This is a genomic window from Natrinema salaciae (assembly GCF_900110865.1).
Classification (GTDB): domain Archaea; phylum Halobacteriota; class Halobacteria; order Halobacteriales; family Natrialbaceae; genus Natrinema; species Natrinema salaciae.
Map to the genome: position 1 here is coordinate 55,017 of NZ_FOFD01000008.1, position 55,404 is coordinate 110,420.

54 protein-coding genes and 1 tRNA gene are annotated in these 55,404 nt (G+C 65.9%); 30 read left to right on the forward strand and 25 right to left on the reverse strand.

The window, feature by feature from the left end:
• Positions 1-52: 52 nt before the first annotated feature.
• Entirely contained in the window at positions 53-754 is a 702-nt protein-coding gene (locus BMX07_RS21650; RefSeq protein WP_090622353.1) for a phosphoglycerol geranylgeranyltransferase, read from the forward strand.
• A gap of 112 nt (positions 755-866) precedes the next feature.
• Positions 867-1,520 (forward strand): helix-turn-helix domain-containing protein, encoded by a 654-nt coding sequence (locus BMX07_RS21655; protein WP_090622357.1) that lies wholly within the window; start codon positions 867-869, stop codon positions 1,518-1,520.
• Positions 1,521-1,558: 38 nt separating this feature from the next.
• Here the strand turns inward: BMX07_RS21655 and BMX07_RS21660 are convergent, their stop codons facing one another.
• Positions 1,559-2,359, reverse strand: coding sequence for an SIR2 family NAD-dependent protein deacylase (locus BMX07_RS21660; protein WP_090622360.1), 801 nt, complete (start codon positions 2,357-2,359; stop codon positions 1,559-1,561).
• A gap of 86 nt (positions 2,360-2,445) precedes the next feature.
• Here BMX07_RS21660 and aspS point away from each other — a divergent pair, with 86 nt between their 5' ends.
• Positions 2,446-3,750, forward strand: coding sequence for an aspartate--tRNA(Asn) ligase (gene aspS / locus BMX07_RS21665; protein WP_090622366.1), 1,305 nt, complete (start codon positions 2,446-2,448; stop codon positions 3,748-3,750).
• 259 nt (positions 3,751-4,009) lie between these two features.
• Here aspS and BMX07_RS21670 read toward each other — a convergent pair whose 3' ends face one another.
• Entirely contained in the window at positions 4,010-4,849 is an 840-nt protein-coding gene (locus BMX07_RS21670) for an esterase/lipase family protein (RefSeq protein WP_175480242.1), read from the reverse strand.
• A 213-nt stretch (positions 4,850-5,062) separates the two neighbouring features.
• On the opposite strand from BMX07_RS21670, the gene BMX07_RS21675 reads away from it, so the two are divergent.
• The 3 genes from BMX07_RS21675 (at position 5,063) to BMX07_RS21690 (ending at position 10,444) form a co-directional block, all read left to right on the forward strand.
• Entirely contained in the window at positions 5,063-5,890 is an 828-nt protein-coding gene (locus tag BMX07_RS21675) for a pantoate kinase (protein WP_090622374.1), read from the forward strand.
• A 677-nt stretch (positions 5,891-6,567) separates the two neighbouring features.
• Positions 6,568-9,471 carry a DUF1508 domain-containing protein gene (locus tag BMX07_RS21685; protein WP_090622382.1) on the forward strand — a complete coding sequence of 968 codons (2,904 nt, stop codon included), beginning with the start codon at positions 6,568-6,570 and terminating at the stop codon, positions 9,469-9,471.
• 325 nt (positions 9,472-9,796) lie between these two features.
• Positions 9,797-10,444, forward strand: coding sequence for a helix-turn-helix domain-containing protein (locus BMX07_RS21690; protein WP_090622385.1), 648 nt, complete (start codon positions 9,797-9,799; stop codon positions 10,442-10,444).
• A gap of 10 nt (positions 10,445-10,454) precedes the next feature.
• Here BMX07_RS21690 and BMX07_RS21695 read toward each other — a convergent pair whose 3' ends face one another.
• Positions 10,455-11,159 (reverse strand): class I SAM-dependent methyltransferase, encoded by a 705-nt coding sequence (locus BMX07_RS21695; RefSeq protein ID WP_090622389.1) that lies wholly within the window; start codon positions 11,157-11,159, stop codon positions 10,455-10,457.
• Positions 11,160-11,365: 206 nt separating this feature from the next.
• On the opposite strand from BMX07_RS21695, the gene BMX07_RS21700 reads away from it, so the two are divergent.
• Positions 11,366-12,151 (forward strand): 4-phosphopantoate--beta-alanine ligase, encoded by a 786-nt coding sequence (locus tag BMX07_RS21700; RefSeq protein WP_090622393.1) that lies wholly within the window; start codon positions 11,366-11,368, stop codon positions 12,149-12,151.
• Between the two features lie 115 nt (positions 12,152-12,266).
• Here the strand turns inward: BMX07_RS21700 and BMX07_RS24775 are convergent, their stop codons facing one another.
• Together BMX07_RS24775 and BMX07_RS21705 are read right to left on the reverse strand one after the other, a co-directional pair.
• Complete coding sequence (locus BMX07_RS24775; protein WP_175480243.1) at positions 12,267-12,422, reverse strand: hypothetical protein; 156 nt, start codon at positions 12,420-12,422, stop codon at positions 12,267-12,269.
• Entirely contained in the window at positions 12,419-12,658 is a 240-nt protein-coding gene (locus tag BMX07_RS21705; RefSeq protein WP_090622876.1) for a hypothetical protein, read from the reverse strand. Before BMX07_RS21705 ends, BMX07_RS24775 begins: the two co-directional genes overlap by 4 nt.
• Before the next feature lie 795 nt (positions 12,659-13,453).
• On the opposite strand from BMX07_RS21705, the gene BMX07_RS21715 reads away from it, so the two are divergent.
• Both BMX07_RS21715 and BMX07_RS21720 read left to right on the forward strand, forming a co-directional pair.
• On the forward strand, positions 13,454-13,651 hold the full coding sequence (locus BMX07_RS21715) for a hypothetical protein (RefSeq protein WP_090622400.1): 198 nt from the start codon (positions 13,454-13,456) through the stop codon (positions 13,649-13,651).
• Between the two features lie 80 nt (positions 13,652-13,731).
• The gene (locus BMX07_RS21720) at positions 13,732-14,712 is read left to right on the forward strand and encodes a tyrosine--tRNA ligase (RefSeq protein ID WP_090622404.1); all 981 of its coding nucleotides are present in this window, start codon (positions 13,732-13,734) and stop codon (positions 14,710-14,712) included.
• A gap of 33 nt (positions 14,713-14,745) precedes the next feature.
• On the opposite strand, the gene BMX07_RS21725 is transcribed toward BMX07_RS21720, so the two are convergent.
• Positions 14,746-15,453, reverse strand: a complete 708-nt coding sequence (locus BMX07_RS21725; protein WP_245742190.1) for a helix-turn-helix domain-containing protein — start codon at positions 15,451-15,453, stop codon at positions 14,746-14,748.
• Between the two features lie 187 nt (positions 15,454-15,640).
• Here BMX07_RS21725 and BMX07_RS21730 point away from each other — a divergent pair, with 187 nt between their 5' ends.
• Together BMX07_RS21730 and BMX07_RS21735 are read left to right on the forward strand one after the other, a co-directional pair.
• Complete coding sequence (locus BMX07_RS21730) at positions 15,641-16,042, forward strand: acyl-CoA dehydrogenase family protein (RefSeq protein WP_245742191.1); 402 nt, start codon at positions 15,641-15,643, stop codon at positions 16,040-16,042.
• 96 nt (positions 16,043-16,138) lie between these two features.
• The gene (locus BMX07_RS21735; RefSeq protein WP_090622410.1) at positions 16,139-17,077 is read left to right on the forward strand and encodes a biotin--[acetyl-CoA-carboxylase] ligase; all 939 of its coding nucleotides are present in this window, start codon (positions 16,139-16,141) and stop codon (positions 17,075-17,077) included.
• A gap of 83 nt (positions 17,078-17,160) precedes the next feature.
• Here the strand turns inward: BMX07_RS21735 and BMX07_RS21740 are convergent, their stop codons facing one another.
• A complete protein-coding gene (locus tag BMX07_RS21740) occupies positions 17,161-17,637 on the reverse strand; it encodes a universal stress protein (protein WP_090622414.1) in 477 nt (158 codons plus the stop codon).
• 184 nt (positions 17,638-17,821) lie between these two features.
• On the opposite strand from BMX07_RS21740, the gene BMX07_RS21745 reads away from it, so the two are divergent.
• A complete protein-coding gene (locus BMX07_RS21745) occupies positions 17,822-18,286 on the forward strand; it encodes a DUF5799 family protein (protein ID WP_090622417.1) in 465 nt (154 codons plus the stop codon).
• A gap of 32 nt (positions 18,287-18,318) precedes the next feature.
• On the opposite strand, the gene BMX07_RS24780 is transcribed toward BMX07_RS21745, so the two are convergent.
• On the reverse strand, positions 18,319-18,462 hold the full coding sequence (locus BMX07_RS24780) for a DUF7557 family protein (protein WP_175480244.1): 144 nt from the start codon (positions 18,460-18,462) through the stop codon (positions 18,319-18,321).
• A gap of 123 nt (positions 18,463-18,585) precedes the next feature.
• Here BMX07_RS24780 and BMX07_RS21750 point away from each other — a divergent pair, with 123 nt between their 5' ends.
• Positions 18,586-18,876: a DUF7545 family protein gene (locus tag BMX07_RS21750; RefSeq protein ID WP_090622421.1), complete on the forward strand. Its 291-nt coding sequence runs from the start codon at positions 18,586-18,588 to the stop codon at positions 18,874-18,876.
• A 59-nt stretch (positions 18,877-18,935) separates the two neighbouring features.
• On the opposite strand, the gene BMX07_RS21755 is transcribed toward BMX07_RS21750, so the two are convergent.
• Positions 18,936-23,957 carry a DUF7282 domain-containing protein gene (locus BMX07_RS21755; RefSeq protein ID WP_090622424.1) on the reverse strand — a complete coding sequence of 1,674 codons (5,022 nt, stop codon included), beginning with the start codon at positions 23,955-23,957 and terminating at the stop codon, positions 18,936-18,938.
• 519 nt (positions 23,958-24,476) lie between these two features.
• Between BMX07_RS21755 and BMX07_RS21760 the strand changes: the two genes are divergently transcribed.
• Genes BMX07_RS21760 through BMX07_RS21770 form a run of 3 tightly spaced genes read left to right on the forward strand, consistent with a single transcriptional unit; the run spans position 24,477 to position 26,536 of the window.
• Positions 24,477-25,064, forward strand: coding sequence for a biotin transporter BioY (locus BMX07_RS21760; RefSeq protein WP_090622428.1), 588 nt, complete (start codon positions 24,477-24,479; stop codon positions 25,062-25,064).
• A 13-nt stretch (positions 25,065-25,077) separates the two neighbouring features.
• Positions 25,078-25,782: an energy-coupling factor ABC transporter ATP-binding protein gene (locus tag BMX07_RS21765; protein WP_090622432.1), complete on the forward strand. Its 705-nt coding sequence runs from the start codon at positions 25,078-25,080 to the stop codon at positions 25,780-25,782.
• A gap of 49 nt (positions 25,783-25,831) precedes the next feature.
• Entirely contained in the window at positions 25,832-26,536 is a 705-nt protein-coding gene (locus tag BMX07_RS21770) for an energy-coupling factor transporter transmembrane component T family protein (protein ID WP_090622435.1), read from the forward strand.
• A gap of 89 nt (positions 26,537-26,625) precedes the next feature.
• On the opposite strand, the gene BMX07_RS21775 is transcribed toward BMX07_RS21770, so the two are convergent.
• On the reverse strand, positions 26,626-27,627 hold the full coding sequence (locus BMX07_RS21775) for an arsenic resistance protein (RefSeq protein WP_090622439.1): 1,002 nt from the start codon (positions 27,625-27,627) through the stop codon (positions 26,626-26,628).
• A 145-nt stretch (positions 27,628-27,772) separates the two neighbouring features.
• Between BMX07_RS21775 and BMX07_RS21780 the strand changes: the two genes are divergently transcribed.
• From BMX07_RS21780 to BMX07_RS21790, 3 genes are all read left to right on the forward strand, one after another.
• Positions 27,773-28,582: a DUF7847 domain-containing protein gene (locus tag BMX07_RS21780; protein WP_090622443.1), complete on the forward strand. Its 810-nt coding sequence runs from the start codon at positions 27,773-27,775 to the stop codon at positions 28,580-28,582.
• A gap of 89 nt (positions 28,583-28,671) precedes the next feature.
• Positions 28,672-29,124 (forward strand): ArsR/SmtB family transcription factor, encoded by a 453-nt coding sequence (locus BMX07_RS21785; protein WP_090622447.1) that lies wholly within the window; start codon positions 28,672-28,674, stop codon positions 29,122-29,124.
• Positions 29,125-29,186: 62 nt separating this feature from the next.
• Entirely contained in the window at positions 29,187-30,041 is an 855-nt protein-coding gene (locus tag BMX07_RS21790) for a DUF7847 domain-containing protein (protein ID WP_245742192.1), read from the forward strand.
• 905 nt (positions 30,042-30,946) lie between these two features.
• Here the strand turns inward: BMX07_RS21790 and BMX07_RS21800 are convergent.
• Together BMX07_RS21800 and BMX07_RS21805 are read right to left on the reverse strand one after the other, a co-directional pair.
• A tRNA-Thr gene (locus BMX07_RS21800) sits at positions 30,947-31,020 on the reverse strand.
• Positions 31,021-31,119: 99 nt separating this feature from the next.
• Complete coding sequence (locus BMX07_RS21805) at positions 31,120-32,112, reverse strand: class I SAM-dependent methyltransferase (RefSeq protein WP_090622456.1); 993 nt, start codon at positions 32,110-32,112, stop codon at positions 31,120-31,122.
• Between the two features lie 733 nt (positions 32,113-32,845).
• Here BMX07_RS21805 and BMX07_RS21810 point away from each other — a divergent pair.
• Positions 32,846-33,433: an AsnC family transcriptional regulator gene (locus BMX07_RS21810; protein WP_090622459.1), complete on the forward strand. Its 588-nt coding sequence runs from the start codon at positions 32,846-32,848 to the stop codon at positions 33,431-33,433.
• An 82-nt stretch (positions 33,434-33,515) separates the two neighbouring features.
• On the opposite strand, the gene BMX07_RS21815 is transcribed toward BMX07_RS21810, so the two are convergent.
• From BMX07_RS21815 to BMX07_RS21825, 3 genes are all read right to left on the reverse strand, one after another.
• Positions 33,516-34,937 (reverse strand): MATE family efflux transporter, encoded by a 1,422-nt coding sequence (locus BMX07_RS21815; protein WP_090622463.1) that lies wholly within the window; start codon positions 34,935-34,937, stop codon positions 33,516-33,518.
• Positions 34,938-34,941: 4 nt separating this feature from the next.
• Positions 34,942-35,769 carry an MBL fold metallo-hydrolase gene (locus tag BMX07_RS21820; RefSeq protein ID WP_090622467.1) on the reverse strand — a complete coding sequence of 276 codons (828 nt, stop codon included), beginning with the start codon at positions 35,767-35,769 and terminating at the stop codon, positions 34,942-34,944.
• Positions 35,770-36,703: 934 nt separating this feature from the next.
• Entirely contained in the window at positions 36,704-37,087 is a 384-nt protein-coding gene (locus BMX07_RS21825) for a DUF5518 domain-containing protein (protein ID WP_090622471.1), read from the reverse strand.
• 268 nt (positions 37,088-37,355) lie between these two features.
• Here BMX07_RS21825 and BMX07_RS21830 point away from each other — a divergent pair, with 268 nt between their 5' ends.
• From BMX07_RS21830 to BMX07_RS21860, 7 genes are all read left to right on the forward strand, one after another.
• On the forward strand, positions 37,356-37,559 hold the full coding sequence (locus tag BMX07_RS21830) for a heavy-metal-associated domain-containing protein (RefSeq protein WP_090622475.1): 204 nt from the start codon (positions 37,356-37,358) through the stop codon (positions 37,557-37,559).
• Between the two features lie 109 nt (positions 37,560-37,668).
• Complete coding sequence (locus tag BMX07_RS21835) at positions 37,669-38,514, forward strand: DUF2182 domain-containing protein (protein ID WP_090622477.1); 846 nt, start codon at positions 37,669-37,671, stop codon at positions 38,512-38,514.
• 103 nt (positions 38,515-38,617) lie between these two features.
• The gene (locus BMX07_RS21840; RefSeq protein ID WP_090622481.1) at positions 38,618-39,124 is read left to right on the forward strand and encodes a Rieske (2Fe-2S) protein; all 507 of its coding nucleotides are present in this window, start codon (positions 38,618-38,620) and stop codon (positions 39,122-39,124) included.
• An 81-nt stretch (positions 39,125-39,205) separates the two neighbouring features.
• A complete protein-coding gene (locus BMX07_RS21845; protein WP_090622486.1) occupies positions 39,206-39,601 on the forward strand; it encodes a RidA family protein in 396 nt (131 codons plus the stop codon).
• Positions 39,602-39,711: 110 nt separating this feature from the next.
• Entirely contained in the window at positions 39,712-40,134 is a 423-nt protein-coding gene (locus tag BMX07_RS21850) for an ester cyclase (RefSeq protein WP_090622490.1), read from the forward strand.
• Between the two features lie 130 nt (positions 40,135-40,264).
• Entirely contained in the window at positions 40,265-41,038 is a 774-nt protein-coding gene (dph5, locus tag BMX07_RS21855) for a diphthine synthase (RefSeq protein WP_090622493.1), read from the forward strand.
• A gap of 106 nt (positions 41,039-41,144) precedes the next feature.
• Complete coding sequence (locus BMX07_RS21860; RefSeq protein WP_090622497.1) at positions 41,145-41,966, forward strand: hypothetical protein; 822 nt, start codon at positions 41,145-41,147, stop codon at positions 41,964-41,966.
• 47 nt (positions 41,967-42,013) lie between these two features.
• Here BMX07_RS21860 and BMX07_RS21865 read toward each other — a convergent pair whose 3' ends face one another.
• The 4 genes from BMX07_RS21865 to BMX07_RS21880 form a co-directional block, all read right to left on the reverse strand.
• On the reverse strand, positions 42,014-43,099 hold the full coding sequence (locus BMX07_RS21865; RefSeq protein WP_090622501.1) for an alpha/beta fold hydrolase: 1,086 nt from the start codon (positions 43,097-43,099) through the stop codon (positions 42,014-42,016).
• 83 nt (positions 43,100-43,182) lie between these two features.
• Positions 43,183-44,442, reverse strand: coding sequence for an MFS transporter (locus BMX07_RS21870; RefSeq protein ID WP_090622504.1), 1,260 nt, complete (start codon positions 44,440-44,442; stop codon positions 43,183-43,185).
• A gap of 103 nt (positions 44,443-44,545) precedes the next feature.
• Positions 44,546-45,526 (reverse strand): 3-isopropylmalate dehydrogenase, encoded by a 981-nt coding sequence (gene leuB / locus BMX07_RS21875; protein ID WP_090622509.1) that lies wholly within the window; start codon positions 45,524-45,526, stop codon positions 44,546-44,548.
• Positions 45,527-45,649: 123 nt separating this feature from the next.
• Positions 45,650-46,564, reverse strand: a complete 915-nt coding sequence (locus BMX07_RS21880) for a DMT family transporter (RefSeq protein ID WP_090622512.1) — start codon at positions 46,562-46,564, stop codon at positions 45,650-45,652.
• Between the two features lie 202 nt (positions 46,565-46,766).
• On the opposite strand from BMX07_RS21880, the gene BMX07_RS21885 reads away from it, so the two are divergent.
• Positions 46,767-47,156, forward strand: coding sequence for a hypothetical protein (locus BMX07_RS21885; RefSeq protein ID WP_090622516.1), 390 nt, complete (start codon positions 46,767-46,769; stop codon positions 47,154-47,156).
• The gene (locus BMX07_RS21890) at positions 47,149-49,557 is read left to right on the forward strand and encodes an NACHT domain-containing protein (protein WP_090622519.1); all 2,409 of its coding nucleotides are present in this window, start codon (positions 47,149-47,151) and stop codon (positions 49,555-49,557) included. Before BMX07_RS21885 ends, BMX07_RS21890 begins: the two co-directional genes overlap by 8 nt.
• A 341-nt stretch (positions 49,558-49,898) precedes the next feature.
• On the opposite strand, the gene BMX07_RS21895 is transcribed toward BMX07_RS21890, so the two are convergent.
• On the reverse strand, positions 49,899-50,117 hold the full coding sequence (locus tag BMX07_RS21895; protein ID WP_090622521.1) for a HalOD1 output domain-containing protein: 219 nt from the start codon (positions 50,115-50,117) through the stop codon (positions 49,899-49,901).
• 477 nt (positions 50,118-50,594) lie between these two features.
• Positions 50,595-51,341, reverse strand: coding sequence for a DUF8170 family protein (locus tag BMX07_RS21910; RefSeq protein WP_090622531.1), 747 nt, complete (start codon positions 51,339-51,341; stop codon positions 50,595-50,597).
• A 100-nt stretch (positions 51,342-51,441) separates the two neighbouring features.
• Between BMX07_RS21910 and BMX07_RS21915 the strand changes: the two genes are divergently transcribed.
• Positions 51,442-51,915, forward strand: a complete 474-nt coding sequence (locus tag BMX07_RS21915; protein WP_090622534.1) for a hypothetical protein — start codon at positions 51,442-51,444, stop codon at positions 51,913-51,915.
• A 74-nt stretch (positions 51,916-51,989) separates the two neighbouring features.
• Here the strand turns inward: BMX07_RS21915 and BMX07_RS21920 are convergent, their stop codons facing one another.
• The 4 genes from BMX07_RS21920 to BMX07_RS21940 all read right to left on the reverse strand — a co-directional run bounded on the left by BMX07_RS21920 (position 51,990) and on the right by BMX07_RS21940 (position 55,197).
• Positions 51,990-52,208: a HalOD1 output domain-containing protein gene (locus BMX07_RS21920; protein ID WP_090622538.1), complete on the reverse strand. Its 219-nt coding sequence runs from the start codon at positions 52,206-52,208 to the stop codon at positions 51,990-51,992.
• A 566-nt stretch (positions 52,209-52,774) separates the two neighbouring features.
• On the reverse strand, positions 52,775-53,866 hold the full coding sequence (locus BMX07_RS21930; protein ID WP_090622546.1) for a molybdopterin-dependent oxidoreductase: 1,092 nt from the start codon (positions 53,864-53,866) through the stop codon (positions 52,775-52,777).
• A gap of 218 nt (positions 53,867-54,084) precedes the next feature.
• Entirely contained in the window at positions 54,085-54,426 is a 342-nt protein-coding gene (locus tag BMX07_RS21935) for a 2Fe-2S iron-sulfur cluster-binding protein (RefSeq protein WP_090622549.1), read from the reverse strand.
• Positions 54,427-54,795: 369 nt separating this feature from the next.
• Positions 54,796-55,197, reverse strand: a complete 402-nt coding sequence (locus BMX07_RS21940; RefSeq protein WP_090622552.1) for a carboxymuconolactone decarboxylase family protein — start codon at positions 55,195-55,197, stop codon at positions 54,796-54,798.
• Positions 55,198-55,404 lie beyond the last annotated feature (207 nt).

The window sequence follows — 55,404 nt, forward strand, 5'->3', positions numbered from 1 at the left end:
GAGACGGGGCCGTTCCGTAGCGCTTTTGCTGGTTGTCGGGAAACGACGCGGTATGCCTACCCCCTGGGAGGACTGGAACCATATTCTCAAGATCGACCCGGACAAGGAGTTACCCGAGGGAGTGACCTACGGCGATCTCTGTGCGACCGGTACCGACGCGATCGAAGTCGGCGGCACCATGGGAATCACGGCGGAGAACATGAGCGCCGTCATCGACGCCTGCGCCGAACACGACGTCTCGCTCTATCAGGAGCCGTCCAACCCCGAGGTCGTCCTCGAGGACGACGCGCTCGACGGCTACCTCATTCCGACGGTGTTCAACGCCGGCTCGCCGTTCTGGATCACCGAAGCACACAAGGAGTGGGTCCGACTCGAGGGCGATCTCGACTGGGAGCGGACGACGACCGAGGCCTACATCGTCATGAACCCCGAGGCCGACGTGGCGATGCTGACGGAGGCCGACTGCGATCTCGGTGCCGACGACGTCGCGGCCTACGCGACGGTCGCCGAGCACATGTTCGGACAGGAGATCGTCTACGTCGAGTACTCCGGGACCCTCGGCGACGAGTCCGTCGTCGAAGCCGCCGCCGAGGCCACCGACGAGTCGACGCTGTTCTACGGCGGCGGCATTCACGACTACGACTCCGCGTACTCGATGGCCCGGCACGCCGACGTCGTCGTCGTCGGCGACCTCGCACACGACGAAGGGATCGAGGCGGTTCGGGAGACCGTCGAAGCGGCCAACGACGCCTGACGCGAGACGCGCGATTCGCTCCCGGTCGGACGCCGTAATTTCGACCCGCTTCCGATCGGATATTGTGACACTGGCCTTAACTGTTTTGTCGCTCCGTATTGCACGACGGGGCATGAGCCTCCTCGCCGCCTTCGAGGCGTCCTCGCCGGCGCTGGTCCTCGGGCCGACCCTCGAGGCCCTGCCGTCGGTCGACATCGAACTCGAGCGTCAGTACGCACTGGACCCCGACCACCCGGTCGCGTTCTGTCTGATCGGGTGTCGCGACCGCGAGCAACTCGATCGGGCGTTGACCGACGACGCGACGGTCGCGTCGTTCGACCGAATCGGCGGTAGTGACGAACGGGAACTGTACCGGATCCGCAGAAGCGACACGGACGTCGTGGACGCCTACCGCCGATGGGTCGCCGCTGGCGGCGAGTTGCTCGACTGCCGCGGATCGGACGGCCGCTGGGCGGTCGAGATGCGCTTTCCCGACCGTGAGTCGTTCGGCCGGTACCACGACTTCCTCGCGAGCGAGGGCGTCACGCTCGAGTTGCGGCGACTCGCAACGGACGACCGTCGGCGTCGCGATCTCGAACAGGAGCCCGCAGTGACCGACGCCCAGCGGACGGCGCTCGCGTTGGCCTACGAGCACGGCTTCTTCGACGTCCCCCGGCGGGCGGGCCTGTCCGAGATCGCCGATCGGCTCGACATCTCGACGCAGGCAGTCAGCGAACGGCTACGGCGGGGACAGGCACAGCTGATCGAAGCGCAACTGGTCGAGTGATCGGGGCCAGCGGGGAGCCGACCGTCACCCGTCACCTGTCACTCGACGACGAGGTCCCGCAGCCGCGGCAGGGCGTCCGTCACGTCCTCGCGGGAGACGATGTCGGCGACGTCGTCGCACGGCGTCGATTCGAGATTCACGATTCCGACGGTCCCGCCGGTCGAGGCGGCGAGTCGCGGGAGCGAGGCCGCGGGTTCGACGACCAGCGAGGTGCCGATCGCGAGGAAGACGTCGCTCTCGCGGGCGAGCGACCGGGCGCGCTGGATGACGGCACCGGGAAGCCGCTCGCCGAAGAGGACGACGTCGGGCTTGAACACGCCGCCGCAGTCGCAGGTCGGCGGCAGTTCGCCCGCGGCCGCCCGCTCGACGATCGGATCGCCGTCCCGGCGCGTTCCGCAGTCGGTACAGCGAACCCGCTGGGAGTTGCCGTGGAGTTCGAGGACGGTCGTCTCGGGAACGGTGCCGCCGTCCGCGTTGCCCTCGGCCGCCCCGTCGCCGACCGCCGCCGCGGCCTCGCCGTGTAATCCGTCCGTGTTCTGTGTGAGTATCGCCTCGAGGTCGCCGTCCCGTCCCATCGCGGCCAGCGCCTCGTGGGCCGCGTTCGGGTCGTACTCCTCGTCGAACAGCAGCCGCTGGAGCTCGACGCGGTCCCGCCAAAATCCTTCGGGATCGCGCTGGAATCGGCCGTAGGCGAACTGTCCCTCGTCGAACTCGTCCCAGACGCCGTCGTCGCCGCGGAACGTCGGCACGCCCGAGGGAGCCGAGATCCCAGCGCCGGTGAAGGCGACGACGGTGTCCCCGCGCCGGACGGCCGCGGCGAGTCGCTCGAGGTCGTCCATACGAGTGCCCTCGTGCCGGATCGGCAAAACGATTCGTCTCGACGCGAACGACTGCGTTTAAGTCCCACCTGCCGCAATCGGATGGTATGCAGGACAGAACCTACACTGCCGACGCCGAGCCCGGCGACGACGTGACGGTCGCCGGCTGGGTCCACGAGATCCGCGACCTGGGGGGCATTGCGTTCCTGATTCTCCGGGACACCACGGGCAAGATCCAGATCAAGTTCGAGAAAGACGAGATGGACGACGAGCTGGTCGAGACGGGACTCGACGTCTCTCGCGAGAGCGTCGTCGAAGTTTCCGGCGCGGTCGAGGAGGAGCCGCGCGCACCGACCGGCGTCGAGGTCACGCCCGAATCGCTCGAGGTCGTCGCGCCCGCCGACCCCGAACTGCCGCTGGACCCCTCCGGCAAGGTCGACGCCGACCTCTCGACGCGACTCGACAACCGCACCCTCGACCTGCGCAAGGACGAGGTGCAGGCCATCTTCGAGATCCGCTCGGAGATCCTGCGGGCGGTCCGCGAGCAGTTCCGCGAGTTCCGCTGTACGGAGATCAACACGCCGAAGATCGTCGCGACCGGCACCGAGGGCGGCACCGAACTCTTCCCGATCACCTACTTCGGCGAGGAGGCCTTCATGAACCAGTCACCCCAGCTGTTCAAGCAGCTGATCGCCGGCTCGAACGTCGAGCGCGTCTTCGAGATCGGGCCGATCTTCCGCGCCGAGGAGCACAACACGCCGCGGCACCTCAACGAGGCCACCTCGATCGACTTCGAGGGCGCGTTCTGCGATCACACCGACGCCATGGACGTCGTCGAGGGCGTCGTCCGCGCCGCCTACGAGGCCGTCGCGGAGAACTGTCGCGAGGAACTCGAGGCGCTCGACCTCGAAGCGGAGTTCGACGTGCCCGACGAGGCGTTCCCGCGAATCAGCTACGAGGACGCCATCGAGCGCATCAACGCGACGGGCGAACTCGACGAGCAACTCGTCTGGGGCGACGACCTCTCGACGGAGGCCGAGAAGGCGCTCGGCGACGACGTTGGCGGCCACTACTTCATCACTGACTGGCCAAGCGAGATCAAGCCGTTCTACATCAAGGACCACGACGACGACCCCGAACTCTCGACCGGCTTCGACCTGATGCATCCGCGCATGGAACTGGTCTCGGGTGGCCAGCGCGAACACCGCCACGAGAAGCTCATCGAGGGCTTCGAACAGCAGGGACTCGATCCCGACCAGTTCGAGTACTACACCAAGATGTTCAAGTACGGCATGCCGCCCCACGCCGGCTTCGGACTCGGCGGCGAGCGCCTGATCATGACGCTCCTCGACCTGGACAACATTCGAGAAGCGGTTCTCTTCCCGCGAGATCGCCAGCGACTGAGCCCGTAGGGCGAAGTCTCTGGGCGCAAGCGAGTGAAACGAGTTTCGCGTGGTCGTCGGCGTTTGTCGCCGTAGATCGCAGACGGTGAGAGCGAGACGATCGAACGGCGTCTCGTGAGGCCGACAGCGTCCGTCGCCGGACGGCGGCGGCGCGACCCGTTATCGCGGTGGGTCGGCGAGTCGGGCTCGCCGTCTCGGCGACGTCGGTGCTACTCGTCCGGACAGCGGTGCGACCGTCTTCGAGCGGTTCGGACGGGTCGCAGCGCTATCAGGTACCGTCGCAGGAACCGCTACCGATCGCGTCGGCGAGGTCGGAACCGACCGCGTCGTCACCGAGGTACGACAGGTGGCTGCCGACGCTGGCCGTTACGTCGACGTCGGTGTAGTTCGCGGCGGGATCACAGCCCGCGCCCTCGGTCCCGAGAGCGGTGTCGCCGAAGCCGCCGTAGGCCGAGCCGACCGTCGAATCGTTCTCGGAGTGGTAGTTTCGAACCTCACACGCCTTGCTGAGGCCGGGGTTCCACGGGTCGCCACAGACCTCCGATCCGTCGGCGGCGGCTCCCAGTGGTGCGACCGTTTCGATCTCGTAGCCCGAGCCCAGTTTCGTTGCGGTCCACAGGACGCAGCGACCGCCGAGGGAGTGTCCCACGAGCCGGACGTTGTTCCCGCCGGAATCGTAGAACTCCTCGAGGAGGCCGGCGACGACCTCGCCGACGTCTTCGGTGTCGGCCTCCGCGCCGAGGAAATTGAAGTTGGTCGCGGGCCACTCGATCGCGACTGTCTCGTCCGGCGAGTAGCCGCCCGACTCCAGCGAACCCAGCACGTCGGCGGCCTGGCTCGAGACGGTGGTGTCGCCGAACCAGCCGTGGATGAAGACGAGCAGTTCGTCCGCCACCGGCAGGCTGTCGTCGGCGCTCCAGCCGAAGAGGCCGTCGTCGACCGAGATAACCTCGGGACCGCCCCACTGTCCGGCTACCGACCCGGACGCGGCTGCCAGGCCAGTCCCGCCGACGATGGCGGTCCCGGTGGCCCTCAGGAGGGTGCGGCGGTCGATCGTGTGCGATTCGTCCGTGACCGGGCCTCGACCGGTCGAGTCGTCATCTGCCATGATGCATGTTATTGATGCACGTATCGGTGAGTGACTGTTTTTCTTCCATACAGAGCAGCGTTAAATCCCGTCGGGTGTTGCGGACCCGACATCGGCCGAGGGTGAGTCGACTGTGCCGCTTCCCGGCACGGATCGGACGACCGATCGACGAGCGACGGGCGCGTCGCGCGGAACCTTCAAGGTTATATCGCTCGGGCCGAAAGCGGGGGCGTAATGCGCGAGGAGGCGACGGCGTTCGTCCCCGGACATGTTACGGGCTTTTTCAGCGCCCACCCGGACGAGGACCCGACGAAAGCCGGCTCACGGGGTGCGGGACTGACGCTCACTGACGGTGTCGAAGTAACGGTCGAGCCCGCGACGGAGTCGTCCGTCGTCCTCGACGGGACGGAAATCGAGGTCGATCCGGTGACGACCGTCCTCGAGACGCTCGACGCGACCGCTCGAGTCGAAGCCGACGCCGAACTCCCGATCGGTGCCGGGTTCGGCGTCTCGGGAGCGATGGCGCTGGGGACGGCGCTCGCGGCGAACCGGGTGTTCGAGCGCAAGCTCTCGACGAACGAACTCGTGACGATCGCACACGGTGCCGAAGTGCAGGCGGGGACCGGGCTCGGCGACGTCGTCGCGCAGGCACACGGCGGCGTCCCGATCCGCCTCGAGCCGGGTGGGCCGCAGGACAACAAGCTCGACGCGATTCCGGCGCGGGCGCGCGTCGAGTACGTCTCGTTCGGGGAACTCTCGACGGCCGACGTGCTGTCGGGAGACACGGAGCGGCTGACGGCCGCCGGAAAGGAAGCGCTCTCCCGCGTCGTCGAGGAGCCGACGCTCCTGTCGTTCATGTACGCCTCGCGGTTGTTCGCTCGCGACGCGGAACTCCTCACGGAACGGGTCACGGAGACGATCGCCGACGTCTCCGAGGCCGGCGGACAGGCGTCGATGGCCATGCTCGGCGAGACGGTCTTCGCCCTCGGGACTGGACTGTCCGATGCGGGGTACGACCCGTCCGTCTGCGCGACGCATCCGGCCGGTGCCGTGCTGCGGTGACGCCGTAACGGAGGGCCGGTGCCGGCTCCGCCGGCCCGAGTCGACCGTGCGCGTTCCGGCCGTCGATACCGGCCGGTGGAACCGAACTTATACGTTGGTTGACAATCCGCCGGTCACCCGCGGTAGCTACTATGACTGCCGCCTACTCCGAACCGCGTTGACGCGGACAAACCGGTCGGCGTAGCCGATTACCCACGAGCACGCCATCGCGACCTGCCGCTGAACGTTCCACCCGGACGACGAAAACCGCGTGCCGATCGGTTCGGCGGAGTCGGGCGGAACGTTCGTTGCGTATCGATTCGCCGGGTCGGCGATCCACACCCGGTTCGACACCGCACCGGGTCGTCGATAGTTATGTATTCGCCGTCTGGTCAGCTCGTATAGCTCTCGGTCGCTGGAACCGCGAGCGATCTCCGTCTGACAATTGTGTTCACTGTTTTCCAGGCGGATTCATCGGCGGGGATCGATCACCGTGATCAACGTTCCGCAAGCGAGCCGTCTCGAGCCGCCCGGAAGCGCCGGTTTTCCCCCGATCGAAACGCGATTCCGACGGTGTCGAGCAGCGTTCGTCGTTCGTTCCGGGTGCCCCCACTGTCACCGATTCGAACATGACAGACATCGTGCTGGTAGCCGGAACTTTATTATGATTCGTTCAAGTTATCCGGTCAAGTTTGACAATGGCTTCACTCACTGACATTCACCAAAACCTGTTTCAACTGTACGAACATTACGTCGGTGAACCCGACTCGAGCAAGGACGTCTACGGCTACTGGCTGTTCATCGTCGGCTACGTCATCGGGGCCGCGGGCGTGGCGACGTTCGTGATCGGATACGCGGGCGAAGGGGACAACTACGCGCTCATCAGGATGTCCGGCGTGACGGCGGCGGCGGGACTCGCGTTCTGTCTGTTCGGAATCGTCCTCATGTTGCCGGTCCGGCGGCGGGGGATTCAGGCGAGCGTGGTCGGACTCCTCATCGCGCTCGGGGGCGTCGGCTTTTTCGGGTGGGCGTATCCGTACAACTGGCGCGAACTCGGCGTCGACTACAGCGTGCAGGTCATCTCGGTCTACGCGTTCGGGGTCGGGATCATCGCGGGCGTAACCGCGCTCGTGCCCGTGCTGACGGGACAGCGGGGAATGTTCGTCGAGGAGGAAGGGAAGACCGATGACCCGCCGATTCTCACGGGCGACGCGATGGAGAGCGCCCAATTCGCCGTCTTCCGCGACGAGAACGGCGATTGGAAGTGGCACGTCCTCCACCTCGAGGCGCTGGCCCAGAGCAACGAGAGCGCCGTGACGCGGCCCGACGCGACGGAGGGAATCGAGCGGGTCAAGTCCCAGATCAGCTCCGCGGGGCTGATGGAGCTGACGACCTCGGCGTTCCGGCTCTACGAGGACCGTGACGGGACCTGGCAGTGGACGCTCGCGCGCGACGACGGCTCCATCGTCGGCACCTGTGCCGGCGAGTTCGACCGTCGCGACGGCGCGGAGGAGTCCGTGAGTTTCCTGAAGGACCGCGGTCCGGACGCCGACGTCATCGAGATCGAGGGGGCCGCGTTCACCTACGCCGAGAAGCGCGACCAGTGGCACTGGACGCTCGTCGACGACGACCGGACGCCGCTCGCCTCGAGCGAGACGGGACACGCGACACAGGAACGCGCCGAGGAGGCGGCCCGAACCTTCGCCGAACGGTTCGATCGGGCGCGAGTGCTCGACATCGACCACATCGGCGTGGAACTCTGCGAACGGGCCGACGGCTGGACCTGGCGGTTCGTCGACGCGACCGACGAGGTCGTCGCTACCAGTACCCACGAGTTCGGTTCTCGGCGCGCCGCCGAGGAAGCCGCCGAATCGCTGCTGCCCGAACTCGAGTCGGCGTCGGTCACCGTTTCCGGCGAACCGACCTACGAACTCTACGAGTCGGGCGAGGAGTGGCGGTACCGCCTCGTCGACGAAACCGGACACGTCGTCGCGCGCGGCCCGGAGGGAACCGCCGAGCACAGCGGCTCCGAGCGGTGGGCCGAACAGTTCAGCGAGAACGCCGTCGAGGCCGACGTCGTCGAGATCGAGGCCGCGGAGTACGAGGTCTACCCGGCGGACGACGCGAGCGCCGGAAGCTCCGCGTCCACGGCGGACAGCGAGTTCGCAGAGGCGATCGACGAACCCGAGCCGGCGGCCGACGGCGGGACGACGGTCGACGATGCGGCGGCCGACGAGGGGAACCCGTGGCACTGGCGGCTCGTGACGGACGACCGCGATATCATCGCGGCGAGCACCGAACCCCACGGCGACGCCGACTCGGCGACGGAAGCGATCGAGCGCGTCCGACAGCAGGCCAGCGAGGCCGACCTCATCGAGTTCGAAAACGCGGCGTTCCAGGTGTACGAGGCCGACTCCGGCGAGTGGCGCTGGCGGCTCATCGACGAAGACGGCAACGTCCTCGCCGACAGCGGCGAGGAACACACCTCCCGCGGCGAGGCGGCGGAAGCGATGATGACGCTGAAAGAGCAGGCCCCCGACGCCGAACTGCTCGAGATCGAGACCGCGGCGTTCGAACTGTTCGTCAACGAGGACAACGAGTGGGGCTGGCGGCTCATCGACAAGGGCGGGAAGCTCGTCGCCGAAGACCCGACCACGCATCCGACCCGCGATGCGGCTCGCGAGGCGATGAACCGACTGCTCGAGCACCTCGACTCCGACGTGCGGACGATGGATCGGGCGATCTTCCAGACGTACGCGACGGAGGACTGGCACTGGCGGTTCGTCTTGCCGCCGGGCGAGACCGTCGCCGTCGGCGACGAAGCCCATCCGACTCGCGACGAACTGGTCGACAGCCTCGACGACGTGCGCGACGCCGCTGCGACAGCACAACAGTTCACGATCGGTAACGTGTCCGTTCAACTCTACGGCAACGGCGAGAGTCACTTCCGACTGCTCGACCGCGACCGCGAGGAGATCGCCGATTCGAACGTCTCCTACGCCGACCACGACGCGGCGAAGGCCGGCGTCGAGGACCTCCAGCGACACGTAGCCGACGCGCCGATCTTCGCGATCGAGGAGGCCGCGATCAGACTCGACGGCGACGACGAGTGGACCTGGGAGCTCGTCGACCGCGACCGCGAGGTGTTCGCGAACGCGGTCGGCACCGAAGCGACCAAGGACGACCTGCTGGACGCGATCGATACGGTCCGCCAGCTTGCCCCGATGGCCGGCCGCGTCGACTTCGACGTCGCCTCCTTCGAACTCGTCGCCGACGAAGACGACCGCTGGCAGTGGCGGCTCATCGACGAGGACGGCCGGACCGTCGCGACCGGCTCCGAAATGCACGAGACGGCCGAGGCCGCACGCGCGGCGCTCGAGGACGTCCGCGCGCTCATCGAGTCCGCGAGCATCCTCGAGATCGACAGCGTCTCGTTCGAACTGCACACCGCCGAGGACGGCTGGGTCTGGCAGCTGATCGACGAGTACGGCGCGACGATGGCCGAGAGCACCCAGACCTACGAGACCCGGACCGCCGCCCGCGAGGCGATGAACGACGTGAAAGCGCAGGCACCCGAGGGCTGGATCACGTTCACGGAGTAACCGCGACGGCGACTCGAATCGACCGCTGACCGACGCTGTTTTTCGTTTCGTTCGACCGCGCTCCCGCTCGACGCGGGCGATTCGGACCCACCGCGTGTGCGAGGCGTTCCGCGTCCGTCTCGAGTGGCCGCGCGGCGTCCGCTGACGGGTCGGCCCGAGCGCGAGAGGGGAGGACGCGGCGGCGACGGCAGCCCGGCCGATCAGTCCGTGCCGGAGCCACCGCCGGTGTGGGGACGATCAATATCGCTATTTTCGGCGGCGAACGGATGAAAATACTCGCGATAGCTATCGGGGATTCATGTCCATCGAGCGACGTACTCGAGGCATGAAATCGATGCGTCTCGAACTGGAATACGCACCGGAGGCGATCCCGCCGCTCCACGAGGGCATCTGCGAGTCGCCGGCCATCGAGCGCGAGGTGATCGTCGGCGGCCAGGCGGTCGACGGCGTCGAAACGATCACGTCGTTCGTGTACGGCGATCCCGAGGCGTACGAGTCGCTACTGGTCGATCTGGAGGCCGTCTGGGAGTACGACATCACGCCGGCTGACGACGGGTTCTTCTGCTACCTCCGGCGGGAACTCGGTTCCGAGGGTGCCTCGCTGTTGACCGCGCTCTCGCAGGAGACGGTCGTGGTCGTGCCGCCGATCGAGGTCCGATCCGACCGGACGATCCGGCTGACGCTCGTCGGTCACTCGAAGGGGCTGACGGCCGTGGTCGACGAGGTCCCGGCGGGGATGACACTGGACGTCCGCTGGGTGAGCGACGACGTGACGGTCACCGGATCGCCACTCTCCGACCGCCAGTCGGCGGCGCTCCGGGCGGCCAGCGACGTCGGGTTCTACGAGATTCCCCGGCGGGGCGGGATCGAGGCGGTCGCCGACGAGCTCGACTGTGCCGTCTCGACGGCGTCGGAACTCCTCCGACGCGGCGAGGCTACCGCGGTCGACCGCGTGCTCGAGGACGGCCCGTAGGACGGGCCGATCAGTCGCCGTCTCGTTTCGTACAGATCGCCGTGTACGCGGTGCCAGCGAAGTGCGTATCCACGATTTCGCAGTCGTCGAAGACGGCCTCGAGCGATCCCGGGACGTCGCCGTCGGGATTCCAGTTCGCGTACCAGCGGAAGAACCGCCGGATGAGCGGATTCAGCACTCGAACAGGCCCGCTCGGCGCCGGCCGGACGTCGACGACCCCGAGGCGTGCGCCGGGGCCGATCGACCGGTAGATGTGCTCCACAGTGCGGCGAACGTCGGGCATCACGGAGAGCGAAAGCGACGCGAGCGCCGCATCGAACGGCTCCTCGAACTCGACCGTCGTCGCGTCGGCGCGACGCACGCGGACGTTCTCCCAGCCGCGGGCGTCGATCCGGTCTCGTGCGTTCGCGATCATCCCGGGGCTGTAATCGACGGCGACGAGTTCGCCTTCCGCGCCGATCTCGCGTCGGACCGGTTCGAAGTTGACGCCCGGACCGCACCCCACCTCGAGCACGCGGTCCCCCGGTTCGAGGGCCAGCCGATCGATGGCCGCCTCGCGGATCGGTTCGAAGTCCCGCTCGCTCATCCCGTAGCGGTCGCTCCATCGGTCCCAGACCGCCCGACTGCGCTCGAGGTGCGCCTCGTACTCCTCGTCCCGATACTCCGAACTGGACGTCTCCGTCGACGGGCCCTGATCCCGGCGTTCCGTGGCCATAGTTGCAGGTGAACCGACTCGACCGAGTAGCTTTACCCGAAACCTATCGGGGAGTTATGTGTCACCTGTGGCGGTCGCGATCGATGCCGGTCGACTGCGGTCGCCGTGTCCGCCGATCGGCGGCCCCGATCGTCGAAGACGGGCCGAGCTGACGGCCCCGGAGATCGATCGGGCCGCTTTTTATCGACCCAACCCAGTGATCGATCGTGAACGACTACGACACCGTCTCCGCCGACGTCGAACACGAGGACGAGATCCCGGAGGACCATCCCAGATACCAGGACCTGATCACCCGCCACCGGATCGAGGCGGGCGTCGAGAAGGGGATCACCCACCTTCAGGGGATGCACGCCGAGGGACGGGGCAGCGCCTTCGACTACCTGCTGGGCGAGGAGACGATTCCCAGCGCCGACGCGGCCGAACGCGCGGCCGCGGCCCACCTCCTGCTCGCCGACCGCCCCGTACTCTCGATCAACGGCAACGTCGCGGCGCTCGTCCCCAGCGAGATGGTCGCCCTCGCCGACGCCACGGGTGCCGACCTCGAGGTCAACCTCTTCAATCGGACGCCCGAACGGCTCCAGGCGATCGCCGACCACCTCCGCGAGCACGGCGCGGACGAGGTCAAGGGGCTCGAGGCCGACGCGCACATTCCGAACCTCGACCACGAGCGCTCGAAGGTCGACGCCGACGGGATCTACGCGGCCGACGTGGTGCTCGTCCCGCTCGAGGACGGCGACCGGGCCGAGGCCTTAGACGAGATGGACAAAACGGAGATCGTGATCGACCTCAACCCGCTGTCGCGCTCGCCGCAGGTGGCCGACGTACCGATCGTCGACAACATCATCCGCGCCGTGCCGACCATCACCGAGCACGCGCGGGCGTTAGCGGACGCGGACGAGGACGAACTCCGGGCGATCGTCGAGGAGTTCGACCGGGAGCAGGCGCTCGAGGCGGCGGAGGAGCGAATCCGGACGGGAACCACGGACGAGTAGTCGTCGCGGCGCATTCCTGGAAACCCGATCGCATAGCGGTGCGATCGGTTCGATCGGTGTCGTCAGTGCCGTCAGTGCTGTCGGTGCCGTCGGTGCCGTCGGTGCGGTGCTCTATTCAGTGTCGGCGGCCGCCCGTAATCCGTCTACCGTCGCCGTCGAAGGCGAGTTCGCAGTCGTCACAGAGCCACCAGCCGACGACCGGATCGGGGCGGGGGATCACCGCGTCGCACTCGAGACACCGTATCGACCGCCGGTCTCGAGACCCTGTCATTCGGTATCCGCTCCGGTCTCGGGTTCGGGACCCGCCTTGAACTCGGGGTCGTCGCCCTCGTACCGTATCACACAGGGCGGGACCGAACAGCCACAGGGTCTGACGGTTCCGGTATCAGGACCGGTCGCAGTCACGGTCGTGATTGGTCCGCCGCAGACGGGACAGGTGGGGAGCGATGTCGGCTCGTCGCTCTTGTCCGCGTGGGCGTCGTCGCTCGCGCCGGATTCCTCACACATCGGAATCATTGCTCGAGTCCGGCGTCGGCGGTAGGGTTGGTTTTGTCTGGCGATTCGACTGTCGTGCGGGACGTTTATATCCCGGTAGAATGTACGGAATCATGCTTCCGAAACCCTTGTGGGGGTTTGGAAGCCTGTCTCGGGTGTCTTCAGCACCCGGGGCATTTCGTACGCCCCCTGTCGGAGACGAGGCCTCCGGCTTAATCGTCGGAACATTGTTACTTATAACTATTGTTTCCGGTGGTGAATGGATCGGTCACCGTTCATTAGGGGCTCACCTACACCTTAGTGACCCGATCGGAATCACGTCTGTATGGATTCGAAAGACTACGTGATTCTATTCGCACTCGACGTGATTGCGACCGTCGTCGGGATCTTCGTGTACATCGCCATCGGCGGCTCGTTCTGACGGGCGAAGACGCGTCCTGCGACCGCGGCGACAGGGACGACCACGCCCTCCCCAGCCGATTCGTTCGGTCGCTGCACTCCCTCACTCATCCCTCGCGCAGTATCGTCGACTGGCCTCACTGTCGTTCGGCCAGCTGACAGCGCGCGCCACCGCGTACCGGGTGAGTAGTCTCAACGAGGTACCGGTCACCGATACCGAACGACAAATACGGCTCGAGCCCACCGGAACTGAGGGCCTGTGATTCGCTACTGTGGTCGTCTGCGATAGCGTCGCTGGTATTCCCGCTTCCGGCGTTTCTCTCCGGAATCGGGTCGTGGACGGAGTAGCCGTTTCGGAACCCGTTCGAATCCCAACAACTAATCGTTCGCGGGTCGAACCGTCCGCGCATGCCATCGCTCGAGCCTCCGTGTCTGCGATCGGAACACGCCTCGAAGGGCGCAGCGAAGGGTGCGAAAGTAGGCGGCAAGGTCGGCGGCGTCGCCGGACCGGCCGGCGGAGCCGTCGGGGCCGGCGTCGGCGCGGCGGGCGGCTACCTCGCCGGCACCGCACGCGACCGCGTCGAGAGCGTCCTGAAGCCGTTCTGAGCGGCCCCGGGTCGCCGTCCTCGAGGGAGGGCCGATCGCCTTTCAGGAGGTATAAATTCCTCCTCCGGTTTCCCTTCCACATGGACGCCTACGAGTTGCTGACGCGAAACGCCGAGGAGGTCGTCACCGACGAGGAGGTCCGCGACCTCGCCGACGATCCGGCGGGGAAACGCGCCTACGTCGGCTACGAGCCCTCGGGCGTGCTCCACCTCGGCCACCTCCTGACCGCGAACAAACTCATCGACCTCCAGGACGCCGGCATGGAGGTCGTCGTCCTGCTGGCGGACGTCCACGCCTACCTCAACGGGAAAGGCACCTTCGAGGAGATCCGGGACACCGCCGAGCAGATGAAGGCCCAGTTCCTCGCCTACGGCCTCGAGGAGGACAGCACCGAGTTCGTCTACGGCTCGGAGTTCCAGCTCGACGAGGAGTACACGCTCGATCTGCACACCCTCGAACTCGAGACGACGCTCAACCGGGCCCAGCGCGCGATGGCCGAGATCCAGGGCGACGAGACCGCGAAGGTGAGCCACGTCGTCTACCCCCTGATGCAGACCCTGGACATCGAGTACCTCGATCTCGACCTCGCGGTCGGCGGCCTGGACCAGCGGAAGGTCCACATGCTCGCCCGCGAGAAGCTGCCGGATCTCGACTACGACGTCCGGCCGGCGCTCCACACGCCCATCGTCGCCGACCTCACCAGCGGCGAGGGGAAGATGTCCTCGAGCGAGGGGGTCACGATCTCGATGGAGGACTCGACCGCGGACCTCGAAGAGAAGGTCAACTCGGCGTTCTGCCCCCCGACGCGGGACCCCGAGGACGACCTCGAGAACCCCGTCCTCGAGCTCTTCGAGTACCACGTCTTCCCGCGGTTCGAGTCGGTCGTCGTCGAACGCCCGGAGAAGTACGGCGGCGACCTGACCTACGAGGAGTACGAGGCGCTCGCGGCGGACCTCGAATCGGGCGAGCTCCACCCCGCGGACGCGAAGGGAACGCTCGCGACGTATCTCGACGAATTGATCGCGCCGGGCCGCGAGAAGCTGCGCGAGATCCGCGGCTAACCGGCCCGTCCCGCGAGTTCTCGCGCCTCGCGGTCACTCGACGAACACGCGGTCGTCGTCGGTGTCGAGGAGGGTACTGAAGAGCGTCCCTTCGACGGTCCGGAGGTGCTGTGAGAAGGTCGCCGGCGAGATACCGAGTTCGTCGGCGAGTTCGGCGGCCTCGTGTTTGCGCGGCCAGTCGTAGTAGCCGTTCATGTAGGCCGTCAGAAACACTTCTCGCTGCCTGTCGGTGAGCGCACCGATAGCGTCCTGTTTGAAATCGTGGTGCGTAAAGAGCGGCGTCGACCGCTGGCGATCGCGGCAGTCGTCGACGGCGACCGTCGGATGTTCCCGTTCGAACCGGTCGACGAGTTCGGCGGCGTCGCCCCGCGACGAGACCTCCGCGACGACGCGGCCAACTCCGCCGTCCGCTTCGACGAGCCGCGGGATCGCGCCGAAATCGACGACGCTCACCGCGACGCACCGCTCCCGGACGTGAAACCGCAATCGGCCGCCGTCGGCGTGTTGCGCGACGAGAGTCGCGTCGACGCCGTCGTCGTCGAGGGTCTTCAGCACCCGCTCCGGCGGAGCGCCGGCGAGGGTGAAGTACTCGACGAACCCGTCGTCGGAGTGCGGGGCGATCACCTCGAGATCGAGCCGACAGGTATCGGCCCGCGACGCGCCGACGAACGGGTACGATGGATCGCGAACGCGAAACTCCACTTCGACGACGTTTTTGACCCGACGGCCTCCGCGTTCCATGGTGTCCCGTCGCGTCCGCGGCACTGGTCGGTTTTCCATTGGCTAGCAAGCGATATCGTCGCGTTCGGACGCGAACGGGACGGCCGCGATCGCCGTGACGCCGGTTTCACGGCACCCGTACACCCGCCCTCTCGGGTGGGCGGTCCGCGCCGATGGGTTGACGACCCTCGGTCTCGGGGCCCGAGGTATGCCGTTCCAGCTCACAGCAGAGCAGCAAGCGATCCGGGACGCGGTCCGCGCGTTCGGCGAGAGCGAGATCCGGCCGGTCGCCGCGGAGTACGAGGCGGAACAGCGGTACCCCGCCGATCTCATCGCCGACGCCGCCGACCTCGACCTCGTGGCACCGCACGTCCCCGAGGCGTACGGCGGCGCGGGGATGGACCCGATTTCGACGATCATCGTCACCGAGGAACTCTGGCGAGCCGATCCCGGCGTCGGCGGCTCGATCTCCGCGGCGGACTTCGGGACCGGAATGCTCGTCGAGTACGGCGACGAGCGGCAGTGCGAGGAGTGGCTGCCGCGGATCACGACGCTCTACGACGGGACGAGCGAGATCCAGAAGAACATCATCGCCGACCAGTTGCGCTGATCGCTCGAGTGATCCAGCGGACGGAACGCGATCGCAGCGGTCGGCCACGGCGGTCGATCCCGCCGATTGAAGTACGAGCGGCCCCCTTGCGAGTGCATGAACGAGACGCGACGAGCGATCCTCGAGGCGCTCACGGACGGGCCGGTCTCGGGGCCGGCGCTGGCCGAGAACCTCGACATCTCGCGGGCGGCCGTCTGGAAACATATCGAAGGCCTCCGCGAGGCGGCGTTCGAGATCGAGAGCGGCCCGGACGGCTACGAACTCGCGGCCGTCGATGCGTACAACGCCCCGGCGGTCGAGTTCGAACTCGCAGCCCCGTTTTCGGTCGAGTACCACGATTCCATCGCGAGTACCAACAACCGAGCGCGGGAACTGGCGGGCGAGGGCGCGACCGACGTCGTCGTCCTCGCGGACGAACAGACCGGCGGCCGTGGCCGCCTCGAGCGCGAGTGGACGGCGCCGTCGGGCGGCGTCTGGCTGAGTGTCGTCTGCCGGCCCGACATCGCGCCGGCGCGGGCTCCGTTGTACACGCTCGCGATTTCGGTCGCGACGGCCCGGGCGGCCCGCGAGGCGGGCGTCGACGCGTGGATCAAGTGGCCAAACGACGTGGTCGTCCCCACCGACGACACGGGCGACTACCGCAAGCTCTCGGGGATCCTGACGGAGATGGAAGGCGAGACCGATCGCGTCGAGTGGATCGTCGTCGGGCCCGGCATCAACGCGAACATCGACGCCGACGCGCTTCCGGCGGGCGCGACCAGCATCCGCGAGGAGGCGGGTGACGTCGATCGGCGGCGGTTCGTCCAGCGACTGTTAGCGGAGTTCGATCGCTACCGGACCGACCTCGAGGCGGTCGTCCCCGCGTGGCGCGAGCTGGCGCTGACGCTCGGCCAGCGCGTGCGAGTCGACCGCCCCGCGGGCGAGCTCGTCGGCGAGGCGGTCGACGTCACGGGATCGGGCGCGCTCGTGATCGAAACGGACGACGGCCGAGTGACGGTTTCGGCGGGCGACTGCGAGCACTTGCGGCCCGTCTGAGTGGTGACTCGTTCTTCGAGGCCGACCGGTAGCACTGGACAGAGACGACTGCAGCCCCGGGTGGCCGTTTGGCTCCGATGCCGTTACTCGACGGCGACCTGCGGCTCTTCGGGCTGGTCGTCGATCTCGTCGGGATCGACCTGGACCGTCAACACCGGCACCGAGGCCTGCCGGACGACCCGTTCCGTGACGCTGCCGAGCAACAGCCGGTCGATCCCGCCGCGGCCGTGGGTTCCCATGACGATCAGGTCGCACTCGGCGGGGTCCGCCGCATCGACGATGACGCGACTCGGTGCCCCCTCGAGCACCTCGGTTTCGACCGGGATATCGTCCGGGGCGAGCTCCTCGACCCGACCGACCGCAGACTTGCCCTCGTCGCGGAGCGCGTCGCTGACCCCTTCGAGGGCGGCCTCCATCGGCAATCCGCTGTAGCCGGCCACGTTGACGACGTAGAGCGCGCGAATCGTCGCGTCGTGCAGACGCGCGAGGTCGAAGGCGTACTCGAGCGCGTGTTCGACCTCGCGCGAGCCGTCGGTCGGGACGAGGATGCAGTCGTACATTGTCATGTGATATCATACACCGAACACGTATATCAGCGTTTTCCTGACACGACTGACCGTCAATTCGGATGACTGTTTTCCGGGCGGCGGTCGTGCGGTTCGCCGTCGAACGGAGCGGGGAGCGGCCGGCTCGCGAGCGGAGAGAGGGGAAACGCTGATACAGCCACCGACCCAACCGGGTGCCATGAGCGAGAACCCGTGGACGGATCGGATCGTCGGCGAGCGAATGACCGTCGATCAGGAGTTTTCGACGCGAATCCAGCAGTCGGAGTTTTCGAACCAGCAGTGGAGCCTGATCATGACCGCCACGGAGTTCGAAATCGAGCATCCCGACGATCCTGACCGGGCGCGGATCGTCGCTAACACGGACAAGCTCGACGGGGTCATCCCGGAACTCGACAACGTCCAGGCCGGGATGGGCGCGATGGCCGGAGGGGGTGCCGCCGGCGGCTCGAGCTCCTCGGGCGGCGGCATTTTCGAGACGATCATGGGCGCGCTCGGAATGGGCGGGAACGGCGGTTCCTCCGAGAAAGAGCACCGCGAGGCGGCCGAACGGCTCACGCAGGAGTACGCCGACGAACTCCAGTCACACCTCGAGTCGAAGGGGAAGTGGGACCGGATTCGGGACACGGCCGCCGACGGCCAGTAGGACTATCGCGGGCGGGCAGTGGGACCCCGCCGTCAGTCGCCGGCGTGAAAGAGCGTGTACTCGCTCGTTTCGTAGATGTTGATGAGTTCGGTGACGAGTTCGTCGTAGGACTCGTCTTCGACGCGCAGCGCGTCGAGCCGTTCGATCGTTTCCTCGTCGAGGTCAACGGCTGGCATACTCGAGCGTTCGTCTCCGACGAGCAAAAACGCAACGGGGGTCGACGCCTCGGCATCGATCCGCGGGCGCGGTGACCGGTGCAAGCCACAGCACCTTTACGGACGGTTCCCGACCGTAGGAGTATGACCGACGAAGTTCAGACGACGACATTCTCGATCAGTTCCGAAGACGGCGCGACCGACGACGTCACGATTCCGGCCGGCCTCGTCGACCTCGTCGCCGAGGGCGACCAGACCGACGCCGAAACGGTCGGCGACGTGATGCTGCTATCGTTCGCCAGCCGCGCCCACCACATCGTCCACCACGGCGAGGACGCCGACGACGAACTCGAGGCCCAGGAGGAACGCGTGATGGATCTCTTCGAAGAGCGGTTCGGCGTCACGTTCGGCGAAGCGACCGGCCACCAGCACTGAGGACCGCGACGCATCGATTTCTCGAGTGAACAGCGAAGCGACGCGGTGTCGCGCGGCTTCTACCCTGTAGCCGAGCCGTTGGGCGTTTCGGTCGGTTCTGATGCCGACTCGTCGGGCGGGCCTTGACCTTCAGGTGGCCCCGTCTCGTCAGGTGAGCCTTGACCTTCAGGAGGGCCCGACTCGTCTGGAGGACCTGGTTCTTCAGGAGGGCCCGGTTCGTCAGGCGGCCCCGTCTCGTCAGGCGGTCCCTGATCGTCGCCCGTCTCCGGCCCGGCGTCCCCGTTCGATCCTGCAGACTCCGGTGCAGCCGCTTCGATCGTCACCGACGCCTGATCGTCGTCCGTCGTAATCGTGTGCGTCGACGTTCCCTCCGGCAACACCGACGAGAACTGAATCTCGGCCGATTGTCCGCCTGCGAGGGTCACGGTGGACTGGGCGACCGGCTGGTCGTCGACGCCGTAGGTCACCGTCTGGGTTCCCTCGCGGTCACCCTCGTTCTCGACGATGGCAGTCACCGCCACTTCCTCGCTGGGCTCGCCGCTCGCGGGGGCCGAAACGTCAGTCACCGAGAACTCGGCCGGCTCGCCGCTCGCTTCGACGGTCACCGTCGTCTCGGCGGTCTCGTTCGCCGTCGACACCGCGAGCGGATACTCGCCGGGGTCGAGATCCGCCGTCTCGTAATTTAGCGTGACCGTCTGCGTTTCACCGGGCTCGAGGGAGACCGACACCGGTTCGCCGGGCACGCCGTCGACGGCGATCCCGACGTCCTGGGTCCCCGCCTCGTCGCCAACGTTCTCGAGTTCGGCTTCGACCGCGAGGGGATCGCCCCGTTCGACCGGGCTGTTGGTCCCCGTAATCGAGACGTCGAACGTCGCGGGCTCGCCGCTCGCTTCGACGATCACCGTCGTCTCGGCGGTCTCGTTCGCCGTCGACACCGCGAGCGGATACTCGCCGGGGTCGAGACCGTCGGTGTCGACCGCGAACGAGGCGGTCCGACTCTCGCCGGGCTCGAGCGAGACGGACTCCGCGTCGACCGTCGTCCCGTCGACCGCGAGCGTGACGTTCTGGGTACCCGCTTCGCCGCCGGTGTTGCGAACGTCGGCCTCGACCGCGAGCTGGTCTCCCTGCTCGACCGGGCTGTTGGTCCCCGTGATCGAGACGCCGAAGCTCGCGGGATCGGACGGCTCGATCTCGCCGGCGGTCGGCGTCGCTGCGGTCACCGGGTCGTCGTACCCGTAGTTCGCGAAGTCGATCTCCCAGACGAGTCGTTCGTCGTCGCTCTCGGGCGTCCACTCGACGGTAACCGTCCCCTCGCCGGGCTCGAGTTCGCTCGGCGGCTCGTCGGCCGTCGTCCCCTCGACGAACCGGCTGTTACCGCTCACGGTCGCATCGTTCGGGTTCTCGTAGCCGAAGGTCACGTTGATGCCGTCATCGGTGGGCGTCGTCTCCACGACCGACAGTGACGGCAGATCCGGTCTGGCCTCCTCGTTACACGTTTCCGCCGAGGGGTTCCCGTAGTCGATCGCCGCGAACGGGACCGCCTCCGGCGAACTGATGCCGGAGATGTACGTCCCGAAGGTGCCGTACTCCGGTATCTGAACGGTCACGTTGTCGCCGTCGACCGTCACGTCGCGCTCGTCGCCGATCTCGAAGACGATCGTGCCGTCGAACGGGGCCTCGACGTCCTCGCCGACGGTGACGTAGTCTTCGATGATGGTGTTCCCGAAGCCGGCCCGGTCGTAGAAACCCGTACTCGCGGCGACCTCGTCGCCCGCCTCGAGCGAGGCGTCGACCACCGCGCGCGAACAGCTGGTGAACGCCACGTCGAAGTTCTCGACCTCGCCGTCGACCGTGTACGCGACGGTGTTCGTCTCGAGGACCGCCCCGTCCTCGGTCGCGACGACCGCGACCTCGAGCGTCGCGTTCTCCTCGAGCGGCGGTTCGAGCTCGAGCGCCGTCGGCCCGATCGTTTGGTTCGCCGAGAACGCGTCGCTTTCGGCGATCCGGGTGCCGTCCTCGTCGGTGACGGTGATCGCGTAGTCGACGCTGGCGTTGGCCGCGGTGACGGTCAGCGTCTCCCCGTCGCCCGCCTGATCGGCGACACTGAGGTTCGCCGTCGGCTGCGCGGGGTCCGGCTCCACGACCGCGTACTCGATCGACTCGTTCGCGAGCACCGCGTCGTCCGCCGCGGCGCGAACGGAGACGTCGACGGTCGCGTTCTCTTCGAGCGGCGGCTCGAGCTCGAGTGACTGCTCGGCGACCGTCTCGTTGGCCTCGAAGCGGTCGCTGTCGACCCGCTCGCCGTCGTACTCCGCCGTCACGATATACGGCACGGACGCCCTCGTCGCGTCGATCTCGAGCGTGTCGCCGTCGCCGGTCTGATCGTCGACGGAGAGGGTCGCCTCGGGTTCGGTCGGTTCGTCCGTGACCGCGTATTCGATCGTCTCGTTGACGAGCCGTTCGTCGTCCGCCGTCGCGACGACTGCCACGTCGACGGTCGCGTTCCCCTCGAGCGGCGGCTCGAGCGCGACCGTCTCGTTCGTGACCGCTTCGTTGGCGGGGAACGCGTCGCTCTCCGCGATCGGAGCGCCATCCTCGTCGGTCACGGTGAGCGCATACTCGACCGTTGCGTTCGCTTCGTCGACGGTCAGCGTCGACCCGTCGCCCGTCTGATCGGACACCGATAGCGTCGCGTTCGGTTCGTCGACCGGCTCGTCCGGGACGGCGTCGTCAGTGATAGTGTACTCGATCGATTCGTTCGCGAGCGCCTCGCCGTCCTCGCTGACGACCGACACGTCGACGGTCGCGTTCTCCTCGAGTGGCGGGTCGAGGTCGATCGAGCGGTTCGTCACCGCCTCGCCGGCAGCGAACGTCTCGCTCTCGACGGTCTCGCCGTCGTACTCGGCCGTCAGGGCATAGGGGACCGACGCGTTCGCCTCGTCGACGGTCAGCGTCTCCCCGTCGCCGGTCTGATCGTCGACGGAGAGGGTCGCCTCGGGCTCGTCGGGTTCGTCCGCGATCGTCACGAACGCGCTGGCGAACACGGGGATACCGCCCTGCCCGACGTACGGCACGTCCACCTCGCCGCCGGAATCGGCGTACTGGAACGTCTCGTCGTCGTTGGTGTCGTGATGGGCGATCGCGACGATGATGCTGCTTTCCGCCAGCGGCTCGTCGAGTTCGATCGTGACGTTCTCGTGATCGCCGGCCTCGAGATAGCTCGAGACGCCGCGGACCTCGTCGGGGTCGGCGTCGACCGCGGCCCCCTCGTAGACGGCCACGAAGCCGCCCTCCGAGAGCGAAACGTCCTCGATCGTGACCCGCTCGCCGTCACTCTCCTGCTCCGTGAGGTCGATCGAGGCCGTTCCCTCGATCGGGTCGATCGCCTCGATCCGCTGGTCGACCTCGACCTCGACGTGCTGGGAGATCACCGTCACGTCGGTGGTATCCTCCCGAATCGCGTACGCGGTCGCGTCGGCCGCGATCTCCGCAGTCAGCGTCTGAAGCTGCGTGACGCTGATCCGCTGGGACTGAACGGCTCGAGCCGTCCCCGTACAGGCGCTCTGTGCTGCGATCTGGACCTGCGTTACCGTCGCCTCCTGGGACTGGACGAGCGCGCCGCTCGCTGCACCCTGCGCGAGTCGCTGGACCTGCGTCACGTGGACGACCTGCGTCTGAGTCACCGCGCCCTCGCCGGCACCGAACGCCGCGGCCTGTACCTGCTCGATCGAAATCTCCTGGCGCTGGATCGCCGCGGTGACCGCCCCCGACGCGGCACCCGTCGCTGCCGACTGGGTCTGCGTGACCGACACCGACTGCCGCTGGACGAGAACGCCACCCGCGGCCCCGTCAGCGGCGGCCTGAATCTGCTCGACGGTCGCCTCCTGACTCTGGGTGATCGAGCCCGTCGCCGCGCCGAAGGCAGCCTCCTGAACCTGCGTGATCGAAATTCGCTGGAACTGCGCCACGCTGACGGACTGGATCTGTTTCAACGACCCGCGGCTCGCACCGCGGGCCGCGGCCTGCGTCTGCTCGACCGAGACCGCCTGCTGCTGTACGAGCGCCCCCTTCGCCGCCCCGGCCGCCGACTTCTGAATCTGCTTGATCGTCACCCGCTGGCGCTGTTCGGCCTCGACCCGCTGTTCCTGTCCCGTCTCGGTTCGTTGCTCCTGTCGGACGTCCACCCGTTGCTCCTGCTCGAGCGCCGCGGGGGTGCTCCCCTCGAGCGAGCCGGCCGCAGCGCCGGCCGCCGCGTGCTGGACGTGCTCGAGCGTCACCTGCTGGCGCTGTTCGACCGATATCGACTGGTACTGCGTCAGGACACCGTAGGCCGATCCCTGCGCGGCTTCCTGGATCTTCGGGACCGCCCCGACGTCTTTCGCGCCCGCCTCGCTCGCGGCCCCCGCGGCCGCACCGTTGCTCGCGAACTGGAGCTGTTCGACGGTCACGTTCTGGCTCTGTGCGATCGTGCCGTGTGCCGCCCCCCAGGTCGCACTCTGGAGCTGGGTCGCGTTCACCGACTGGGACTGGGAGAGCCCGCCACCGGTCGCGCCACCGACGGTGGACTGAATCTGGGTCGCGTTCACCGACTGCTTCTGAATCAGCGCCCCGTGGACCGCGCCCGCGGTCGCCGCCTGCACCTGCTCGGCCTCGGCGGTCTGGTACTGCGAGGCGGCCTCTCGAGCGCCGTCGATTGCCGCCGCTCGCTGTTCCTGTGTCACCTCGACGCCCTGGGACTGGACGAGCGCGATTCCGTCGCTGACACCCGCCTCGACGGCGTCGTCGTGGTCTGCCTGGACCGCGGCCTGATCGTCCTGTTCGCCGCCCGCGGTAGTCGCCGCGCCGTCGGTCCCGGGCGGCTCCAGCTCTATTGGATCGAACTCGGTACTCTCTCGGTCGGCGTCTTCCTGCAGCGCAGCCTGTGACGCGGCGTCGGACGCCGATTTGGCGGTCGCGTCGACGGCCGCCTCGTCCGGAGCGAGCGGCTCGAGGCCGCCCTGGAGTACCGGCAACGCGACGACGCTCCCGACCATCGCGGCCGCGACCAGCGTGACGACGATGGCAGTTCGCGGTCGGTTCATCGAACGGTCCCTCCCGTCGTTCCGGTCGTCGGCCTCGTCACGCTCGCCCCCGCTACGTCTCGTCGCCGAACCGCGCGGCCGCGGACACACCGACTCCGACGGCGAACCCGTTCCCGACGCCGGAGCGGCGGTTCGCAGTCCCGACGTTGGACACCCGGTTCCGCGACGGTGCTCCCCCAACTGACAGCCTTCGTGCTACCGGTTCGCATTTTCCCATCACCGGGCGGAAATAGCGCATAAGAACGCCGGTCGTTCCGGTTAGCGAGGCGAGACAATTCGCTATTACCCACTTCTCATTCGCGCCCGAGCGGCGCAAACGCCCGAATCAGGTCCGGATACGAGGGTTGTCGTCGACTGTGGCGGCGGTCCCGACAGTCGCTCGTACTAGAACGAAGCGCGTAGTTTCGTCCCGCCTCGAGAGACGATGGTCGGCCGACGCGATTCGGACCACGTGTCAGCGCGATCCCGTTTTATCTCGGAAACCGAAGTCTTGATCCCGGTTTACGAACGAGCGGGGGTATGGCAACGGAAGGGAATTCGGTGGATGCAGTCGACGACACGGTCGTTCGACAGTTCGCTCGAGCAGCGGTCCTCGCGGCGCTCGTCGGCGCGACGGCGGCCGTGTCGATCCCGGTGCCGCTGTCGCCGGCACCGATCACGCTCCAGGTGTTGTTCGTTTTTCTCGCCGGACTCGTCTTGGGTCCGGTCTGGGGGGGGTTCTCGCTCCTGCTCTATCTCGTCGCCGGCGCCGTCGGACTGCCGGTGTTCGCCGGTATGAGAGGGGGATTCGGCGTCCTGTTCGGAGACTCCGGCGGCTATCTGTGGTCGTACCCGATCGCTGCGGGCCTGATCGGGTTCGTCGCCCACGGGGGAACCGCGCTCCGGGATCTCCGGACCGTTCGGCTCCCGGTGATCGTCGGGGCGCTCGTCGTGGGGACGATCGTCATCTACGGCATGGGGACGGCGTACATGGCCTGGCTCCTCGAACTGAGCGCCTGGAAGGCCGTCTCAGCCGGTGCACTCCCGTTCATCCCCGGCGAAATCCTCAAGATGGCCGCCGCGATCGCCGTCGTCAGATCCGGTCGGCTCACACCGGTCCGATCGTGACCGCGGCGAACCGATGATCGAGTTCCAGTCGGTCTCGTACGCGTTCGGCGACCGTCCCGTCCTCAGAGACATCTCGCTCTCGATCGACGACGGCGAGTTCGTCCTGCTGGCGGGGGCCAACGGCAGTGGGAAGACGACGCTGCTGCGTCACTGCAACGGCCTGTTGACCCCCGACTCGGGCTCGGTTCGCGTGGACGGCACGCCCGTCGCGGACGACCCGATCGCCGCCCGCTCGAGTGTCGGGATGGTCTTCCAGCACCCCCGCGACCAGTTCGTCTCCGCGATCGTCGGCGCCGACGTCGCCTTCGGGCCCGAGAACCTCGGACTGCCGCGCGAGGAGATCGACCGCCGCGTCGCGGCCGCGCTCGAGGCGGTCAACATGACCGGCCGAGAAGACGACCGAATCGACGCCCTCTCGGGCGGCGAGCAATCGCGCGTCGCTATCGCGGGCGCGCTCGCGATGGAGCCGACGCACCTCGTCCTCGACGAGCCGTTCACCGGGCTCGACGAGCCCGCGCGCCGCTCGGTCCTCGCCCGCCTCGAATCGCTCTCTGCCGAGGGTACCGGGATCCTGCTCGCGACCCACGACCTCCGGGACGTACTGGGACTGGCCGATCGGGTGATCGCGATGCGGGACGGACAGGTAGCAGTCGACGGGCCGCCCGCGGACGCACTGGACGAACTCGAGGGGCTCGAGGTCCGCGTCCCGGATCGGTGATCACGGTGGCCGAGCCACCACTGCTGACACGGCACGCGGGAGGGGATCGATGCTGACCTACGAACCGGACGACACGTTCGCCCACCGACTCGATCCCCGGACGAAGCTGGCGTTCCAGCTTGGGTTCACCGCGACGGCCCTGGCCCATCCGACGCCGCGGGCGTTGCTCCTCCTCTCTGTCCTGGCGGCGGTCGTATCAGCCGCGGCGGGGCTGTCGATCCGTCGAACGCTCGCGTCCTATCGGTTCGCGCTGGTCATCCTCGCGCTCGCACCGCTGCTCTCGGGCGTCGCGCTCGGCCCGCCCTGGATCGATCGGTCGGCCGCCGTCGCATCGGGACTGGCGAGCTACCGCGTTCTGTTGATCCTGTTCGTCAGCGCGGCGTACGTGCGCTCGACGCCGATCCGAGACTCTCGAGCGGCGATCCAGCGGACGGTCCCCGGAAAACCGGGCCAGATGCTGGCCGTCGGCGTGAGTCTCGTCTTCCGGTTTCTCCCCGTGCTTCGGGCCGACCTCCGGACGATTCGAGAGGCGATGGCCGCGCGACTGGGGACCGAACGCAGTGCGATCGACCGCGCGAGCACGGTCGGCGTCCTCGGACTGACGCGCGCGTTCGACCGCGCCGATCGGCTCTCGCTCGCGCTGCGGGCGCGGTGTTTCGCGTGGAACCCGACGCTCCCGGTGCTTTCCATCTCGCGAGTTGACTATCCGGTGCTCGCGGTTGCCGTCGTCCTCGCGCTCTCCGCGTTCTACTAGCTCGTCGGTTCCCTCCGTTCCCCGGCCGTCGCGACGACCGAACCCGGCGGTATACCACACTCGTTCGGAGCCGGTCCTCGAGCGACTCGTCAATCGTCCCGAACGGACCCCGAAGTCGGCACCCGCGCGGGCGCGCCGGGAACGAGCCACGCCGGTACCGCTCGAGTGAGAACGACCATCCCCGTCAGTTCGACCAGCGTCTGCGTGACGACGACCGCCGGTGCCAGCTCGTAGCCCGCCGGGAGCGCGAGCGCCAGTGGCAGGACGACCAGCGAGTTCCGCGTCGTCGCCGTGAACACGAGCGCGCGAGCCTCGCCGACCTCCATCCCGACGATTCCGGCGGCGAGCCGCCCGAGCAGCGGCATGACAACCAGGAAGGCGACGTACACCGGGACGACGGCGGCGATCCGGCCGATCGAGTCCTGGACGCGGGGGAGCTGCGAGGCGATGACGACCAGCAGCGTCGCCCCCATCATCGGAACCGGCAGCCAGCCGATCGCCGCCTGCCACCGCTCGCCCGTGTCGGATCGGTCCGCCCACACCTCGGTGACCCACGCGAGCGCCAGCGGCACGGCGATGAGGACGACGAACGCCTCGACGAACGGGCGGGCCTCGACGATCTCCGCGATCCGGCTTCCCATGAACAGCCAGAGGTACACCGGGAGCAAGAGCAGTTGCACGACCAGCAGGGCCGGCGTCGCGGCGGTGATCTGCTCGCCGTTCCCGTCCGCGAGTTCGGTGAACGGAATGACGTAGTCGATACAGGGCGTCAACAACACCATGAACGCCCCGACGAGGAGCACCGGTTCCTGCGGGAGAACCCTGGTGAGGCCGTAGACCACGACCGGAACGACGAGGAAGTTCAGCCCGAGGGCCGCGGCCATGAACCGGCCGTTAGTGAACGCGCGACGGAAGCGGACGAACGGAATCTCGAGGAAGGTCGCGTACAGGAGGACCGCCAAGACGGGGGTGATGAGCCGCTCGAAGACCGAGGCGGCCGCGGGAACGCCGAACCCGAACACGGCGGCGAGCAGGACGGCTCCCGCGTAGACGGTGAGCTGTCGCCGCTGGAGCCATCCCTTCGTGATCATTTGCCGAAAATTCGGTCGCGGCACGGAAACCGTCGTTGTTCGCGTCATTCCTCTCGAAGTGGCAACGTCAGCCGCTCCAATTGGTTAAATCTGGTTTTAATACTACGACCGAACTAATACGAGACGACGGCAATTCGTGGATACGATGGTCACAGTCTCCGCATTCAAAGACGGATTCGCAGCCCTCCGAGCAAATCCGATCCTGCTCGTCGCTGGCCTTCTCTTCGGGGCCGGAAGCCAACTGCAGTACGTGGATCACCTGACCGAATCACCATTGCTGTCAGCAGGGATCTCGCTCGCGTGGCTGGTTGTTTTCCCGTTCGTTCTCGGCGGCTTCATCGGAACCGCTCAGGCCGCGATCGAAGGAACAGGTGCATCGCTCACCCAATTTTTCACCGCAGCGCGGACACATTACCTCCCACTTCTCCTTGGAACCGTGTTGTTCGTGGTTCTCGTCCTCGGAATCGCTATCGGACTCGGATTCATCGGGTTCTTCCTCGGATTCGGATCGATGGCGCTCGCCGTGATCAACGAGATGGCTGCCTTCGTCGCAGGCGTCGGCTCTATACTCATGTGGCTGCTGTCTGTCCTCGTTGTCATTATGTTCGTGCAGTTTTATCACACTGCGATCGTCATCGAAAACCAGAGCGTTACTGATTCGTTCCGGAGAAGTATTGCCCTCGTCCGCTCGAACCTCAAAAGCGTCGCCGGGTTCTCGCTGGTCTGGATCGTCCTGTTGAACGCCTTCGTCATACCCGAGTACCTCCTCCAGTTGACGCTGACGGACGCTGGGCCGGCTGACGTATTACCGATCGACCTCGGGATTCCGACAGCTGTGCTCCTCCCGATCGGAATCGGCCTTTCCGCGGTTGGCTTCGCGTACTTCTATACGGTGTACACGGCCTACTACTTGCGATTGATCGCTGCTTCAGCTGCCACCTCGGAATCAGTATGAGTTCCTACCACCAACTACATATTACGGTCTCGAATAGCCATTGACGGATCAGATCCCCGCAACCTCCATTCACAGAAGAAACCGTAACTATGGCACGACTCTTTCCGACACAAACGGACGCCGCCGTCGAACGAAGCGATTCCCCGGCCGTACTGAGCCTCGACGACGACGCGACGCGAGAGGTGATCGAAGCGCTATCCTCCGAAACCGCCTACGAGATTTTCCGGCTGCTCAACGAGACGCCGGCGACACCGGCCCGGATCGCTGAGCAACTCGACCAGAGCGTCCAAAACATTCACTATCACCTGACGAACCTCGAATCGGCCGGGGTAATCGAAGTCACGGACACCTGCTATTCGGAGAAAGGCCGGGAGATGAGTGTGTACGTCGTTTCGAAAGACCCGACGCTACTCTTTCTCGGTACCGAGGACGATCGGCCGAGTCTCAAACGCGCGTTCAAATCCTTCGCCTCGCTGCTCGGTCCACCATCGATTCTGCTCGCAGTCGGGGAGTCCATCTCACAGTTTGTTACTGCTGAATGAGCGAACGCACCGACTCACCGATCCGAAGTATTTCTGTCTTTCACGATACAGCCGCATGTGACATGGCACCAACGATCAAGGCACGAGACGATGTCGATGGGTGTGGGTGTCTCGAATGCCGCAACATCGAGACGACTACCACCAATCGGACCGTCCTCGATGCGCTGGCCTGGTCCGTTCGCCTGTTTCGATCCTCCCCGTCGATTGTCGCCTTCACGGGCGTGCTCATCCTCGCCAACCGACTTCTCGAGACGGACAGTATCAACGTGCTCCCGCTGCCCGTGATCGACGTGTTCGAGGCCCTGACAGCGTTCGCGTTCGTTTTCTTGATTCGAGCCTACGTCGGAACGATCGTCGCCGGAGAACTGACCGGCGACCCCGTCACGATACGCGAGGGACTGCATCGAAGTATTGCTCGGATACCGGCGTTAGTTGGCGTCATCCTTCTACTCGTATTTTCCAGTATGGTGATCCCATCTCTCCTCTCTCTGCCACTACTCGTTCTTGCTGGCGTTATTCCGGGCAATCCCGTGGAGATGGTTGGCTTTCCCGTCGCGGCGACAGTCGTCGGGATCGTCTTTGCCGCGCCGTTTCTCTTCCTGTTGTTCAAATTCTGGTTCGTCCCGGAAGCCTGCGTCATCGGCCAGTACGGCCCCATCAAATCACTTCGGGTTAGCTGGCGCATCACGACGAACTACCGAGGAAAGTTCGTGCTCATCGTCGTGATCGGTATCGGAAGTGCGATTAGCCTTTATTTGCCGACAGCGCCGCCCGAAATGGGGGCGAGCCTGGCTTCGTTGAATCCCGTTTCGAGTATAATCTCATCAAGCGTCGGTGAACTACTGTCCGTCGTGTGGGCGGGTGCTTACGCGCACATCTACGTTCAGGGGATCGTGTCGTGGACTCAATCCTCTTGAATGGCGTCGATTACGATCGGCTTCGTCGGACTGAACTGGTATCGATACGAGTACTCCGACTGAGCGAGCTATCACGAGTAAACTCGTGGGATTCCGCGTGGACTCCCGGTCTGGCCGATTCCTCGGCAGAAGAATAGCCTCCGTTTACGTCCAGCGCCCCGTTCGAGCGCAAAGAAAACGGCCTCAACCACTGACCGACGGTGATAGATGTCATCGCCATGGTGAGCGTCGTGCGCCATCTCGAGCGGATGGCCTGTTTAGGCCCTCCTGAAAACGTTGGTTAGGTGTTCAATCGGGTGAGCGGTGTTCGTCTGTGAGCATATTTTCCCCGGATTGATCTCACGGCGTGCGACCCCACGTGAATATAGCCAATCTGACAAGTGGTAGTTGTGCCTGCGAGGGTTCGAAATAGACGTTCGATCGGTGGGGACCACCACGACGATGGAGATTCGATCCAAAATTGGCCCATCCTCCGAAACTGCGGGGAACGGGACGCAGCCGGTTTGATATCGCACATACTAATTTATGTCGTGAGTGGGGGCGATCGACTCGAGCCTCGACCCGAATCGGAACTCGAGCGACGGTCGACTGTGATATCGGCGTCGAGGCGGCGTTCAAACGTCAGTTCGGGGTCGGCCGGTCGCATCATCGAACGAAATTGTGGAATCCTCGGATTCGGTTGCGTCGGAACCCGCGTTCCGTTCGGAACGCGGTGCCTGTACCCCGGTTCGAGAGACCAGACTTTCCGATCGCTCTCGATGCACTCCCGTCTCACGACCGCCGCAGTGGCCGGGAGAACGACGGGCGTGAGCCACGGCTCCAGCGATGTCGTCTCCAGATTGGAAGGCGCCACGATCCCCGTCAGAACACGGCGGCAACTCACGAGTTTGATCGTCGGAGAAGTAAGCCGGTGGAGGGATTTGAACCCTCGACCTAATCCTTACGAAGGATTCGCTCTGCCAGTCTGAGCTACACCGGCGCGCATTCATTCGTAGGACCGATACCAGCCATAAGAGTTGCGAATCGATCCAGTCGTGGGAGGTGGGTACGCGACTCGAGGCCCGTTCCGCGTAGCCGATCATCGCTCGAGTCGCACGTCGAGACAGACGTTCAGCTCGTGGGGCGCGTACGAGCGGACGGTGTGGCGAGTCTCGACGGTGACCTCGTAGTCGGGTTCGGCGGCCGCGCGGATCGCGCGTTCGCCCGGCCCGAACGGGTCGTCCTCGTGCTGGATGTCGTAGTAGTGGAGGGTGCAGTCGTCGCCGGCCAGGGTCACCGCCGACTCGAGGAACGCGTCGGCGCTGTGGGGGAGGTTCATCACGATGCGGTCGGCCCAGTCCTCGTAGTCGACGGCGACCTCGCGGACGTCGTCGTTGATCGCGGTCACGCGGTCCGCGACCCCGTTTCGACGGGCGTTCTCGCGGAGGTAGTCGATCGCAGTCGCGTTGATATCGACGCCGACACACTCCGCGCCGCGTTTCGCGAACGGGACGACGAACGGCCCGACGCCGGCGAACATGTCGAACGCCCGTTCGTTTCCCTCGAGCTGTTCGGCAACGCGGTGGCGTTCGGTGGCCAGTCGCGGCGAGAAGTACACGTCCGCGAGATCCAGCAGGAACTCGCAGCCGTATTCGCGGTGGACCACTTCTGTGTTCTCGCCGGCGAGCACCTCCCAGTCTCGCACCCGCGTCTCGCCTTTGACCTTCGACGCCTTGTTCAGCACCGTCTCCGCGGGGAGATCGGACTCGAGGATGGCGTCCGCGATCGCCCGCGCGCGGTCGGGGTCGTCTTCGTCGATGAGCGCGGCCTCGCCGAGGCGTTCGTAGGTGGGATCGAACGCGAGCAGATCCGCCGGCGTCGTCTGCTGCTGGCGCTCGGGGACCGCGTGTGAGACCACCTCGACGTCGCCGTCGAGTACGTCTCGGACGGCGGCGGGATCGGTAATCGGGATGTAGAGCCGGCCGCCCTCGACGGCGATTTCGTACGCGTCGTCGATCAGGTCCGCGTCGGCGAGCGCTGCGCGCGTCGCTTCCCCTGCTTCGGGCTCGACGCGGACGCACGGAACGTCCATGCCCGAACTGACCGTCGGGCCGCCGTAACACTGACGTTTTTCCGGGGCCGCCCCAACTGATAAACCAACAATGGCTATATCAAATGTGTCGGGCGAACCGGCTCACTGTTTCGGAAGATGAAATCGTTTCGGGACTCCCTTCGTCGACTCGTTTCCTGTTATCGATCAAAAGTTAGTGCTGAACACTCACGGTCGTACTTATCTGGACGAGTGTGGGGAATTGCGAGGATTCTGGGACTGCTGAATGGTGTTGTCACTTCCGAGCAGCGGACTCAGCGAAGGATCAGTCGGACGGTCATATCTAGTCATTATCATCTGTTGCTGGTATGCTTTGATGATGTCCGTATATACGGATCTATACTGAGGCGGTGTCTGCAGGGTCAACTCTATCGTTCAGATACTGGTTCCGAAGCGGCGTCGGCAGGCTGTTGAGCCTCTGGTGGAAAATACCACTGGGACAATCGCCACGAGGCGTCGTCCATGACCCTGACGGAGCGGCCGAACGGGTTCAGCGAGTCGTCGCGTTTCACGAGGCCGGTTGCCTGATGACCGTCTCTGCCGAACTGTCCTCGGCGGTTTACGAGTCTGGGATCGGTCCTGCGTCAGTCGGCATCACGTCGTATAGAGGCGGTAATCGGTCAGTGCGGTTTCACTTGAAAGTCACGGTAGTGGGGCGAAAATCGTAGATATACTAAGAAATTTTTTACCTACCCCGCCGAATTCTATCGACGGTATGCCCTCGCTCGACGAGACAGACATCGAGATTCTGCGACTCCTCAGCCACGATGCCCGGCGGACGTACACCGATATCGCCGAGGAGGTGGGCATGTCCGGGCCAGCGGTCGCAGACCGAATCGAACGGCTGCAGGACACGGGGATCATCAACCGCTTCACCGTGGACATCGACCGAACACAGCTGGGAGCGGGCGCACAGATTTTTGTTCAAGTCGATCCTGGAGACTCGTTTGAACAGCTCCGGTCACGTCTCGACGGGTCCGACGCGGTGGAACACGTCATGGTAACTGCCGGCGGAGAACTCTGGTTCAATGCACGTGCAGAGGTCCACAGCGTACACACATGGGTCAGAAGCCTTCTGGAACCGGCCGACGTCGTAGCGTATTCCGTGACGCTCATCGACGAGATCGAGTGGCAACCGTCACTCGACGGGACGGATTTCGCGCTCACCTGTGCGGAGTGTGGGAATACCGTCGACAGCGAGGGCGAATCCGAGTGGATCGACGACCGGATGCATCACTTCTGCTGTACCACTTGCCAGAGTCAGTTCAAGGACCAGCTGAATCAGCTCAAAGAAGGCGTCTGAACGGTTTGGAATCCAAGCGATGGGTTTCCAAAATCCTCGATATTATTCGTGGTGGTCCGTGAATCGGATGCAGTCTCACGCATCAGTCAGCGAGTGACGGTCGACGGGACCGACTTGCGACCGTCCACTTCCCGGAGTGAACCCGATACCCGGTCACGATAGCTGCACCCCAGGTTTCTGCGATCAGGGCTCCGAACACGGCAGCGTGCCCCAACGACGTCGTCACCCCTAAATACGTCAACGGGAGAAGAAGGAGATACAGGCCGAGAAGCCGTCCGTACATCGTCCACCGATTCTCGCCAGACCCTTTCAGAATTCCCTCGTACGTCCTGAATATACCGAGCCCGACGAAGCTGACGCTGGCAACCCGTACAAACGGGATCGTTCGAGCGACTGTCTCCGGGTCCCGGCTGAAGAGGCCGGCGATGACCGGAGCAAGAGCGAAGACGAGTATCCCAGCGAGCACGTACACGATTACCGAGAAGACAACCGTATCACGGCCGAAATCGACGGCCAACTGTTCGTCCGACTGTCCTAGTGCCTGGCCGACGAGACTGCTTGCGGACAGAGAAAACCCTGCCCCGAAGGCATTCAATAGATTCCGCACTCGACGAGCTACCTCGAACGAAGCGACAACGGTCGGCCCAACCATGGCGAGCAGTGTCAACAGCGGGAATCGAACGAAGACGTTCCCGAGCCGGTGACCGATCAACGGCACCGACGTGCCCACCAGCTGTCGAAGTATACGACCGTCGAGATACGGGCCCGTCAGCGATATGGTGAGAGGGAACGGCCCGAGCCCGGGGAACTCTCCGCGAACCAGTCCATACGCGAAACTCGCCGCAACGAGGCCTTCGGCGATGACTGACGCGAGAGCGGCTCCGAATACTCCCAGTCCCAGGCCGAAAATGAAGATTGCGTTGAGACCGATGTTAACGGCGGCACCGGTCGCCCGAATCGACATCGGAATCCACGTGTTGTTCGCTCCTGCGAGCGTGCGGCTCGCGACAACGTTGAACGTGACAAACAGTAGAACAACCGTGCTCACCCGCAGGTACGTCGCCCCGTATCGGACTGTCCTGCTGTCTTCGGTAAACACTCGGATCAACTCTTCGGCACCGAGCCAGTAGGCGACGACGAACGGGAGTCCAAGCGCGAGACCGAGAAGCACGCTCTGTTTGACGACGAGGCTCGCCGCTGCCGATTGGCCGGCACTATAGCGTTGCGCAACCAGCCCGATCGTTCCACCAGCGATCCCGATGGCGAAAGCGAACGCGAACTGCCAGTAGACGACTGCAAAGGAGATGCCGACGATGGCCGTGGAACCGAGGGCCAGGCCGACCATCGCAATGTCGGACACACGGAGGGAGAACCTGGCGATCATCGTCAGGAACCGCGGCCAGGTGAGGTCCGCGATTCGCCGTCCGCGCTGGTCGTCGATGGCCCCCACCCCGGCCAGTCGGCGAGCGAGCCACCGGAACCACCAGACAATGGGGTTGAACATCGAATCAGACTCTCGGCGGGAGTTCGAGTGAACTTCCGACGCCCACTGAGCGAAACGCCTCAGGGAGACGCTCCGAGAGAATCTTCTCGGCCTGGAAGCCCGTGCAGTGAGTCCCGGCAAACAGATCGAGTTGACCTTCCAACCAGTCCGCGAGGTCGTGAATTTCGTCCGCATCACGGGCAACGAGGTGGGTACCGCCGATGACGAAGCGAACCTCCGTGCCGGTGACTGTCTCGGCGTGCTCAATAGTGTTGCGAAGGCCTGCGTGACAGCACCCGAGCACGAGTGCGGTGCCATCTTCGGTCTCGACGGCGATCGACTGGTCGTCCGGCACCGAATCGTCGACCAGTTCACCATCCTTCTCGCGCAAGTGGACAGGATTGTCGTCGTGAGGCCGGGGAATCTCACCGAGCGCGAATACACCATCGCGTACCTCTACAGGGTCACGGTGCTCGATGATATCGGCCCCCGTTTCGACTTCGGCTCGAGAGAATGGAACTCCGATGTGGATCGGCTCGTCCAGCGTCCGGCCGTCAGCAGGCTTTCGGATGAACCGCTCAGCCCAGATATCAGGATGACAGTACACAGTCGGTTTGTCAAACGGATCGAGGAACTCGTCCAGACCCATGGTGTGGTCATAATGGGCGTGGCTCAGCACGATGTCGTCGAACGCCGTACCGACATCTAGTAACCGTGCATTGTCGAGGGCGGCGGTGGATTGGCCTGTATCGAACAGCACGTCATCAACTGCCGCCGCGAACCCCCATTCGCCGCGGAGGCCTTTCGGAATCCCCGTTGCCACGGTGTTGTCAGCGAGAATTGTCACGTTCATACGTATCGACCATCCAAGATATCCCACTGGGTCGCTACAGAATGGTCGTGGTTACACTGTTGGCCACCGAGCATGGAGGCGCTCGAATCAAGATTTACTGAAGTTCTCACAAAGAGTGATAGGGGTGCATTTCTGATTGCAGTTTCCGTTAGAAATGCTAAGGACGGAGTGTTAGAACATTGAATTTGAAATCGAGACACCGCCCATGAGGGGCCTCGGCGGGGACTCCGAAAACTCTCCCAGCTACCCGTGAGACCGCCGACTGCTCCGCTGGTAGAGCTACTCCGCGCAGGACCTGCATGCGGGTGAACACCGCTTTCAGAACGACTGAACGGTGTCGCTGACGAACTTTGGTTTTCAAATTAATATGCCTCTCCACCATTCTTTTCATAGTTCCCACTCGGTTAGCAACACTGTTCGAACGTACGAATAGCCAGAGATGAATCACGAAAACCAGTCGTTATCGCCGTCTCTAGCCGCTTGTACACGAGACAGTGGGGGGCCATCCGAGACGACACCTGTATCACAAATCAGGACCAGCAAGGGATGGGAGACACATCGAGGGGAACGAGAGAGGAACACTCGACTTGCTCGTCGGTGCCCACTGTACAGGGACAGCGGCGATGGGAATCCTCAATGAGCATCTTCCAGAGATCTTCGAACCAGCGGGCGTCGGGAGTACGATACGGCTCGACGGAGTTTGACCACCCACACTAGTACCCAAATTCATCAGGGGCGGGATAAAGGCGCACATCAAATCCATCCTCCGAGATCGTGAACCGACTCGGTAGGTCGAGAGCGGGAACACCCGACGTCTCCAGAACCGGCCATTGCGGGCGGTACGCGCCGAACCGCCGGACACGCCCGACGACGCCGGGGAATGGAGACCCAACCGATCGAATAGATCCCGCGGCCGCCGAATCGGGTGTCCGCGTCAATCGAGACGGTCGTGCAGCCAGCCGCCGATGAATCCACGGAGCTGCCCGACGATCAGGAACACGACGACCCCAATCACGACGGTGCATCCGGCCGCAGCCACCGAACTCGCGGCCATCAGCCACGAGTCGCCGACGAGATCGACGAGTATCGGATGGTTCCACCACTCGAGCGCGGTCGTCCCGCTTTGCCAGAGGAGGATCGGGACCCCACCGATCGCCGCGGTCACCGCGCCCGCCCGCGTTCCGTCGCTCGATTGCGCCCCGTCGTGATATCCCGAGAGGACGCACGCGACGATCAGGGCCGTCCCTGAAACGGTATCCGGATCCAGGACCCAGTTACTCACGACCGTGAACGGGATCGAGACGAGGCCGAGGAAGATCGCAGTCCGGAACCGACGACCCTACACCGGTCAGCCCATGCTGGTCACACGTCCTTGCGGGCCACTGACGCGGGCTCCGGTCTCGCGCGCCGGTCGAATAGTTCGAACGCCGCGTCGATCCCGTACCGGCACGCCTCCCCTCGTCGGTGCCGGAAGATCGCAGGTCGATGCGCGGATCGAGCCGGTTCTAGTCTTCGGTACCGTTTAGTGCAGAAAATATCAGAATTTCATCAATTTATGCCCGCTCGACGCGTTGTCCGGATGCAGAATGGACGAATACACGCTCGAAGTTCCCGCAATGACGTGTGAAGGGTGTGAGATAGTTATCACCGGTGCAGTGGCCGACATCCCTGGAGTGGGGGTCGTCGACGCCGACGCCACGGCCGGTCGAGTGACGATTCACGGGGATGCGTCGGTACGCCCCCGCGTGCGGGCGGCCATCGAAAACGCCGGCTACGACGTACGAGACTAGCCGTGATCGATTCTACCCCGTTTGGTGGTTCGGAGACGATGACGACGACCCGTGCAGACTCTGCATCGCCGTTCACCGTCCGTCACACCCTCGAGGGAGGGAGAGTCGAATGAGTGCAGTGCTTCGGGCTGCGATCGAACGGACGACGGATCGCCTCCCGACCGGGTTCGATCGGACGACTGCCGTGGTCACCGCGATGCTCGGTCTCGACGCGGTCTGGTGGCTGTTGCTGTACGGCGGTCACGTCCCGATGCCCGGAATGGAGTGGCTGACGATGGAGGCCGAAATCCCGATGGCCGCACCCGGTGCGATGGAACGCGGTGCCGCCCACGTCGGGACGCTCGAGGCGATTATCGGCTACACCGTCATGTGGGGCGTGATGATGTGGGCGATGATGCAACCGGCGATGATGCGGTTCACCCGGGAGTACGTCGCGTCCTATCGGGGATCGGCTTCCGGTGCGGTGCGAGCGCTGGCGTCGTTTCTCGTCGGCTACTACGTCGTCTGGATGGCGTCGGCCTGCGTTCCGCTCCTGTACGACATCGTCCTCCCGGGCGGAATTTATGGCGTCACCCGCACGCACACCCACGTCGTCATCGGGAGCGTCCTCGTGCTCACCGGACTGTACCAGCTCTCGAGGTTCAAACGGTCGTTCCTGCGGACGTGTTGTGCCACCGTGCCGGCTCACGTCGACGGCGTCCCGCAGGCGATCCGGGAGGGGCTCTATCACGGCGTGCGCTGTGTCCTCACCTGCTTCGGGGTCTTCTTCCTGGTGATGGTCTTCGTCGGCGAGATGAACCTCGTCTGGATGGTCGCACTGACCGGCGTCGTCACGATAGAGCGCCTGCCGACCTGGGGCGAAGAGATCGCCGTCGGCATCGGGCTCGTCTCGCTCGCGGCCGGCGTCATCGTGTTGGCGATCCAGCCGCCGCTCCCGCTGGCGTTCACGCTCTGAGAGCCGGCTGTGCCTCGCGGACGGCACGAGCCGTCCGTGCGCTGCTGTCCGGCGCGGTCCGTCGGGACCGTTTTCCGTTCGTGGTCCATACTGTCCGCTCGAAATGAGTGTGCGAACGCGGCTCACGACCGTCGAGACGGTTTACGAGAACCGGTCGTGGCTGTTCACGATTCGAGATCAGCACGGCGAACCCGACGAAGTCGTCCTCGTGCCCTGCGAGGACGACGCCGAGCACGACTCGACGAGCCCTCCTTCGAACGCTCGGGAGGACGGCGTGGACCACGGTTCCACGAGCAGTCAGCCTGCGGCCGACGACGGTGTCGAAGCGTGGATCAACCGATGCACCCACGAAGCCCAGCGATTCGATACGGGCCGCGGGGCCCCGATGCGCGACGGCCGGCTCATCTGTCCGAAACACGGCTCGATGTTCGACGCCTGTTCGGGCTACTGTGACAACGGCGAAGCAGCCGAGACGACGCTGCCGTCAGTCGACGTCAGCGTCGACGACGGCGTCGTCTACCTGACCGACGACGACGTGACGTTCGCCCACGCTGGCGGAATCGACGACGGAGACGACGGTCCCGCATCGACCTCGCACATCGGGTTCTGACCAGTTCCCCCGACGGCCGAGACGACGCGCGGTTCCCGTCGTCCGGCGGAATCTTTTCACCGTTCGGCTCGCAGTCACCGCATGGACAGACAGACCGTCTCGAGCGGCACCGAGTGGGAACCGCGGGTCGGTTACTCCCGTGCCGTCCGGACCGGCTCGCAGGTACACGTCTCGGGAACGACGGCGACCGCCGAGGACGGCTCCGTCGTCGCTCCGGGAGAGCCGTACGCACAGACCGTTCGAGCCCTCGAACTGATCGAGCACGCGCTCGACGAGGCGGGCGCGACGCTCGAGGACGTCGTCCGCACGCGCATCTACGTAACGGATATCGACGACTGGGAAGCAGTCGGCGAGGCCCACGGCGAATTCTTCGCCGACGTTCGCCCGGCCTGTAGCATGGTCGAAGTACAGCGGTTAATCGATCCCGACCATCTGGTCGAGATCGAAGCGGTTGCGATCGTCGACGACGGGGAGTGACTGTCAGGGTAGTCTCGCCCGTCGACCCGACGGTTGATTTTCCGACCGGTCAGAGACGTGTCGACAACCGTTATTGCTGCAACTGCCCTCTCTCGTATGGGTCGTTACCAATGAACATAGAAGACAACAAAGCGCTCGCCCGCCGCATGCAAGCGGACGTCTGGAACGAGGGAAACGTGGACGCGATCGACGACCTCCTCGCCGAGGACTTCGTCCAGCACTCCCCGTGGGAGCCGTCCGAGTTACGCGGCCGAGACGAGTTCAAACGGCAGATCCGGGACTTCCACGCCGCGTTTCCCGACCTGCACGGAACGGTCGACGACATCGTCGCCGAAGGCGATACGGTCGCGAACCGCTTTACCATGCACGCGACTCATCGGGGCGAATTCATGGGCGTCGAGCCGACGGGAAACGAGATCGAACTGGTCGGCACGATCTTCGCCCGCGTCGAGGACGGACGGATCGCCGAGCGGTGGGTCGTCGACCACGTGCTCGGCTTCCTCGAGCAACTCGGGACCGTCTCCGAACGGTAATCGACGGCCAGTGTCGACCGCCCCGCGTTCGCCGTTTTCGGGTCGCCCAGAGGCGTCGTTCGGTTCGACCGGCGAATCGTCCGCAATCGGACTCGAAAGGTTATAGCGACGGTGCCGACTAGCGGCGGCTATGCTGACCTTCATCGGCCTCGGTCTCTACGACGAGCGCTCGATCACCGTCGAGGGGCGGGCGGCGCTTCGGAGCGCCGACCGGGTCTACGCCGAGTTCTACACCAGCAAATTGATCGGGACGACGATCGACGACCTCGAGTCCGCCCACGGCGTCGACATCGAGGTCCGTGACCGGGCCGGCGTCGAGCAACATCCCGAGGACATGCTCGAGGCGGCCGCGAACGAGGACGTGGCCTTCCTGACGGCGGGCGACACGATGATCTCGACGACTCACGTCGACCTCCGACTGCGAGCCCACGACCGCGGCATCGAGACGCGGGTGATTCACGGCGTCACCGCCCAGACCGCGACGAGCTCACTGACGGGGCTCCAGAACTATCGGTTCGGGAAGGCGACGACGTTACCTTTCCCCTACGCCCACGGTGCCGAGGGCCTCCCCGCGAGCGTGACGGAAACGATCGCCGACAACCGCGCGGACGGCCTTCACACCGTCGTCTACCTGGATATAAAGGCCGAACGTGAGGAGTACATGACCGCCGACGTCGGTGCCGAACTGCTCGCCGAGGCGTACCCCAACCTCGTCGGGGTCGTCGTCGCCCGCGCGGGTGGGCCCGAACCGCTCGTCGAGGCCGGACCCATGGCCGAACTCGCGGACCGAACGTTCGGCGACCCGCTGCACCTGCTCGTCGTTCCGGGGGCGTGTCACCTGCTCGAGGCCGACGCGCTGGTGGAACTGGCCGGGGCGGACCGGGACGACCTCGAGATCGTCTGAGACGCCGGCGACCGTCCCGCCGATCGAACCCGTCGCTCGACCCGACGGTATTCGCATCGGGAACGGACGCCGGCAGATTTACGATCGGAGCGGGAAAGGATGGCCCATGAGCGGCCGAGAGGTCTCCGACGAGTCGGGAGCGGCCACCGAGCGGGACGCCCTCGATCGCGAGACGCTCGAGTTGGCCCGCGAGGAACTGCGGACGACGTTCGACTACCAGGTCGAGCGCGTTCGGGAGATCGACGAGAAGGCGATCGAGATCCTGAAGGCGAACCTCCTGTTGATCGGGCTGGTCGTCACGGGCGGCTCGATCGTCGTCCAGACGGATCTCGATATCGCGCCCTTCGTGAACCTCTTTACCATCACCAGCGGGCTCCTCTTGCTGGTCTCGACCGGCCTCGCCGGGGTGACGTACACGGCGTCGAATCTCAGAGGCGGGATCGACGGCGACGCGGTCGACGTCGCGCTCGCGACGGCTCGAGCCGATCCCGGGGCCGATGCGGACCGGTTCGAGGTGCGACTGCTCCGGAGCTACGGACGGTGGATCGAGTACAACGCGCGGGTGACCGCCGTCAACGACATGTTCGCGACGATTACCGTCCTCATCGTGATCGCCGCGTTCGTCTACGTCGTCGCGGGGATCGCGGTCGGTGCGCTGGGCCCGTCCGTGCTCGTCTCGGCGATCGGCTTTCTCGCGCTCACGGCCGCGCTGGTGTGGCTCGCGGGCTTCGCCTATTACATGGATCACCTCGGAGCGAACGACGAGCGCTGGGAGGGCACGTTCGACGGCGTCAGGATATCGAAGGGCGTGACCCGAAAACGCGGCCTGTCGACGCTCCGAACGATGCGCAGCGAAGGGGCGACCGACGAACGGGAGGAAGCGGCAGCGGACCGGCGGTCCCACGACGGGCGCGAACCGCGGTCGTAGCGTCCCCGGCGAGGGGGACGGCCGGGGCGGCCGTTCCGTCGGGTTCGTCAGCCGCGCAGGACCGACTCGAGCCGATCCAGAAAGTCACCGGGAACCTCGAGGTGGGGCGTGTGGCCCGCATTACCGAAGACGACTTCCTCGAACTCGCCGCCGCGATCGGCGTAGCGCTCGAGGACGGTTCGGGTCTGGTCGACCATCGGCTGGGGCGGGAAGACGTCCTCGCCGGGCCAGTCGGGGAGTTCGCCCATACGACCGAGCGTGCCCAGATCGAACAGGGAGGCGTTCGAGACGATCTGGTCCGAGTCGCCGCGAATCCACAGCACGGGCGGTTTCTCGTCGGGATCGATCTCGGTGATCGCCTCGAGGTCGCAGTACTTCGGCGAGATCGCGTTGTTCACTCCCGTCTCGCCCGGGGCGATGCCGGGCCAGTTGTCGCTGGGAATCGAGGAGCCGGGATAGTTCTCCGCGCCGGTCGCCGTATCGAGCATCCCCGTCAGGTACGACTCCTCGCGCTCGTCGTCGAACTCGTGGGTCGGGTCGACGTAGTAGGTTCGCAGGACCTTTCGGGGCGAGGTCTGCCCCTCCACGCTTCGGTCGCGGTCGGCCAGCCCGGCCACGAACGCGTCGTTACCGATCCCGCCGCCGGAGCCGGCGTAGTCGTCGAAGCAGGGCGTCCCGTCTACGTCTCTCGTGCCGCCGAAGCCGTGCGGCGAGAGCGGGTTGACGAGCACGAGAGCGGACACGTCGTCGGGGTGGTCGATCGCGTACCGCATCGCGACGCCGCCGCCGTTCGACCAGCCGACGAGGGCGAACGGCCGTTCGAGCCCGAGTTCCGCCACCAGCGCGCTGACGTCGCCCTCGAAGTCGCCGAGGCCGTTCGTCGCGTCGACCGGTTTCGTCTCCGAATCGCCGTACCCCCGCAGATCGGGCGCGACCGCCCGGTGACGGGCCGGGAGATCGGCCATCGCGTCTTCGAAAAACCGCGAGGAAGAGACGTTCCCGTGGAGAAAGAGGACGGTCGTGCTCTCGTCGTCCGCCCGGTCGGTGCCGCCCGACTCGAGGTAGTGGGTCTCGAGGCGGGCAGTGTCGACGGTTCGCGAGTCGACCCCGGCGAGGGTGTCGTCTCGAGTCATGGCCGCCGGTACCACGGCCCCCGTGATAACTCTCCGGCCGTGACCGGTTTCCGCGCCGCTCGGTCGACGCGACGGCGAGCGGCTCAGTCGTCCGCGGCGACGCCGTCCCGAGACCGCCGTCCGGAGCGGCGGTGGAGCGTCCCGCCGATGAGGGCGGCGATCGCGGCACAGGCGGCGACGACGGCGAACAGCGCCGTCGGCATCGACCGCGTCAGGATGAGGCCGGCGAGCGACGAACCGATCGCACCGACGCCGAAAATCGCCGTGTACGTGTAGCCGAAGGAGAGCCCTCTGGCGTCGGCCGGCGTGTAGGTCGAGATCGCTTCCTGGTTGATCGGCGCGATCATGAAGGCGAGGAATCCGAGGACGCCGGCGACGACCAACAGCGGGACGAGTCCCGCGTTCGCCGACGGAACGAACGCGATCGCGACGACGGCCAGGGCGACGTAGCCGCCCAGAAGCACGGTTTCGAGCCGGGCGCGGTCGACGAGCCGCCCGCCGACGTACTGCCCGATCCCGCCGACGAGCAGGAGCCCCGAGTAGACGTACTGGCTGGGTTCGAACGAGCGGCCGACGACCGGGACCGGATCGAACAGCGGCAGGTCAGCGAGGATGTCCGGCAGGAAGGTAAACGTCGCCCGGTAGTAGACGCCGTAGAGGATGCCGATCGCGAAAACGAGGCCGAAGCCGACGGTAAACAGCCGCCGCGAACTGGCGAGAAACGCCGCGAGGCTGTGCGGTCCCTCGCGGGTGGTAGCGGTGCCGTCCGCACCTCGAGCCGAACTCCCCGCGGTTTCGTCGAACTCCAGTCGCGTTCCGACGACTGCCGCGAGCAGGACCGGCACCAGGAGCAGGGCGGCCACGGTTCGCCAGCCGACGAACGCCAGCAGAACGGCCGCGAGCAGCGGCCCGGTCGCGACGCCGACGTTGCCTGCAGCGCCGTGATACGCGAAGGCGGTGCCCCGCTCTTTCGTCCCGCGACTGAGCAGCGCCAGCCCGGCGGGATGGTAGAGGCTCGCCGCCGCTCCCCACAGTAACAACCCGACCGTCAGGATGGCGACGTTCGGCGCGACGGAGACGAGCGCGAAGGCACCGCCCATGCCGAGCAGACAGGCGAGGATCAACCGCTTGGAGCTGAACCGGTCGGCGAGCAGCCCCGTCGGGAGCGCGCCGACGCCGATCAGGGCGTAGCTCGCGCCGACCGCGACGCCGAGAAACGCCGGCGTCGTCGAGAACGCCTCGAGCCAGCCGACGACGAAGATCGGTATCACCAGCTCGTAGGCGTGGAACATCGCGTGGCCGAGCATGGCGAACGCCGTCACGGCCCTGTCGTTTCGATCCATGGTCAGTTCGGCGCACTCGCACTGTCCCCGCCGGCTCGGCGTCCGCGTCGTCTACGTCGTTCGCACCTGCGACGCGCACAGCGGGTACAGCGCTCGAGCGGCCTTACAGCCGGTCGATGACCGCCCTAGTTACGTCCTCGGTCGCGGCGTCGCCGCCGAGATCCGGCGTCCGTGGTCCGTCCTCGAGCGTCGCTTCGACGGCCTCGTGGACGTCGTCGCTCGCCTCGTCGTAGCCGAGGTACTCGAGCAGCATGGCGGCGGAGATGATCGTCGCGGCCGGGTTCGCGACGCCCTCGCCGGCGATGTCGGGGGCGGTGCCGTGGACGGGTTCGAACAGGGCGCGCTCGGGGCCGATGTTCGCCGAGGGGAGCAGGCCCAGCCCGCCGACGAGGCCGGCCGCGAGGTCCGAGAGCACGTCGCCCGCGAGGTTCGGACAGACGACGACGTCGAACTGTTCGGGGTCGAGACAGACTCGCGTCGCAAACGCGTCCATCAGCACTTCGTCCGTCTCGACGTCTCGCTCGTCGGCCACGTCGCGGACGGTATCGCGGAAGAGGCCGTCGGTCTCGCGCATGACGTTGGCCTTGTGGACGATCGTGAAGCCGTCGTGCTCGTCGCCGGCGACGTAGTCGCAGGCGAAATCGGCGAGCCGTTCGGAGGCCGATTCGGTGACGACGCGGGTGAGCGTCGACACGTCCTGATGCAGCCGGTTTTCGTGACCCGCGTAGACCCCCTCGGTGTTCTCGCGGAGGAACACGAGGTCGGTCTCGGGCCGGACGGCGTCGATCCCCGGATACGCCGTCGCGGGTCGAACGTTGACGAACGAATCGACCGCCGTCCGGAGCGGCAGGATCACGTCCGCGGCCGTGTCGCCGGCCGCGCCGAACAGGGTCGCGTCCGCCGACGCCGCGAGGTCGTAGGTCTCCTGTGGCAGCGCCTCGCCGGTCGCTTCCGCGACCGCGTCGCCGGCGTCGGCTTCGACGAACTCGAAGTCGATCTCGAGGGCCTCGAGGACGTCGACCGCGGCGGGTGTCACTTCCTGTCCGATCCCGTCGCCCGGAATGACGGCGATTTCGTGAGTCATGCACTACCATCGTCGGGGGGGCGAAAAGAGGGTATCGATACCGTCACCGATCGATCGCCGTCGTTCCCCATCGGCGGTCGGCGCTCGACCCCGGACCGGCGACCCGGTCTCGCCGGCCGCGGGTCAGGGGCTGCCGACGCCGGTCGAGACCCCCACCGCGTCCGCGATCGCGCGGCGTTTGAGCAGCGCGAAGCCGACGGCGACCAGTCCGAAGCCCGCGACGGTCAGCACGCCGACATCCTCGCCGAGCAGGAAGACGCTGGCGACCGTCGCCACGATCGGCACCAGGTAGCCGATCAGCGCCGCCTCGAACGCGCCGTGTTCCGCGAGCACCCTGAAGTAGATCAGGAAAGCGATGGCGGTCGCGAAGACGCCGAGATAGAGCAGGGCCCCGAGCGAGACGGGACCGATCACGTCGGGGCGGGGGAACTCCCCGGCCGCGAGGCTGACGGTGTGCAAAACGAGGCCGCCGACGAGCATCGACCAGCCGACCAGCGGGAGCCGGTCGATGCTCGGGCCTGCCCGCTGGATCAGGACGCCGCCGAGCGCGACGCTGCAGACCTGGCCGACGATGAGCAATCGCGCGGCGGTATCGCCCGCGAGGAGGTTCCCGGGATCGGGCTGGATCACGAGGCCGACGCCGAGAAAGCCGATCGCCGCGCCGACGGCCCCGAGCGGCGAGAGCCGTTCGCCCAGCAGCGGGATCGCCCACAGCGCGGTGACGATCGGGACCAACCCCTGCAGGATCGCGGCGACGCCGCTGGGAACCGTCTGCTGGCCGAGGAAGAGGAGGCCGTTCCCGCCGACGAGGAACACGCCGCCGCCCGCGACGGCGGCCAGATCGTTCCGCGCGGTCGGCCGCCACTTCTCGACTCGCAGGGCGGCCGCCGTCAACAGCAGGACCGCCGCGATGTCGTACCGGGCTGCCGCGAAGAGCAACGGCGGCAGGTACTCGAGACCGATCGAGATCGCCGGAAAGGAGAACCCCCAGAGCACGGCGAGCACCAGGAAAAGCGACGCATCGAGGGACCGAGACATACCCGTCGTTGGGGGCAGCCGCCGAAGTATCTCGCGATTCCGGGGAAGCCCGCCGCCGTTGCAGGGACGTGGACGACCTCGGCCGAGCGACGAGTCGGTCGCATCACTCGGTCGATCGGACCGCCGTGGCGGCACCCGACACCGAGCGGCCGACATAGGTCATTTCACTGATCTTTATGCGGACCCGCTGCGTGGTTGCGCCATGAGCCACTGGACGGTCATCGTCTTCGATCCAGGCAACCGCGATCCGGACGCCGTCGAAGCGGATCTGCTGGAATCGATTCGAACGGGGGACGACAGTCTCTGTCGAAATCCGGACGATCCCCGGACCTGGCAGGAGTCCGACGGTCGGGTGGGATGGTACCTGCACGGATTCTCGTACGAGGAGACGATCGCCCAGCTCACGGTCCCCTGTCGGCGCGCGCTCGCGATGGACGTCAACGATACCTCGGAAGCGGCCGTCGGCTACCTCTACGAGTGGGTCGACGGCGCGTTCCTGAAGGTGGACACCTACGCCGACAACGAATACGGCCGGGCCTGTCTCGATTACTTCGCCCTCAAGTACGGGATACAGGGGGAGCGCCGTGTCTGATCTCCCCCATCCCGCCCCGGCGCGGGCGCTCGAGCGATTCGCCGACCGCATCGTCGATCGCGGAGCGACGCGCGGCGCCGACCCGGAAGCCACGGTCCGATCGGCCTGTGAGCGCCGGCCGGGGATCGTCCGCGACCAGTTCTCGGTACTCGCGGACGCCCTCCGCGAGGAGCCTCCGGCGACGGCCGACGTCGACCGCGAAGCAGCCGCCAGAATGTGTTACGCGGTACTCGATAGCGTCGGGGAGCCCTGTTTCGAGGTCGTGACCGAAGCCGCATGGGACGCGGTCGACGCCGCGGTTGATGCGCGGGGCGCACCCGGTGCCGTCGGGACGTACGCGCGGGCGACCAGCAGGGCAGTCCCATTTCCGAACGAGTACGTCCCGTCGGACGGACCGGTGACCCCGGACGACGTTCGAGACCGACTCGAGGACCCCGAGTGGCGACGGACCGCGGCGTATCTCTGCGCTCGCCACCACCACGTTCCCGAGGGCTGTGCCGAGACACTCGCAGCGTGTCTGGACGCTGATCCGGCCGGCCGCTGGGCGGCCGCGGCGTTCGACTGGGACGACTCGCGACCGGACGCCGTTGCCGACCGCCTGCTCGCCGCGACCGAGCGCGACGAGGCGTCGGTTCGGGCGGGGGCGATCGGTGCGCTCTGTCACCGGCTCTGGCTGCGAGACGACGTTCCGGACTGGGCCGACGAGGCGATGGACGCGCTTGCAGACGCCCTCACCGACGACGCGGACGTCGTTCGCCTGCGCGCCGGCGGCGTCCTCGACTGTTATCCGTCCTACCTCTACGAGTCGGATCTCTGGGACGGGTTGGATCCAGGCGTTCGTGGCCGACTGGCGCTCGGCAAGATACGACTCGGTCCGGATGCGACGGCCAGCGACGACGGCTCGCCGAGCGGTCGGGGGATCGTCGGCGTGCTCGACCCACCGGACGTCTGGGCGGTCCGTGACGAACTGTTCGACGCCGGCTGGAAGTCGGCCGACGATTCGTCCATGCTCGCTCGCTCAGCGATGGTCGCTCGCTCGGCCATCGCCGACGCGGCCGACGCCGATCCCGACGGGATCGACGATCCGGTCCGGTACGTCGACGCGATACGCGCTCGAGCGGGACCCGACGGTGTCGGCGAACACGAGGCCAGATTGCTTCGGGTGCTGTTCGAGTCCGGCTGTGATGCGGTCGTCGACGCCGTCCCGGAACTCGAGAGCACCCTCGACACCGAGTCGCCGGAGGACGACAGCCGGGAAGCAGCACGGGCACTCGGCGTGATCCGGAACGCCGATCGAGACGCGGTTCCGGTCGGCCGAGAGACGCTCGTCGCCGCCGTCGGTGAGCCGATCGTTCGCGGCTATCTCAAGCCCGAGCGACTGGCCGCGCTCGCGACGATCGATCCGGATGCGGCGACGCCGACGCTCCATGCGGCGTGCGACGACGTCGACGAGTACGGACGCGACGTCGGGAAGGCGATCGAAACGGTCGCGGAGGCGGACCCGACGGTCGTGGCAGCCGTTGGAGACGCGGCAACGGCGGCCGTCGGCGAACTCGACGAGCGGGACCGAGCACGGCCGCTCCGGGGGCTCGCGATCGTCGCGGACCATGATCCCGACGCACTGGCTCCCGATACGGACGCGTTCGTCGATCATCTCGAGTCGATCTATCCGGAAGCGCGGACCGCTGCCGCCCACGTACTGCGACGGGTTGGGCAGGCTCGTCCCAGCGCGGTCCCGGCTGCGGTCGACGCGCTCGTCGAGACCGATCCCGACGCGCCGGGGTGGCCGCTCACACCCATCTCGCGTGACTCGCCGAAACTCGGCCGACGTGCCGTCTCGAACGCCACCTCGACGCTCGAGAACCGCTGGAGCCCGGAGTCATCGCTTTGCTGTAAGACGATCGCGGAAGTCGCCACCGGCGCTCCCGATCTGGGTCGAGAAGGGGCGACAGCACTGGTCGCAGACCCTTCGGACGAGACCGCCCGGGACGAGACCGACATCGGCGCGTTCCTCGGACTCGCGGACCACCAGCCCGCGATCGCGGCCGAAGCAACCGGCGACCTCCTCCGATGGCTCGACGAGGAACCACCGACGGAGCGGGCCCGCGATTCCCTCGAAGAGATCCTCGAACCGGTCGCCGAGGCGGCACCCGATCGCGTCCGCGACGCGATTCTCGCGCAGTACGACACGCCGGACGCGTTCGTCGACGCGGCCCCGTCGGATCCGGAGCATCGCGCCCGTCGGCGACGAGTCGCCTCGAGCGTCGGCCTTGAGCCCAGCGATCCCGTGGCGGCGGACCCAACAGCGATGGATGAGTCGCCGTCAGCGGAGACGAACGACGGGTTTCTCCGAAGACTTCTCGACAGCATCGGTGGTAGCAACGACGCCGACAATCGGTGAGCCGTCTTCCTCCGCGTCCGACATCGCGGCGTTCTCGACGGACGGCAGTTCCTGAGCTTTCGCACGGACTGCATCGGCATTGGACTTCATCAGCGCCGTCGTGTTCCGGACACCCTGCCACGGGAGGGGACGCCGAATCGGCGCGCCCGAATCGCGGATGTCGATATCTTGATCATCGTCCTGCAAGGACCGGCAAGATCACTCGTTTACCGGCGAGAGCGTCGAACAGACGACGGTCACTGCGCCCGAAAAATCACTGCCTCGGACGGGTCGCCGACACGCTGCGCGAACCCGACTCGAGTGAGACGGGTGGTCGTCGAACGATTCCGGTCGGCGATCCGTTACCGATCCCCGTCGATCACCGCCACGTCGTCGGGGTCGGGGCCGATCACGACGCGGTAGTCGCCGTACGCGAAGCGGACCGTGACGTCGCCGTTCGACTCGAGCACGGCGGCCAGCGCCTCGGGATCGACGACCTCGTACAGCGGCGGCAGCGCCGATCGATCGCAACCCTCACGGGCCGCGATACGTGCGAGTGCCGTGGCGAGTGCTGGGTGCATGGTGATCGTCGGGGAGTTCGAAGACCGTCGTCGCGAACGCTGTGCCACAGTCCGGACACGTGACTGGGTCATCGGTCGTCGCGATACGGACATCGGTACCACAGTCACAGTGAATGGTAATTCTCGAGACCATATCTATCGTGATTTACAGGCCCCGACACGGCGGTACACAACCCAGCGAGCGCGTCAGTCACAGCTGCGACTGGTCGGCGGGACGTCGGCACATCTTTATTTCGCCAACGTCAATGGTGGATTGCTCCCGCGTTGCGGGGGCGGCGTATGAGCCGGAGTGCTGGTTGGTCCTGGACACTCCGGCTCGGCGCACTTTCGTGCGCATCTTCGCGGTACGCAACCAATCATAAAGAACGTTAGGATATTGACCGGTTGGGCCGGGGTGTCGCCCCCGGGACGAGCGCAGGACGAGGATTTCTCCGGTCGCGTCGTCGTAATCGTCTCCGGTCGCGTCGACGAAACCGATCACGGAACGGTCGACAGTTGCTCCTCGAGTTCGTCCGTCGTCGTCCACGAGAAGCACCGGTCCAGCGACTCGAGGTGGACGAGGGAATCGGTTATCACGCCGCTGTACGACGGCGTTCGACCGCCGAGTTCGGTCTCCACGTAGGACTCGAGGTCCTGCGTCGAGACGTCCAGTTCGTGGTCGCGCGCGTGGTCGGCGAGCGCAGCGAGTTCCGCGTCGAACTCAGCGGCGTGATACGCCAGTTCGATGGCCCGAGCGCGGATCGCGTCCCGTGTCGTCAGCACGGACTCGTCGTCGTAGCGTTCCTCCCGCGACCGCGGGAAGAGATACGTGCGCTCGAGCAGCGTCGGCCGTTCGACGCGACCGAACTCGGCGACCGCTCCACCGGTGTCGTGCTCGAGAATCAGCGGGATCGACTCCGCATAGAGGGCGTGAAGGAAGAACTTCACTTTGAGAGCCGGGACGTCGGCCGACACGTCGAGGTCGGGCTGGGTGGCGAGCAGGTACGCGTAGGCGTCGTGCCGACGGTTCAGTACGTCGAGCGCCTCGTCGAGACGATACTTGAACGGCGGTTCGTAACTCCCGAGCACGAAGTACGTCGAATGCGGCCCGAAGAGGTGTTCGTGTCGCTCTCGCATGTACGAGAGCAGTCGTTCGCTATCCACCGGGTCGAGGTCGACGCCGTAGAGAACGTCGCTCAGGATGAAGTCCGTGAGTTCGTCGGTGTTCTCCGGTATCTTCGCCATACTAACCAGTATGGTAAAATAGCATTATAACCATACTGGTCTAACTGGGGGAAGTCGAGCCCGTGTACTTATGTGCGCCGCCATCGTACGGTCAGGTACCATGGCCGACATCTCCGCGCAGTCTTCCACTGACCGCGAGGAAAATCCCTTAGAGCGCCAGCGTGAGCTGATGGAACTGCTGTCACAGGAAACTCGACACAGCATCGTTCAGGCGCTGCTGGGGCACCCGAAACACCTCGCGTCGACGGCCGAACTCGACCACTTCGTCCCGAGTAAATCGAAAAAGACCGTCGAAGAGCAACTGGACGTGCTCGTCGACGCGGAGATCCTCGCCCTCTACGAGTATCCCCCGAACAGGGAAAAGCGCGGCTTGCCGTGGAAGTTCTACGGCGTCACCGAGTACGGCGCTGCCGTCCTCGGGGACTTCAACTACCTCGAGGGCGTCCCGATGGCGCGAGCCGTCCATCGGAAGACGCGGAAACCCGAGAAAATCGAGCGACACGAAGCGGCCCCGCGACCGCCCCTCCCGGAACCGGTCCGGGCGACGTTCCGACTCGACGAGGAGACGGACTAACGGCCGGCGCAATCGTCGAGCAACGACGCTCGAGGGAGTCGGGTGGTCGTCGAACGATTCCGATCGCCGATCCGTTACCGAGCCCCGTCGATCACCGTCACCTCGTGCGGTCCGGGACCGATCACGACGCGGTAGTCGCCGTACGCGAAGCGGACGGTGACGTCCCCGTTCGACTCGAGCACGGCGGCCAGCGCCTCGGGATCGACGGCCTCGTACAGCGGCGGCAGGGCCGTCGGAGCACAGCCCTCACGGGCCGCGATACGTGCGAGTGCCGTGACGAGTGCTGGATGCATGGTGATCGTCGGGGAGTTCGAAGACCGTCGTCGCGAACGCTGTGCCACAGTCCGGACACGTAACCGGGTCGTCGGTCGTCGCGATACGGACGTCGGTACCACAATCACAGTGGATGGTAATTCTCGAGACCATGTATTGATCGGTTACAGGCCCCAACACAGCGAAACACAATCCAGCGAACGCGCCGGTCACAGCTACGACTGGTCGGCGGGACGTCGGCACATCTTTATTTCGCCAACGCCAATGGCGGATTGCTCCCGCTTCGCGGGGGCGTAGTCGACGAGCCGGAGTGATAGTTGGTCCTAGGCACTCCGGCTCGGCGCACTTTCGTGCGCATCTGCGCGGTACGCAACCAATCGTAAAGAACGTTAGGATATTGACCGGTTGGGCCGGGGGGTGTCCCTCCCGGGACGAGAGTAGGACGAGGATTTCTCCGGACATTGGCGAGACCGATCACGGGACGTTCGACAGTTGCACCTCGAGTCCGTCCGTCGTCGTCCACGAAACGCGCCGGTCCAGTGACTCGAGGTGGACGCGGGGATCGAGTATCACGCCGCTGTCGACGTCAATCGAATCCGCTGACCAGTGTTACGACCCACTGTGCCGGATCGCCGCGTCGTCGGACGTCCACTCGTTCGACCCACTTGACCCACTGGAACCCCCGGCGACCGGGGGCGACGAGTCGCAGCGGGGCTCCGTGGCCGTGGCTGAGGCGCTCGCCACCGACGTGGGTCGCCAGGAGCGCATCCCGCGCCTCGTCGATCGGGAGGCTCCAGCGGTAGCCGGTGACCGAGACGAACCGAACGAACTGGCCCTCCTCGTCCACACCGGCCGCATCGAGCACGTCGCCGACGCGGAGCCCCCGCCACTGCTGTACCGTATACCACCCGCTGGTGCAGTCCAACAGCGCCTGTCGTTCGGTATCGGCGGACAGGTCCCGGTACTCGAGTTCCAGCGGCGACTCCACCGCTCCGCGGACGGTGAGCGTCCAGTCCGAGAGCTCGACGGGGGCAGGGTCATCGGCGACCCACGCGGTGATCGGAAAACTCTCGTTGCCCGCTCCGTCTCGCGGCTGTGAGCCCGTGAATCGACGGTCCGCGCCGGGCCCGTTCAGGAACCGATTCGCGAACTCCTGCCCGCGATATGCCACTGCGCCGCCGACCAGCAAGACGGTGTACTGGAGGATCGTCCGACGCCGGTCGAAGTCACGCCGTTTCGGAAGCCGAAATCGGGTCGTGAGGTGCCACAGCATGAGCGGAACGAGCACGAGACCGAACCCGACGTGCACGCTCAGGAGGGTCCACTGGGAGAGGCGAACGTCCAGGCCGAACACCCAGCTGATGCCGGTCGCCAGCACGCCGACCACCGAGAGCAGCGTCACGACCGACAGGACGGTCGACGGGACCCACTGCCCGCTGTTCGTGAGCCGATGCCGAACGCGAGCGAGTTTGAAGCCGAGCAAGACGATGAGCGTCAGCCCGGCGATCCGGTGAGCCCAGAACAGCGGCCACCAGGCGACCGATCCGACGGTGAAGGAAACGAGCCCCGAGACGGCCTCGAAACAGACGATCGCGAAGATCGACCAGTCGACGAGCCGCGGCGGTGGCCGCACGAAAGCGGGGGCAGCCTGCAGACCCGCTCCCACTTTCCGTACCATATTCGTACTACGTCGCTCTCCCTCAAATAGTGTCACCGTCAACCACACGCCCGAACTGGCTGTCTGTCTGCTCTTTCTCGAGCGCTCAGTACGCAACCCGTACTGGGCGACCGGACGGCACTCGGAGCGGGCAAGAGAGCGGGGATCGCGTGATGAACCCGCCAAGTCGGGGCAGCGCCGATCTGTCAGGAGAATCTGTGCTCTCACACCGTCTGTATTTAGTCTGGAGACAACTGGCGCGGAAAGACTTGTCCCCAGACGTACTTGTCCAAGAGCCTGACCGTCATCGGTTCCTCGACCTCGAGACAACAGGAGAGTCGTGGATATCCGAACCGAACGGCTGCGGCGTCGTGCCAGTGGGTTGGCTCCGGCGCGGGATCGACCGCAACGGTACAGGTCGAACAGAGCCCCCGTCCACCGCAGTTGGCGTACTGTGACAGCGTTCCGTAGACCGGCAGGTCGTGCTCGAGCAACGCATCCCGGAGGTTTGCGCCGGATTCGACCGCAATCGTTGTTTCCTCGTCACCGGTGATGACCCGAACCGGAATTCCCTCGTCCATGGCGTTCAGTGTGTTCTCATACTACGTGGTTCTACCGGGGAGGCCGCACTGGAAGACCACGACACAAAGTCGTCCCGAAGCCTCCCGAGACCCAGCGGTCGCCGCGCTACAGAGCCTTCACCTCTCGAGTAGGCGCGGGGGTTCGGCCAGATACTTCGCAGCCACCAACTACTCGATGGGCACCGCGCGTCCTGTACTGAACGATCACCACCGTCGCAAATCGAACCGAATTTCGTGCTACGTTCGCGCCCGATAGTCAGCAGCGCCGTCCCAAACTTCTGTCCCCCTGTCAGTGCTGGACCGCCCAGCACAACGGAAAAATGTCGCAGCCCGATCGCGACAAGAGGACTGGTCCCTCTGTCGGTCGGATCAGTCGTCTGCTGTTGGCGCTTCTTGTTCTTCGATGTACTCGACGATTTCGTCCGTTTCGGCGACGAACTCGTCGTGGTCAACCTCGTTCCCGTGCAGGATCGTCGAGAAGTACCGAGTGACACCGGCCAGATTTATCGTCTCTTCGAGTTCGTCTTCGGACACCTCCGCCAACCGCGCTTCCTCTTTGTGGAAGTACGTGCAGTAAGGACACTGCATCGCGGCTGCGGCGCTCACCTCGACGAGCGCTTTTTCCCGTTTGGATAGGTTGGTCTCCCCGAGGCCGAGATCCCGGAAGATCCCCCAACTGTGGTCGCTCGCCGGCTCCGCGAGATGCTCCATCCAGCTGGGCACCTGCCCGAGATGCTCTTCCATCTCCTGTTGTGTTTGCTTCGTTGCCATGGTTTCTCGTCCCCCCGCTCTCCGTTGCGAACGGTACGTTGCGCTCAATACTGTGACCGCTGGTATCGAGCACCATGCTACCCACCACGATATATTATTTATAATTATTCGGCGAGAATAATTCATAACTCGTTCCGAATATTTGCCGCGCGATTCAGTTGAGCACCTACCCACACGATGTGTGGGGTTCCCACACCAGGAAGAGCT

Coding starts and splice junctions, on each gene's coding strand:
- BMX07_RS21650 (WP_090622353.1), top strand. CDS start 53: ATGCCTACCCCCTGGGAGGACTGGAACCATATTCTCAAGATCGACCCG.
- BMX07_RS21655 (WP_090622357.1), top strand. CDS start 867: ATGAGCCTCCTCGCCGCCTTCGAGGCGTCCTCGCCGGCGCTGGTCCTC.
- BMX07_RS21660 (WP_090622360.1), bottom strand. CDS start 2,359: ATGGACGACCTCGAGCGACTCGCCGCGGCCGTCCGGCGCGGGGACACC.
- aspS (WP_090622366.1), top strand. CDS start 2,446: ATGCAGGACAGAACCTACACTGCCGACGCCGAGCCCGGCGACGACGTG.
- BMX07_RS21670 (WP_175480242.1), bottom strand. CDS start 4,849: ATGGCAGATGACGACTCGACCGGTCGAGGCCCGGTCACGGACGAATCG.
- BMX07_RS21675 (WP_090622374.1), top strand. CDS start 5,063: ATGCGCGAGGAGGCGACGGCGTTCGTCCCCGGACATGTTACGGGCTTT.
- BMX07_RS21685 (WP_090622382.1), top strand. CDS start 6,568: ATGGCTTCACTCACTGACATTCACCAAAACCTGTTTCAACTGTACGAA.
- BMX07_RS21690 (WP_090622385.1), top strand. CDS start 9,797: ATGAAATCGATGCGTCTCGAACTGGAATACGCACCGGAGGCGATCCCG.
- BMX07_RS21695 (WP_090622389.1), bottom strand. CDS start 11,159: ATGGCCACGGAACGCCGGGATCAGGGCCCGTCGACGGAGACGTCCAGT.
- BMX07_RS24775 (WP_175480243.1), bottom strand. CDS start 12,422: ATGACAGGGTCTCGAGACCGGCGGTCGATACGGTGTCTCGAGTGCGAC.
- BMX07_RS21705 (WP_090622876.1), bottom strand. CDS start 12,658: ATGTGTGAGGAATCCGGCGCGAGCGACGACGCCCACGCGGACAAGAGC.
- BMX07_RS21715 (WP_090622400.1), top strand. CDS start 13,454: ATGCCATCGCTCGAGCCTCCGTGTCTGCGATCGGAACACGCCTCGAAG.
- BMX07_RS21720 (WP_090622404.1), top strand. CDS start 13,732: ATGGACGCCTACGAGTTGCTGACGCGAAACGCCGAGGAGGTCGTCACC.
- BMX07_RS21725 (WP_245742190.1), bottom strand. CDS start 15,453: ATGGAACGCGGAGGCCGTCGGGTCAAAAACGTCGTCGAAGTGGAGTTT.
- BMX07_RS21730 (WP_245742191.1), top strand. CDS start 15,641: ATGCCGTTCCAGCTCACAGCAGAGCAGCAAGCGATCCGGGACGCGGTC.
- BMX07_RS21735 (WP_090622410.1), top strand. CDS start 16,139: ATGAACGAGACGCGACGAGCGATCCTCGAGGCGCTCACGGACGGGCCG.
- BMX07_RS21740 (WP_090622414.1), bottom strand. CDS start 17,637: ATGTACGACTGCATCCTCGTCCCGACCGACGGCTCGCGCGAGGTCGAA.
- BMX07_RS21745 (WP_090622417.1), top strand. CDS start 17,822: ATGAGCGAGAACCCGTGGACGGATCGGATCGTCGGCGAGCGAATGACC.
- BMX07_RS24780 (WP_175480244.1), bottom strand. CDS start 18,462: ATGCCAGCCGTTGACCTCGACGAGGAAACGATCGAACGGCTCGACGCG.
- BMX07_RS21750 (WP_090622421.1), top strand. CDS start 18,586: ATGACCGACGAAGTTCAGACGACGACATTCTCGATCAGTTCCGAAGAC.
- BMX07_RS21755 (WP_090622424.1), bottom strand. CDS start 23,957: ATGAACCGACCGCGAACTGCCATCGTCGTCACGCTGGTCGCGGCCGCG.
- BMX07_RS21760 (WP_090622428.1), top strand. CDS start 24,477: ATGGCAACGGAAGGGAATTCGGTGGATGCAGTCGACGACACGGTCGTT.
- BMX07_RS21765 (WP_090622432.1), top strand. CDS start 25,078: ATGATCGAGTTCCAGTCGGTCTCGTACGCGTTCGGCGACCGTCCCGTC.
- BMX07_RS21770 (WP_090622435.1), top strand. CDS start 25,832: ATGCTGACCTACGAACCGGACGACACGTTCGCCCACCGACTCGATCCC.
- BMX07_RS21775 (WP_090622439.1), bottom strand. CDS start 27,627: ATGATCACGAAGGGATGGCTCCAGCGGCGACAGCTCACCGTCTACGCG.
- BMX07_RS21780 (WP_090622443.1), top strand. CDS start 27,773: ATGGTCACAGTCTCCGCATTCAAAGACGGATTCGCAGCCCTCCGAGCA.
- BMX07_RS21785 (WP_090622447.1), top strand. CDS start 28,672: ATGGCACGACTCTTTCCGACACAAACGGACGCCGCCGTCGAACGAAGC.
- BMX07_RS21790 (WP_245742192.1), top strand. CDS start 29,187: ATGGCACCAACGATCAAGGCACGAGACGATGTCGATGGGTGTGGGTGT.
- BMX07_RS21805 (WP_090622456.1), bottom strand. CDS start 32,112: ATGGACGTTCCGTGCGTCCGCGTCGAGCCCGAAGCAGGGGAAGCGACG.
- BMX07_RS21810 (WP_090622459.1), top strand. CDS start 32,846: ATGCCCTCGCTCGACGAGACAGACATCGAGATTCTGCGACTCCTCAGC.
- BMX07_RS21815 (WP_090622463.1), bottom strand. CDS start 34,937: ATGTTCAACCCCATTGTCTGGTGGTTCCGGTGGCTCGCTCGCCGACTG.
- BMX07_RS21820 (WP_090622467.1), bottom strand. CDS start 35,769: ATGAACGTGACAATTCTCGCTGACAACACCGTGGCAACGGGGATTCCG.
- BMX07_RS21830 (WP_090622475.1), top strand. CDS start 37,356: ATGGACGAATACACGCTCGAAGTTCCCGCAATGACGTGTGAAGGGTGT.
- BMX07_RS21835 (WP_090622477.1), top strand. CDS start 37,669: ATGAGTGCAGTGCTTCGGGCTGCGATCGAACGGACGACGGATCGCCTC.
- BMX07_RS21840 (WP_090622481.1), top strand. CDS start 38,618: ATGAGTGTGCGAACGCGGCTCACGACCGTCGAGACGGTTTACGAGAAC.
- BMX07_RS21845 (WP_090622486.1), top strand. CDS start 39,206: ATGGACAGACAGACCGTCTCGAGCGGCACCGAGTGGGAACCGCGGGTC.
- BMX07_RS21850 (WP_090622490.1), top strand. CDS start 39,712: ATGAACATAGAAGACAACAAAGCGCTCGCCCGCCGCATGCAAGCGGAC.
- dph5 (WP_090622493.1), top strand. CDS start 40,265: ATGCTGACCTTCATCGGCCTCGGTCTCTACGACGAGCGCTCGATCACC.
- BMX07_RS21860 (WP_090622497.1), top strand. CDS start 41,145: ATGAGCGGCCGAGAGGTCTCCGACGAGTCGGGAGCGGCCACCGAGCGG.
- BMX07_RS21865 (WP_090622501.1), bottom strand. CDS start 43,099: ATGACTCGAGACGACACCCTCGCCGGGGTCGACTCGCGAACCGTCGAC.
- BMX07_RS21870 (WP_090622504.1), bottom strand. CDS start 44,442: ATGGATCGAAACGACAGGGCCGTGACGGCGTTCGCCATGCTCGGCCAC.
- leuB (WP_090622509.1), bottom strand. CDS start 45,526: ATGACTCACGAAATCGCCGTCATTCCGGGCGACGGGATCGGACAGGAA.
- BMX07_RS21880 (WP_090622512.1), bottom strand. CDS start 46,564: ATGTCTCGGTCCCTCGATGCGTCGCTTTTCCTGGTGCTCGCCGTGCTC.
- BMX07_RS21885 (WP_090622516.1), top strand. CDS start 46,767: ATGAGCCACTGGACGGTCATCGTCTTCGATCCAGGCAACCGCGATCCG.
- BMX07_RS21895 (WP_090622521.1), bottom strand. CDS start 50,117: ATGCACCCAGCACTCGCCACGGCACTCGCACGTATCGCGGCCCGTGAG.
- BMX07_RS21910 (WP_090622531.1), bottom strand. CDS start 51,341: ATGGCGAAGATACCGGAGAACACCGACGAACTCACGGACTTCATCCTG.
- BMX07_RS21915 (WP_090622534.1), top strand. CDS start 51,442: ATGGCCGACATCTCCGCGCAGTCTTCCACTGACCGCGAGGAAAATCCC.
- BMX07_RS21920 (WP_090622538.1), bottom strand. CDS start 52,208: ATGCATCCAGCACTCGTCACGGCACTCGCACGTATCGCGGCCCGTGAG.
- BMX07_RS21930 (WP_090622546.1), bottom strand. CDS start 53,866: ATGGTACGGAAAGTGGGAGCGGGTCTGCAGGCTGCCCCCGCTTTCGTG.
- BMX07_RS21935 (WP_090622549.1), bottom strand. CDS start 54,426: ATGGACGAGGGAATTCCGGTTCGGGTCATCACCGGTGACGAGGAAACA.
- BMX07_RS21940 (WP_090622552.1), bottom strand. CDS start 55,197: ATGGCAACGAAGCAAACACAACAGGAGATGGAAGAGCATCTCGGGCAG.